The 57,285-nt window shown below is 73.4% G+C and carries 45 protein-coding genes, 1 tRNA gene and 1 pseudogene (1 of these 47 cut by a window edge); 28 read left to right on the forward strand and 19 right to left on the reverse strand.

The features are described 5' to 3' along the window. The 3 genes from ACIF6F_RS27970 to zapE all read right to left on the reverse strand — a co-directional run. On the reverse strand, positions 1-948 hold the 5' portion of the coding sequence (locus ACIF6F_RS27970) for an alkaline phosphatase PhoX (protein ID WP_399952423.1). It extends 462 nt beyond the left edge of the window; 948 of the gene's 1,410 nt are visible here — the first part of the coding sequence; its start codon is at positions 946-948; its stop codon lies off the left edge, out of view. Positions 949-1,148: 200 nt separating this feature from the next. Next, a complete protein-coding gene (locus ACIF6F_RS27975; RefSeq protein ID WP_399952426.1) occupies positions 1,149-1,577 on the reverse strand; it encodes an OsmC family peroxiredoxin in 429 nt (142 codons plus the stop codon). An 88-nt stretch (positions 1,578-1,665) separates the two neighbouring features. Then, positions 1,666-2,796, reverse strand: a complete 1,131-nt coding sequence (gene zapE, locus ACIF6F_RS27980) for a cell division protein ZapE (protein WP_399952429.1) — start codon at positions 2,794-2,796, stop codon at positions 1,666-1,668. Here zapE and ACIF6F_RS27985 point away from each other — a divergent pair. From ACIF6F_RS27985 to msrB, 4 genes are all read left to right on the forward strand, one after another. Beyond that, positions 2,795-3,655, forward strand: coding sequence for a pyrimidine reductase family protein (locus tag ACIF6F_RS27985; protein WP_399952433.1), 861 nt, complete (start codon positions 2,795-2,797; stop codon positions 3,653-3,655). The genes zapE and ACIF6F_RS27985 overlap by 2 nt on opposite strands. 125 nt (positions 3,656-3,780) lie before the next feature. Beyond that, positions 3,781-4,248, forward strand: a complete 468-nt coding sequence (locus ACIF6F_RS27990) for an indole-3-glycerol phosphate synthase (protein WP_399952436.1) — start codon at positions 3,781-3,783, stop codon at positions 4,246-4,248. Between the two features lie 66 nt (positions 4,249-4,314). Then, positions 4,315-5,721, forward strand: coding sequence for a UDP-N-acetylmuramate--L-alanine ligase (murC, locus tag ACIF6F_RS27995; protein WP_399952438.1), 1,407 nt, complete (start codon positions 4,315-4,317; stop codon positions 5,719-5,721). A 13-nt stretch (positions 5,722-5,734) separates the two neighbouring features. After that, positions 5,735-6,148, forward strand: coding sequence for a peptide-methionine (R)-S-oxide reductase MsrB (gene msrB / locus ACIF6F_RS28000; protein WP_399952441.1), 414 nt, complete (start codon positions 5,735-5,737; stop codon positions 6,146-6,148). 147 nt (positions 6,149-6,295) lie between these two features. Here msrB and ACIF6F_RS28005 read toward each other — a convergent pair whose 3' ends face one another. From ACIF6F_RS28005 to ACIF6F_RS28015, 3 genes are all read right to left on the reverse strand, one after another. Next, on the reverse strand, positions 6,296-6,523 hold the full coding sequence (locus tag ACIF6F_RS28005; protein ID WP_399952444.1) for a hypothetical protein: 228 nt from the start codon (positions 6,521-6,523) through the stop codon (positions 6,296-6,298). Between the two features lie 44 nt (positions 6,524-6,567). Further along, entirely contained in the window at positions 6,568-6,747 is a 180-nt protein-coding gene (locus ACIF6F_RS28010) for a hypothetical protein (protein ID WP_399952447.1), read from the reverse strand. 95 nt (positions 6,748-6,842) lie between these two features. Continuing rightward, positions 6,843-13,085 carry a DNRLRE domain-containing protein gene (locus tag ACIF6F_RS28015; protein ID WP_399952450.1) on the reverse strand — a complete coding sequence of 2,081 codons (6,243 nt, stop codon included), beginning with the start codon at positions 13,083-13,085 and terminating at the stop codon, positions 6,843-6,845. A 791-nt stretch (positions 13,086-13,876) separates the two neighbouring features. Here ACIF6F_RS28015 and ACIF6F_RS28020 point away from each other — a divergent pair. From ACIF6F_RS28020 to nhaA, 3 genes and pseudogenes are all read left to right on the forward strand, one after another. Further along, positions 13,877-15,130, forward strand: coding sequence for a cation:proton antiporter (locus ACIF6F_RS28020; protein WP_399952453.1), 1,254 nt, complete (start codon positions 13,877-13,879; stop codon positions 15,128-15,130). Between the two features lie 356 nt (positions 15,131-15,486). After that, positions 15,487-17,030, forward strand: a pseudogene (locus tag ACIF6F_RS28025) (alanine/glycine:cation symporter family protein). Positions 17,031-17,298: 268 nt separating this feature from the next. Continuing rightward, entirely contained in the window at positions 17,299-18,615 is a 1,317-nt protein-coding gene (nhaA, locus tag ACIF6F_RS28030) for a Na+/H+ antiporter NhaA (protein WP_399952456.1), read from the forward strand. 24 nt (positions 18,616-18,639) lie between these two features. Here the strand turns inward: nhaA and ACIF6F_RS28035 are convergent, their stop codons facing one another. The 5 genes from ACIF6F_RS28035 to ACIF6F_RS28055 all read right to left on the reverse strand — a co-directional run bounded on the left by ACIF6F_RS28035 (position 18,640) and on the right by ACIF6F_RS28055 (position 24,214). Beyond that, positions 18,640-19,692: a PucR family transcriptional regulator gene (locus ACIF6F_RS28035; protein ID WP_399952586.1), complete on the reverse strand. Its 1,053-nt coding sequence runs from the start codon at positions 19,690-19,692 to the stop codon at positions 18,640-18,642. 133 nt (positions 19,693-19,825) lie between these two features. Next, on the reverse strand, positions 19,826-20,449 hold the full coding sequence (locus ACIF6F_RS28040; protein ID WP_399952459.1) for a TetR/AcrR family transcriptional regulator: 624 nt from the start codon (positions 20,447-20,449) through the stop codon (positions 19,826-19,828). Between the two features lie 7 nt (positions 20,450-20,456). After that, positions 20,457-21,971: an FAD-dependent monooxygenase gene (locus tag ACIF6F_RS28045; protein WP_399952462.1), complete on the reverse strand. Its 1,515-nt coding sequence runs from the start codon at positions 21,969-21,971 to the stop codon at positions 20,457-20,459. Between the two features lie 159 nt (positions 21,972-22,130). Beyond that, the gene (locus ACIF6F_RS28050) at positions 22,131-22,937 is read right to left on the reverse strand and encodes a hypothetical protein (RefSeq protein ID WP_399952465.1); all 807 of its coding nucleotides are present in this window, start codon (positions 22,935-22,937) and stop codon (positions 22,131-22,133) included. Next, positions 22,937-24,214, reverse strand: coding sequence for a VWA domain-containing protein (locus ACIF6F_RS28055; protein WP_399952468.1), 1,278 nt, complete (start codon positions 24,212-24,214; stop codon positions 22,937-22,939). Before ACIF6F_RS28055 ends, ACIF6F_RS28050 begins: the two co-directional genes overlap by 1 nt. Positions 24,215-24,359: 145 nt before the next feature. On the opposite strand from ACIF6F_RS28055, the gene ACIF6F_RS28060 reads away from it, so the two are divergent. From ACIF6F_RS28060 to ACIF6F_RS28075, 4 genes are read left to right on the forward strand one after another with little or no spacing between them, the layout of a single operon-like run. After that, positions 24,360-25,355 carry a branched-chain amino acid ABC transporter permease gene (locus ACIF6F_RS28060; protein ID WP_399952471.1) on the forward strand — a complete coding sequence of 332 codons (996 nt, stop codon included), beginning with the start codon at positions 24,360-24,362 and terminating at the stop codon, positions 25,353-25,355. Positions 25,356-25,359: 4 nt separating this feature from the next. Beyond that, the gene (locus tag ACIF6F_RS28065; protein ID WP_399952474.1) at positions 25,360-26,364 is read left to right on the forward strand and encodes a branched-chain amino acid ABC transporter permease; all 1,005 of its coding nucleotides are present in this window, start codon (positions 25,360-25,362) and stop codon (positions 26,362-26,364) included. Next, complete coding sequence (locus ACIF6F_RS28070; RefSeq protein ID WP_399952477.1) at positions 26,354-27,247, forward strand: ABC transporter ATP-binding protein; 894 nt, start codon at positions 26,354-26,356, stop codon at positions 27,245-27,247. Before ACIF6F_RS28065 ends, ACIF6F_RS28070 begins: the two co-directional genes overlap by 11 nt. Then, on the forward strand, positions 27,244-27,984 hold the full coding sequence (locus tag ACIF6F_RS28075; RefSeq protein WP_399952479.1) for an ABC transporter ATP-binding protein: 741 nt from the start codon (positions 27,244-27,246) through the stop codon (positions 27,982-27,984). The genes ACIF6F_RS28070 and ACIF6F_RS28075 overlap by 4 nt, the downstream gene beginning before the upstream one ends. 93 nt (positions 27,985-28,077) lie before the next feature. On the opposite strand, the gene ACIF6F_RS28080 is transcribed toward ACIF6F_RS28075, so the two are convergent. Further along, the gene (locus tag ACIF6F_RS28080; protein ID WP_399952482.1) at positions 28,078-29,331 is read right to left on the reverse strand and encodes an ABC transporter substrate-binding protein; all 1,254 of its coding nucleotides are present in this window, start codon (positions 29,329-29,331) and stop codon (positions 28,078-28,080) included. A 219-nt stretch (positions 29,332-29,550) separates the two neighbouring features. Between ACIF6F_RS28080 and ACIF6F_RS28085 the strand changes: the two genes are divergently transcribed. From ACIF6F_RS28085 to ACIF6F_RS28100, 4 genes are all read left to right on the forward strand, one after another. Beyond that, entirely contained in the window at positions 29,551-30,120 is a 570-nt protein-coding gene (locus tag ACIF6F_RS28085) for a LemA family protein (RefSeq protein WP_399952487.1), read from the forward strand. Then, entirely contained in the window at positions 30,117-31,688 is a 1,572-nt protein-coding gene (locus ACIF6F_RS28090) for a DUF2207 family protein (RefSeq protein ID WP_399952490.1), read from the forward strand. The genes ACIF6F_RS28085 and ACIF6F_RS28090 overlap by 4 nt, the downstream gene beginning before the upstream one ends. A gap of 425 nt (positions 31,689-32,113) precedes the next feature. Continuing rightward, the gene (locus tag ACIF6F_RS28095) at positions 32,114-34,171 is read left to right on the forward strand and encodes a phosphocholine-specific phospholipase C (protein WP_399952493.1); all 2,058 of its coding nucleotides are present in this window, start codon (positions 32,114-32,116) and stop codon (positions 34,169-34,171) included. Between the two features lie 199 nt (positions 34,172-34,370). After that, on the forward strand, positions 34,371-35,129 hold the full coding sequence (locus ACIF6F_RS28100) for an alpha/beta fold hydrolase (protein ID WP_399952496.1): 759 nt from the start codon (positions 34,371-34,373) through the stop codon (positions 35,127-35,129). Positions 35,130-35,215: 86 nt separating this feature from the next. Here the strand turns inward: ACIF6F_RS28100 and ACIF6F_RS28105 are convergent. After that, positions 35,216-35,288, reverse strand: a tRNA-His gene (locus ACIF6F_RS28105). A 222-nt stretch (positions 35,289-35,510) separates the two neighbouring features. Beyond that, positions 35,511-36,242, reverse strand: coding sequence for a hypothetical protein (locus ACIF6F_RS28110; RefSeq protein ID WP_399952499.1), 732 nt, complete (start codon positions 36,240-36,242; stop codon positions 35,511-35,513). A 99-nt stretch (positions 36,243-36,341) separates the two neighbouring features. On the opposite strand from ACIF6F_RS28110, the gene ACIF6F_RS28115 reads away from it, so the two are divergent. The 3 genes from ACIF6F_RS28115 to ACIF6F_RS28125 all read left to right on the forward strand — a co-directional run bounded on the left by ACIF6F_RS28115 (position 36,342) and on the right by ACIF6F_RS28125 (position 39,013). Next, entirely contained in the window at positions 36,342-37,241 is a 900-nt protein-coding gene (locus ACIF6F_RS28115; RefSeq protein WP_399952502.1) for a LysR family transcriptional regulator, read from the forward strand. Further along, positions 37,222-38,361: a M24 family metallopeptidase gene (locus ACIF6F_RS28120; RefSeq protein ID WP_399952505.1), complete on the forward strand. Its 1,140-nt coding sequence runs from the start codon at positions 37,222-37,224 to the stop codon at positions 38,359-38,361. Before ACIF6F_RS28115 ends, ACIF6F_RS28120 begins: the two co-directional genes overlap by 20 nt. A 103-nt stretch (positions 38,362-38,464) precedes the next feature. Continuing rightward, the gene (locus ACIF6F_RS28125) at positions 38,465-39,013 is read left to right on the forward strand and encodes a GNAT family N-acetyltransferase (RefSeq protein WP_399952508.1); all 549 of its coding nucleotides are present in this window, start codon (positions 38,465-38,467) and stop codon (positions 39,011-39,013) included. A 56-nt stretch (positions 39,014-39,069) separates the two neighbouring features. Here ACIF6F_RS28125 and treZ read toward each other — a convergent pair whose 3' ends face one another. Then, complete coding sequence (gene treZ, locus ACIF6F_RS28130) at positions 39,070-40,815, reverse strand: malto-oligosyltrehalose trehalohydrolase (RefSeq protein ID WP_399952512.1); 1,746 nt, start codon at positions 40,813-40,815, stop codon at positions 39,070-39,072. A 108-nt stretch (positions 40,816-40,923) separates the two neighbouring features. On the opposite strand from treZ, the gene ACIF6F_RS28135 reads away from it, so the two are divergent. Both ACIF6F_RS28135 and ACIF6F_RS28140 read left to right on the forward strand, forming a co-directional pair. Beyond that, positions 40,924-41,472, forward strand: coding sequence for a DUF1707 and FHA domain-containing protein (locus ACIF6F_RS28135; RefSeq protein ID WP_399952515.1), 549 nt, complete (start codon positions 40,924-40,926; stop codon positions 41,470-41,472). A gap of 93 nt (positions 41,473-41,565) precedes the next feature. Continuing rightward, a complete protein-coding gene (locus tag ACIF6F_RS28140; RefSeq protein ID WP_399952518.1) occupies positions 41,566-42,096 on the forward strand; it encodes a GNAT family N-acetyltransferase in 531 nt (176 codons plus the stop codon). Positions 42,097-42,182: 86 nt separating this feature from the next. Here ACIF6F_RS28140 and ACIF6F_RS28145 read toward each other — a convergent pair whose 3' ends face one another. After that, entirely contained in the window at positions 42,183-43,436 is a 1,254-nt protein-coding gene (locus ACIF6F_RS28145; RefSeq protein ID WP_399952521.1) for a M14 family zinc carboxypeptidase, read from the reverse strand. 130 nt (positions 43,437-43,566) lie between these two features. Here ACIF6F_RS28145 and ACIF6F_RS28150 point away from each other — a divergent pair, with 130 nt between their 5' ends. Beyond that, entirely contained in the window at positions 43,567-44,355 is a 789-nt protein-coding gene (locus ACIF6F_RS28150; protein WP_399952524.1) for a nucleotidyltransferase domain-containing protein, read from the forward strand. 503 nt (positions 44,356-44,858) lie between these two features. Here the strand turns inward: ACIF6F_RS28150 and treY are convergent. Further along, a complete protein-coding gene (treY, locus tag ACIF6F_RS28155) occupies positions 44,859-47,159 on the reverse strand; it encodes a malto-oligosyltrehalose synthase (protein WP_399952527.1) in 2,301 nt (766 codons plus the stop codon). Positions 47,160-47,240: 81 nt separating this feature from the next. On the opposite strand from treY, the gene ACIF6F_RS28160 reads away from it, so the two are divergent. Next, the gene (locus tag ACIF6F_RS28160; RefSeq protein WP_399952530.1) at positions 47,241-48,626 is read left to right on the forward strand and encodes an MFS transporter; all 1,386 of its coding nucleotides are present in this window, start codon (positions 47,241-47,243) and stop codon (positions 48,624-48,626) included. Here ACIF6F_RS28160 and glgX read toward each other — a convergent pair. Further along, positions 48,611-50,728 (reverse strand): glycogen debranching protein GlgX, encoded by a 2,118-nt coding sequence (glgX, locus tag ACIF6F_RS28165; protein WP_399952533.1) that lies wholly within the window; start codon positions 50,726-50,728, stop codon positions 48,611-48,613. The genes ACIF6F_RS28160 and glgX overlap by 16 nt on opposite strands. 137 nt (positions 50,729-50,865) lie before the next feature. Here glgX and ACIF6F_RS28170 point away from each other — a divergent pair, with 137 nt between their 5' ends. From ACIF6F_RS28170 to ACIF6F_RS28190, 5 genes are all read left to right on the forward strand, one after another. Then, a complete protein-coding gene (locus ACIF6F_RS28170; protein WP_399952536.1) occupies positions 50,866-51,690 on the forward strand; it encodes a Tat pathway signal sequence domain protein in 825 nt (274 codons plus the stop codon). Positions 51,691-51,842: 152 nt separating this feature from the next. After that, positions 51,843-53,180 carry a copper amine oxidase gene (locus ACIF6F_RS28175; protein WP_399952540.1) on the forward strand — a complete coding sequence of 446 codons (1,338 nt, stop codon included), beginning with the start codon at positions 51,843-51,845 and terminating at the stop codon, positions 53,178-53,180. Between the two features lie 107 nt (positions 53,181-53,287). Then, positions 53,288-54,550, forward strand: a complete 1,263-nt coding sequence (locus tag ACIF6F_RS28180) for an SAV2148 family HEPN domain-containing protein (protein ID WP_399952543.1) — start codon at positions 53,288-53,290, stop codon at positions 54,548-54,550. Between the two features lie 109 nt (positions 54,551-54,659). After that, positions 54,660-55,376 carry a 3'-5' exonuclease gene (locus tag ACIF6F_RS28185; protein WP_399952546.1) on the forward strand — a complete coding sequence of 239 codons (717 nt, stop codon included), beginning with the start codon at positions 54,660-54,662 and terminating at the stop codon, positions 55,374-55,376. A 13-nt stretch (positions 55,377-55,389) separates the two neighbouring features. Beyond that, positions 55,390-55,749 carry a hypothetical protein gene (locus tag ACIF6F_RS28190; protein ID WP_399952549.1) on the forward strand — a complete coding sequence of 120 codons (360 nt, stop codon included), beginning with the start codon at positions 55,390-55,392 and terminating at the stop codon, positions 55,747-55,749. Between the two features lie 19 nt (positions 55,750-55,768). Here the strand turns inward: ACIF6F_RS28190 and ACIF6F_RS28195 are convergent, their stop codons facing one another. Continuing rightward, complete coding sequence (locus tag ACIF6F_RS28195; RefSeq protein ID WP_399952552.1) at positions 55,769-56,620, reverse strand: phosphotransferase enzyme family protein; 852 nt, start codon at positions 56,618-56,620, stop codon at positions 55,769-55,771. 74 nt (positions 56,621-56,694) lie between these two features. Here ACIF6F_RS28195 and ACIF6F_RS28200 point away from each other — a divergent pair, with 74 nt between their 5' ends. Beyond that, entirely contained in the window at positions 56,695-57,240 is a 546-nt protein-coding gene (locus ACIF6F_RS28200; protein WP_399952556.1) for a DUF1697 domain-containing protein, read from the forward strand. The last annotated feature ends 45 nt before the right edge of the window (positions 57,241-57,285 follow it).

Genomic DNA, 57,285 nt, shown 5'->3' on the forward strand with positions numbered 1-57,285 from the left:
CCCGAAGTCCTGGAGCCGGACCGGTGTCCGGCGGGCCCCCGGGTCGGGTACGGTCACCCACTCCACGCGGTCGAAGCGGGTGCCCGGCTCCGCGACGGCCGACAGGTCGGGCACGCCCGGCACGCGCAGGGCCTGGAGGAGCCCGCCGGCGCGCAGCGAGCCGGTGCCGCCGCCGGGGCGGTGGGGGAGGAAGCGGTAGAAGAGCCCGAAGGGCCGCTCGAAGGCGTCTTCCGTCTCGTACACGATGCCGGTGCGCGGGTCGACGGCGACCGCCTCGTGCTGGAAGCGGCCGAGTGCGGTCAGCGGGACGGCGCCGGTGCGGTGCGGGTCGGCGGGGTCGACCTCGAAGACGAAGCCGTGGTCCTCCTCGTAGCCGTTGGTGCCGGCGAGGTCCTCGTTCTCCTCGCAGGTCAGCCAGGTGCCCCAGGGGGTGGGGCCGCCCGAGCAGTTGTACGCCGTGCCGGCGATGCCCACCCGCTCGCCCGTGACGGCGCCGCCCGGGCCGAGGTCCAGCACCGTGCAGCCGCCCCGGCCGCCGCGGTCGTACACCAGACCGGGGACGTGCGGGACGGGGAACTTGGCGGTGGGCTTGTTCTCGTGGTTGCGCACCAGGCGCAGCCCGCCGCCCGGAGCGGCGAAGGCGCCCATGCCGTCGCAGTGCGAGGGCACCGGGCCCTCGCCGGAGCGCATCGGGGTACCGGTGCGGGAGAGCACGGTGTAGCGGAAGCCGGCCGGGAGGTCGAGCAGGCCCCGCGGGTCGGGCACCAGCGGGCCGTAGCCGGTGTCGGCGCGGACGGCTGGGCCGGCCGCCGCGTTCGCGGTCCTGCCCGCGCCCGCGGGCGCGCCGTGCGACGCCGCGCCCGGCGCGCCCCCGAGGAGTTCGGCGACGGCTCCGGCGAAGGCGATGGCCCCCGCTCCGGTGAGGATCTGGCGTCGGGTCGCTTCCACGGGCAACTCCCGGCGGGTGGAGGGGAGGAATGACCCGGAAGTGGTACCACGCGAACGGCGCGCGGCGGTTCACCCGGGGCGATCCCGTCCCGGAAGTCGCCCCGGAAGTGTGGCCGGTCGGACCAGCCGGCGACCGCCGGCCGCCGTCGGCGGCGGGCTGCCGCCTGCCGCCGACAGCCGGCCGCCGCCGGGTCCGCCCGTCAGACCAGCTTGGCGTCGAGCGTGATCGTCGTACCCGTCAGCGCCTGGCTGACCGGGCAGTTCTTCTTGGCGTCCTCGGCCGCGGCGGCGAAGGCGTCCGCGTCGATGCCGGGCACCTCGCCCTCGACGGTCAGGTGGATGCCGGTGATGCCCTGGCCCGGCACGAAGGTGGCGGCCGCCTTCGTGGTCAGCTTCGTGGGCGGCGTACCGCCCTTGGCCAGGATGTTGGAGAAGGCCATGTTGTAGCAGGCGGAGTGCGCGGCGCTGAGCAGTTCCTCCGGGCTGGTCCGGCCGTTCGCCTCCTCGTCGGTGCGGGCGGGCCAGGAGACCGGGTAGGTGCCGAGGCCCGAGGAGTCGAGCGAGACTTCGCCCTTGCCCTTGAGCAGATCGCCTTCCCAGACGGCGTGTGCGTGACGCGTGGCGGCCATGGTGCTTGCATCCCTTCAGGCAGACAAGGCTGTACGGCCGGGGCCATTCGGTCCCGGCCGGGCCAAACCTACTGGGATCGCGGCCGCTTTACGGGGAGACGAGCCCCTTCGCGTCGCGCGCCAGCGCGGTGAGCCGGGATATGGCCCGGAAGTACTTCTTGCGGTACCCGCCGGCCAGCATCTCCTCGCTGAACAGGCGGTCGAACGGCACGCCCGAGGCCAGTACGGGTATCTCGCGGTCGTAGAGCCGGTCCGCCAGCACCACCAGGCGCAGCGCGGTCGACTGGTCGGGCACCGGCCGGACGTCGGTGAGGCAGACCGCGGCTATGTCCTCGGTGAGCGCGCCGTACCGGCTGGGGTGCACCCGCGCGAGGTGCTCCAGCAGGTGCGGGAAGTCGTCGAGGCTCGCGCCCTCGGTCGCGTACGCCGCCTTGGCGACCTGCTCGTCGGAGTACGGGGCGGGCGCCTCCGGCAGACCGCGGTGGCGGTAGTCCTCGCCGTCGATGCGCAGCGGCCGGAAGTGGGCCGACAGCCCCTGGATCTCGCGCAGGAAGTCCGCGGCGGCGAACCGGCCCTCGCCCAGCTTGCCCGGCAGGGTGTTCGAGGTCGCGGCCAGCGCCACGCCCGCCTCGACCAGCTTGCCGAGCAGGGTGGAGACCAGCACCGTGTCGCCCGGGTCGTCGAGCTCGAACTCGTCGATGCAGAGGAGCCGGTGCTCGCTGAGCGTGCGCACGGTCTGCTGGAAGCCGAGCGCGCCGACCAGGTTCGTCAGCTCGACGAAGGTGCCGAAGGCCTTGTACTCCGGGGCGGCCGGGGTGGCGTGCCACAGGGAGGCCAGCAGGTGCGTCTTGCCGACGCCGTAGCCGCCGTCGAGGTAGACGCCGCGGGGGCCGGTGGGGGCGGCGGGCTTGCGGGCGAACCAGCGCCGCTTGCCGCCGCCGGAGGCGTGCGCCCCGCCCAGACCGGCGGCGAAGGCGTCGAGCACGGTGACGGCCTGCGCCTGGCTGGGCTGGTTCTGGTCCGGGTTGTACGTCGAGAAGCGCACGGAGTCGAACCGCGGCGGCGGCACCATCTCGGCGACCAGCCGCTCGGCGGGCACGTGCGGCTCGCGGGCGCAGAGTGACTGCGGGCCCGCCTCGGCTATCTGACTCCGCCCGGTCGCGGAGAGGGAGGTCGACACAGCACTCAACTCTACGGGGCGTGACACACTGCACCGCATGCGACGCCTGTTCCCTGTGACCGATCAGACAGCCGAGACCAGCGACCGGGAGTGGGGGCTCGACGAGCTGGCGGACGCCTACGCGTACCCCGTACTGGCGGGCGGCGCCGCCGCGGGAGCCCCGGGCACGGGCGCGGCTCCGAGCACGGCGCCGGCCGCGGGGGCCCCGGCCGCGGGGGCCCTTCCGGGCGCGCCCGCGCACTGGCTGCGGGCCAACATGGTCTCCAGCCTGGACGGCGCCGCCCAGCACGACGGCCGCTCCCAGCCCATCTCCAGTGACACCGACATGCGGGTCTTCGGGATGCTGCGGGCCCTCGCGGACGTGGTGGTCGTCGGGGCGGAAACGGTTCGGCTGGAGGGGTACCGGCCCGCGCGCGCCCGGGAGGCCTTCGCCGGCCGCAGGGCCGCCGCCGGCCAGGGCCCGGCCCCGGCCATCGCGGTGATCAGCGCGAGCCTGCAGCTGGACTTCGCGCTCCCCCTGTTCACCTCGCCGCTGGTGCCCACCCTGGTGCTGACCGGCGCCGCGGCACCGGCCGACCGGGTGGCCGAGGCCCGCAAGGCGGGGGCCGAGGTGCTGTTCGCCGGGGACGGTGCGGCGGTGGACCCGGCCCGCGCGGTGGCCGTCCTGGCGGAGCGCGGGCTGCGGCGCCAGCTGACCGAGGGCGGTCCCCGGCTGCTGGGCCAGTTCGTGGCCGCCGGCGTACTGGACGAGCTGTGCCTGACCGTGTCCCCGACGCTCACGGCGGGTGACGCCCAGCGGATCGCGTCGGGCCCGTCCGTCGCCGTACCGCACCGCCTCGAACTCGCCGCCCTGCTGGAGGAGGCCGGGTTCCTTTTCACCCGCTACCGTCGGATCTGAGCGAGATCGGAATTTGTCGTTCCGCTTAGCTTCGGCTGGGCACACTTACCTGCGCAGCCCCGTGCCACAGCGGGGCAGGATGGTTTCCGCAGGGGCCGCCACGGCCCATGAAGGAGAGGGCGTCCGTGTTCACGAGCGTTTTGATGATCGAGAAGCCTCTGACACCCGTAGACGTGGACTTCGTCACCACCCTGCACGGAGACGACCCGGTCTCGTTCGTCGTGCTCATGCAGCCCCGGGGCGACCAGGACCGGCTGCTGCGCGCCATCGACGACGTCGCCCTCGGAGAGCTGCCGGAGGCCATCAAGGAGGGCGACGAGCCCGAGGGCGACCAGGCCAGGGGCCCGGCCGAGAAGGCCCTCGCGCACTCGCTCCAGGCCCTGCGGGACAAGGGCAGCGAGGCCGTCGGGCAGATCGTCGAGGACCATCCGCTGGACAAGCTGCAGTCCGTGGTCGAGGAGACCGGCGCCGACGAGGTGATCGTCCTGACCGCACCGCACTTCGTGGAGGAGTTCTTCCACCGCGACTGGGCCTCCCGGGCACGCCACAAGGTCGGCGTTCCGGTGCTCAAGCTCTTCGCGCACAACGAATAAGCTGGCGGGCGGCGCCCCGCGCCGACCCGTACCGCACCGCACGCACCGCACCTGGGGAGATCCCGTATGACGCCGCCCGGCCTGCCGACCGCCATGGAACGGCCCCACTTCATCGGCATCGGCGGCGCCGGCATGTCCGGCATCGCGAAGATCCTCGCCCAGCGCGGCGCCACGGTGGCCGGCAGCGACGCCAAGGAGTCCGCGACCGCCGAGGCGCTGCGCGCCCTGGGCGCCACGGTCCACATCGGGCACGCCGCCGGCCACCTCGCCCCCGACGCCACCTGCGTCGTCGTCTCCAGCGCCATCCGCGCCGACAACCCGGAGCTGGCCCGCGCCGCCGAGCTCGGCATCCCCGTGGTGCACCGCTCCGACGCGCTGGCCTCCCTGATGGACGGGCTGCGCGCGATCGCCGTCGCCGGTACGCACGGCAAGACCACGACCACCTCGATGCTGGCCGTCTCCCTCGGCGCGCTGGGCCTGGACCCCTCGTACGCCATCGGCGGCGACCTCGACGCGCCCGGCTCCAACGCCCAGCACGGCGAGGGCGACATCTTCGTGGCCGAGGCGGACGAGAGCGACCGCAGCTTCCACAAGTACGACCCGCACGTGGCGATCATCCTCAACGCCGAGCTGGACCACCACGCGAACTACGCCTCGATGGAGGAGATCTACGCCTCCTTCGAGACCTTCGTCGGCAAGGTCGTCCCGGGCGGCACCCTGGTCGTCTCCGCCGACCAGCCGGGCGCCGTCGAGATCGCCGGCCGGGTCTCCGGCACCAAGGGCCTGACCGTGGTCACGTACGGCGAGTCCGAGACGGCCGACGTACGGATCACCGACGTCACCCCCCGCGGCCTGACCAGCGACGTCACCGTGGTCCTGGACGGCCGTCCGCTGACCTTCACGGTCTCCGTCCCCGGCCGGCACTACGCGCACAACGCCGTCGCCGCCCTCGCCGCGGGCATCGCCCTCGGCATCCCGGCCGACGGCCTTGCCTCCGCGCTCGGCAAGTACACCGGCGTCAAGCGCCGCCTCCAGCTCAAGGGCGAGGCGGCGGGCGTCCAGGTCATCGACTCGTACGCGCACCACCCCACGGAGATGGCCGCCGACCTGGAGGCCATCCGCGGCGCCGCCGGCGACTCCCGCATCCTGGTGGTCTTCCAGCCGCACCTCTTCTCCCGCACCCAGGAACTGGGCAAGGAGATGGGCCAGGCCCTCGCCCTCGCCGACTCCTCCGTGGTCCTGGACATCTACCCCGCCCGCGAGGACCCGGTCCCGGGCGTCACCAGCGACCTGATCATCGACGCCGCACGCGCCGCGGGCGCCGACGTGACCGCCCAGCACGACAAGAACGGCGTGCCGGAGGTCATCGCGGGAATGGCGAAGCCGGGCGACCTCGTTCTCACCATGGGTGCGGGCGATGTGACCGACCTGGGGCCGGCCATCCTGGACGGCCTGGCCCGCCTGGCGAACTGAGGGAGCGCACGTCATGCCGTACGAGGTGGAGAAGCCGGACGAGCAGTGGCAGGCCGAGCTCACCCCGTCCGAATACCAGGTGCTGCGGCTGGGCGGCACGGAGCCGGCCTTCCGCGGTGAGTACACGGACACGAAGACGGCCGGCGTCTACGCCTGCCGGGCCTGCGGGGCGGAGCTCTTCCGATCCACGGAGAAGTTCGAGTCCCACTGCGGCTGGCCGTCCTTCTACGATGCACGCAACTCGGACGCGGTAGAACTGTTGGCCGACACATCACACGGAATGGTCCGTACGGAGGTCCGCTGCGCCCGCTGCGGCTCCCACCTGGGCCACGTCTTCGAGGGCGAGGGCTACCCCACCCCCACAGACCAGCGGTACTGCATCAACTCGATCTCCCTCCGGCTGAACCCGGAGTCCGACCAGGCCTGACCGGTCTGGCCATCGCGATCGGCTGCCTGGTCCGGGACGGGCTGGGCGGCCGGCGCGCCGCTGTTCCACCGATGAGGCCGCCGAGCCGCCCCGCTGCGAGCGGCCCGGGTAGCCCTCGGCTGTGGCCGAGGGCGCGGGCGCTGTTGCTCAGGCGCGGTGGCCGGCGAAGAGTTCCAGGTGGGCGCAGGTGGGGCAGCGGAAGGCATCGATGCGCCAGGTGGGCCTGCCCATGCGCTTGGCGCCGCCGAACATGCCGCGTTCGAGGACGCCCTGGATCCAGCGGGCGTAGCCCCGGGAGTGCTGGCCGGCGTCTTCGACGAAGCCGGGTTCCAGGCCCACGGTGCCGCAGTTGGTGCAGCGGAAGGTGTTGTCCACGCCCGCGAGTGTAGGTGCGGGCCGGTCTGCGTCGGGGGGCTGGTTCACGAGGTCTTCGCCGCCTTGCGCTGGAAGTACCAGGCGAGGGCGAAGCTGCCGGTGGCGGTCCAGAACAGGGGCGCGCCGAAGGCGCGGTCGAACGCCGTGGTGAAGACGATGCCGAGGGCGGCTTGGAGGGTGGCCAGGAGGGCGAAGGTGGTGGCTGCGCGCTGGTGGACGGGCATGGCGGGGCTCCGGGGGATGAGGATGCGGCCGGGGAACGAAGGGCTCGTTCCCCGGCCGCGGTTACGGGTTCACCTCAGGCAGGGTGCTGCTGGGGTCAGCAGCCGCCGCGCCAGGGGTAGGCGTACCTGCCGAAGGAGTACCGCGGGATCCACCACTTGGTGTACACGCTGGCTCCGACGTTGATGTGCAGGCACTGTCCTCGTGCGGCCGCCCATTGGGCGATGAACTGGATGGACGCTCCGATGATGGTGATCAGAGCGGCCAGCACGCCCAGGACGGGTGCCGCGGGCGGGAAGAGGAACGCCAGGAGGCCGAGGACGGCTCCGGCGATGGTGTAGGTCACCCAGCCGTAGCTGCCGATGCGGTACGTCCAGCGCTTGTTCGCCACGATCTTGAGGGAGACGCCGCCGACACCGGTGCCCCAGTTCGGGCCCCAGTAGGAGGCGGAGATGCGGCCCCACGAGTAGTACTTGGTCTTCGAGCGGCTGAAGCGGCCGTCGAGGTCGGTGCAGTTGACCGGGTCGCCCGAGCAGTACTCGTAGGCGTTGGAGTTGCCGCCGTAGACCGGGTCGATGGACAGGAAGCGTCCGGTGCCCGGGTTGTACAGGCGCACGCCCATGAGGATCGTGTTGGTGACCGTCTCGGCGGAGCGCTGGTTCTGGCCGAGCCAGCCGTAGCGGGCCTCGGCCTGGCCGACGCGGGCCTGGCCGTACTCGTCGTTGTCGAGCGCGACCGGGGCGACGGCGGTGTCGAGCGGCAGCTGGAGGGCCACGTCGCCGTGGATGTTCGCCAGCTGCAGCACGGTCTGGCCGGTCTTGCCGGTGATGGCGCCGAGCGGGCCGCCGAGGGACTCCACCATGCGGCTGACGGTGCCGGTGGTGTTCTCGGTGATCCAGCGCGGGGTGTCGCCGTCGCCGTCGAAGTGGTTCACCTTCGACTGGGTCTGGGTCCAGGTCGAGCCGCTGCCGGTCTCCACGGTCCAGGAGCGGATGCGGTGGGCCGCGTCCAGGTTCCAGGTCTGGCGGGAGCCGTTGGCGGTCTGCTGGCGGACCAGGTCGTTGGTGTAGTAGCCGACGGTCGCGCCGCCCGGCAGGGCGGTGGTGCGGCCGAAGGCGTCGTAGGTGTAGCCGCTGTTGGTGATGCGGTCACCGCTGTCGAAGGTGTTGCTGGTGGCGGTGCCGCCGGTGGTCGGGCAGTCGGCGCCGGGGGTGCCGGTCGCGGTGGTGAGCCCGGTGCGGTTGGCACGGCTGTCGAAGGTGTAGGTGCGCAGGGTGCACACCGTCTCCGAGGTGTCGGCCACCTGGGTCAGGCGGCCGGCGGTGTCGTAGCTGTACTCCTGGTCCGACCAGCCGGAGTGGCGGGAGACCTGGCCCATGCCGGTGCGCGCGACGGAGTCGCTGTAGACGGCGGCGCCGTCGGAGTCGCGGGTGTAGGCCCGCAGGGTGACCTCGCCGCCCGCGTCGCGGACCTGCTTCATGGTGTAGCCGCCCGGGAGCGACTCGCCGGCGACGTCGCCGTCCGCGGTGTAGGTCGCGCCGAACGCGCCCGCCACGGAGTCGGTCACCTTGGTGGCCAGACCACGCGGTTCGGCGGTGTGGTCGTAGGTGTACGTCACCGAGGACGGAACCGAGTCGCTGACCTTGGTCGGGCGGTTGAGGCTGTCGTACTCGGAGGTGGTGGTGCCACCGTCGGCGTCGGTGTACGAGATCTGGCGGCCCAGCTTGTCGTAGACCCGCGTGATCGTGCCGGCGGTCGGCGAGGTGGTCTTGACGACCTTGCCGGTCTCCGGGTCGTACTCGGTGGTGGCGTCCGGCATGGCCGTCCCCAGACCACCGGTGGTCTGGGAGGAGACCGGGCGGCCGGCGTTGTCGTACGTGATGGTCACCGTGCGGGTCTGGCCGTTGGCGGTGTCCGTGGTCTTCGCGGTGCTTCCGAAGAAGTCGTACTCGAAGGTGGTGGTGGGCAGCTGGGCCGGCTGGGTGCCGGCGACGGTGCCGCCCGGGGCCACCTGGCAGAGCTGGTCCGCCCACTCGGGGCGGCCCTGGCAGGCGCCGGTGCCGGTGGCCGACCAGTAGGTCGACACGCGGGTGGTGGCACTGGTGGCGGTGGCGCCGGGCAGGATCTGCTGGGCGACGCGGCCTTCGGCGTCGTACTCGGTGACGGTGGTCAGTGCCTTGCCGGTGGCGTCCTCGACGGACTTCGTCGGCAGGCCCTTGATCCAGTCGAGCTCGGTCTTGGCGACCTTCTGGTCACCCTGGACGGTCGGGTGCTCGCGCACCTGGACGCCCGACGTGCTCGTGGTGAGCTGGCCCTCGACCTTGGCGGAGCCGTCCGTGGGGCGGCCCTCGTCGTAGGCGTTGACCAGCCACGGGCGGGCCGTGACCGAGGTGCCGGCGGCCACCAGCTGGGTGCCGCCGGAGCTCAGCGCGCGGGCCAGGTCGACCCGGCGCAGCGGCTGGAGCTCCTCCATCAGGCGGGAGCCGTCGGTGCTGTAGACCGAGCGCAGCGACAGCAGCTCGGCGCGCTCGGCGCTGGGCAGGCCGGCGATGCCGAGGTCGGCCAGCTGCGCCTGGTCGGCCGGGGTGAGGCCGAGGGCGCGGGCGCGGTTGCCGGCAGAGAGCTGGCGGACCGTGTTGCCGTAGCGGTCGTACTCGATGGTGCTGATGTGGCCGCCGGGCTGGGCGGTGTTCACCGGCTGGCCGGAGGCACCCAGGTAGTGGATGCTGGCCCGCTGGTAGTCGCCGGCGCCCAGACCCGAGCCGGTGTTCGCAGCGGGGACGGAGTCGGCGGGGAACACGGCGGTGGCGTCGGTCGGAGGACCGGTCTGGCCCCAGGCCTTCACGTCGGCCGCGCCCATCTTGTACGGGGCGGTGGTGCCGGTCAGCGGCACGTCGTAGACGATGCTGGTGGTGGCGGTGCCGTTGGTCTGGGTCGCGCTGCCCGGGGTAAGGGTGGCGCGCTCGGCCTTGAGCAGCATGCCCTCACCGGCGGTGGCGGAGTTGCCCGCCTTGCCGTAGGTGAAGTTCCACGGCAGCTCGGTGCTCGGAGCCAGCGAGTTCACGCGGCCGGCCGCGTCGTAGGAGTACTGCGTCTGCGTGCCCTGCGACAGCTGCGGGTTCCACTGCTGGCGCAGCTTGCCGCCCGCGTCGTAGCGGTACGTGGCGACCGCCTTCGACGTGGCCGCGGTGGCGCCAGGCTCGGTGGACCAGAGCTTGATCTCCTTGACCTGGCCCGCGAAGTCACCGAAGTCGGCGGCCGTCGAGTAGCCGGTGGCGGTGGTCGCGGTCGCGTAGACGAACTCCAGCACGCGGCAGCCGCGGGTGGTGGAGTCGGCCTCACAGGTCGTGCCGTTGACCGCGGAGGTCGGCGCGATGATCTTCTTCGGCCGGACCGCGGGCTTGCCGGCGACGGTGGTGTTCTCCCACACCGTGGTGGTGGTGGAGTTCGTCAGACCGTCGATGTAGACGGTCGAGGCGCGCCAGGCCTGGGGCGAGGTGCCCGGGACCGGGACGAAGGTGGTGACGCGGCCCTCGCCGTCGCGCAGCGTGAAGTTGCCGGTGAACGAGCCGGTGAGGGTGTAGTCGGACAACCAGGCCTCGGGGATCCAGCCGGTCTTGTCCTTGTTCGCGGTGAAGTGGTACCGCGTGTCGTCGCCGATGACGGAGATGCTCAGCGAGGTGTCGGAGGTCTTGACCAGACCGCCGTACGGGGAGCTGACCTGGCTGCCGGAGGCGCCGTACAGCCACTCCTTGCCGAAGATCGCGGCCTGGCCACCGTCGGCGCCCATGAGCTTCGACGCGGCCTGCGGGTCGCGGGAGGAAGCGGTGCGCACGACGGACATGCCGAACGCGGCGGCGTCCTTGCCGGAAAGAGTGTAGTCACCGGTCAGCAGGTTGAGGGAGCCGGGGCCCACCTCGGTGCCGGCGGCGTCGTCACCGTCGCGGTTGACGACGACCTCGAGCGGCTGGGTGGCGCCGGTCGCGGAGTTCGGGCCGGTGAAGTCGGCCTTGATCTGCACGGTGCCGTCGGGGTTGACGGTGTCGGTGGCGTTCCACACCAGCGGGGCGTTCTTGCCCGCGGTCAGGTTCACCGGCCACGCCGTCAGGGCCGTGCCGCCGGCCGTCACGTCGCCGGCCGGGATCTGCACCCAAGGGTCGGCCTCGGAACGGCGCCAGGAGAAGGACACCTTGTCGTACTTGCTGCCGTCGGCCTCGGCGACCAGCGGCAGGCGACGCGCGGTGCGCGTGCCGCTGTTCGGCTCGACGAAGCCGCCCGGGCCGGCGTGGAAGGTGTAGCCGAGGGGCTCGGACTTGTTGTCGGCCTTGTCCACCGAGCGCACCTGGAGGGTGTGCGTGCCGTCCTTCGGCGGGGTGACGGTGATGGCCTTGGCGGCGGAGGATCCGCCGGTGGCGACCTTCGTCCAGGTCACGCCGTCCAGTGACCACTCAAGCCAGTTGTGGTCGGCCGCGGGCGGGGTGACGGTGAAGACACCCGGCTGCCCCTGGCCCTTGACCCAGGAGGTCGAGGGGTAGTCCGTGGAGGTGATGCCCGCGGGCGCGGACGGGGCGGAGGTGTCGACCGTGAAGGTCTTCCACTCCGACCAGCCCAGGTTGTAGTGCGTGCCGTCGTACGGGCTGCTGCGGAACTGGTACGTCTTGCCGTTGGTCAGCACGCCGGCCGGTACGACGACCGGGGCGGGCTGGCCGGACGGGACGAACGCCGAGCGCAGGACGGCGCCGACCTGGGTGTTGGTGGCGGTGTCGAAGATCTGGTACGCGCCCTGGATCGTGTCACCGTTGGGGTCGACGAACGTGTCGCGCAGCGTGGGCGTCACGCTGTTGACCACGTAGGCGCCGTTGTAGGAGAAGAACGGCGCGCCGGCCTCCTGCTTGGTGCCGGTGCGCGGACGGTAGTTGTAGGTGACCGTCAGCTTCGGCACGTTCGTGGCGGCGTTGGCGGAGTTGACCCGCTTCCACTGCCCCGTGATGGTCTCGTCCGCCGCGCGCAGGCCCATGTTGGACTTGGCAGCCTTGGCCGACGCCCACTCCTGCACCATCGTCGTGACGTTGGCGTTGATCCAGCCGTCCGGCTGCGTCGAGCAGGAGGAGTTGCCCCTGGTCTCGGAGGAGGTGGCCTTCTTCGCGATCCACGACGGCTGGGCCGTCCACCGCGAGGAGGTGGTCGCCGCGCCGGTGGACCACACGTCCCACGGCTGATTGGGGCAGGAGGTGCCGGTGTAGTTGCCGGAGTGGAAGTTCCACAGCGACAGCTTGGCGTCCATCACCAGTGCGTCGGCGATCGGCGCGGTGTTCCAGGAGATGAAGGAACGCGCGGTGCGGTAGGTGCCGTCGGCGTTCTTCGTGCCCGGGTTGCCCAGGTCCAGCTCGGTGTCGGTGGACCAGTCCACCGTCTCGCCCTGCTGCACGTAGGTGTCGAAGACGTTCGACAGGGACGAGGTCGAGGGGTCGACCGTGACCGGGTACTTCGTCTTGGGGTCCGCGAGGAACTTCGCGTCCGGGGTGACGACCAGGTCGATGGAGGAGCCCTTCCGGACCACCTTCATGTCGACCTTCACCCGGCGGGTGTGCTCGCCCGAGACCGGGTCCACGGTGGCGTCCCACATCACGGGAGCGGGCATCACCGCGGTCTTCTTGGACTTCTTGTCCGTGAAGAGGACGCTGCCGTCGGCCTGCTGCGTGGCCTTCAGGCCCTTGGCCTTCAGCGGAAGCGTGTACGAGAAGCCGGCTGCGGAGGGCCGCTTCTTGAGCTCCACGAACTGCTCGAAGCCGGTACGGGTCGCCTCGACGACCACGTCCGCGCCGGGCACGGCCTCGGGGTAGGTGGCCTTCGTGCCCTCCAGCACCGGGGCGGGCAGACCGCCCTTCCACTGCAGGGTGATCTGCTGGTCGCCCTCACCGAGGGTGACCAGGTCGACGGCCTTGTCCGCCTGAGCGGCGGCCAGGGACGCGGCGCGCTTGCCCGACTGGCCGGCCAGCTTCAGCCCGTGCGGGTGCGCCTTGGGCTCCACCACCCCGTTCGAGCCGGCCACCAGGTCCAGGTCCACATCGCGCCACTGGCCGCTGTCGTCCCGGTACCGGGACGCCCCGGCGGTGATCTCCGTGGTGAGCGAGCCGTCCTTGTTCACCCACGTGGTGGACGTCTCGGTGCGCTCCGACAGCGCCTCGACCCGCTTGCCCGACAGGCGGGCGGCGACGCGGGCGGACGCGATGTCGGCGGCCTGCGTGGCATACGTCTTCGGTGCCGCGGCGGGCTTGGCACCACGGTCCAGGCTCGCGGCGAACGCCGCGCTGGTGCCGTCCAGCAAGGTGACGGCCATGGCCAGGGCAATGGAACCGGCTATATACCGGCTGCTCCCCCCGGACCAAGGCCGTTCACGCCACTTGGGCGCGAACGATTGAACCCTCATTGATTCCTCGGTCTCTCAAAAACAACACCACAAGGCAGTGGTGCAGAACCGGAAATCTATAGGCAGGTGAATTGGACATAAAGGAGAACCGTGACGCAAGTGATCATGACGGTTCCATAATCTGGAGTGACCTTTATCACTTGCCTGGTGATGCTTACCCCGCACGAAGAGAGTGGCCCCAACTGGCGGCCGTACGGGAGGAAGCGTGCAGGTGAACGCGGTAGTCCGCGAGGCTCGACCACGTGGGCGAAGGTCTGGAAATTCTCCGGAGACGGCGCAGTCGGCATCGAGAAAGCTCATCAATAGAGCGCCAAAGAGGTGTTGATTCCAAGATGCGCGAAAGAATGAAGAGGGCGCGCGGAAGGTGAGCCCCGGAGAAATTCTGAGCCGGCATCGAGGGTGCGGCTGGGACTCCTTGGGAGGTTAGCCGAATGCGAGGCAAGCCCTTACGTGAGCCGTCGGCAAAATAGTCGCCCCCGTCTTGCCGACGGTCGGCAACGGGTGTGCGTGCGGGGAGTGGCCACCGTACGTGCCCCACCCGTCGGGGCGCGGTGCAGTCCTCCGGCAGTGTTCGGCCCGGCAGACTGCCGTCAGGATCCCGTCAAGGTCCCGTAAGGGACGTATAAAGTGACCCGCGGTGTGCCGGGAAGCCTGGTCGGCGAGCAGGGGACAACTCTCTTCGCAGAACGGGGCGTACCGCCATGGTGCTGGTTGCGGTCTTCGGTGTGGCACTACTGGTCGCGGTCCTGCTCTCAGGGCTCGCCGCCCGGACCGTCCTGTCCACCTCGCTGCTGTTCCTGCTCGGTGGAGCGCTGGTCAGCGACGGCTTCCTCGGGCTGATTCACATCAGCGCCGACAGCGGGATCGTCGCTGTCACCGCCGATCTGGCCCTGTTCGCGGTCCTGTTCACCGACGGCATGCACGTCTCCTTCCCCAAGCTGCGGCGCAACTGGAAGAACCCGGCCCGGGCGCTCGGGCTGGGGATGCCGCTTGCCATGGCCGGCATGGCGGTCGTCACCCACTTCCTCGTCGGACTCGACTGGACCACCTCCTTCCTCGTCGGTGCGGTACTCGCCCCGACGGACCCGGTGTTCGCCTCCGCGATCGTGGGCCGCCGCGAAGTCCCGGCCAAGCTCCGGCAGCTGCTGAACGTCGAGAGCGGGATCAACGACGGGCTGGCCCTGCCGGTCGTGCTGATCCTCATCGCGGCGGCCGGCCCCGCATCCGAGGGCGCCGAAGCGTCCATCGGGCTGATCGCGATGGAGCTGGCCCTGGGGCTGGTCTTCGGTGTCGCGCTCCCGCTCGCGGTCGCCGCCCTGGCGCGGTTGCGGTTGCTGGGGGCCGAGCCCAAGCTCCAGCCACTGCTGCCGCTCGCCACCGGCGTCATCCTGTACGGGCTGTGCCACCTCACGCACGCCAACCCCTACCTCGCCGCCTTCTCCGCAGGGGCGGTGCTCGCCTCGGTGTCCCCCGAGGCCAAGGCGGTGTTCGAGCCGCTCGGTGAAGCGGTGGCGGAGCTGGCGAAGTTCGCCGCACTGCTGGTCTTCGGCGCCCTGCTGACCCCGCGGCTCTTCGGTGACCTGCCGGTGGGCGGCTACGCGGCCGTGATCCTGGCCATCGTCCTGATCCGCCCGGCGTCGCTCCTGCTGTCGCTGCTGGGTACGCGGATCAGCCGCCGCGAGAAGCTCGTCGCCGCCTGGTTCGGACCCAAGGGGTTCGCCTCGGTCGTCTACGGCCTGCTGGTGCTCCAGGCGGGCATCCCCCAGGGCGAGAGCGCGTACACCCTGATCGCGGTCTGCATCGCCTTCTCGATCGTCGCGCACAGCAGCACCGACGTACCGATCGCCCGCCTCTTCCGGGTCGACCCCGAGGCGCTGGCGGAGGCGCCCGTGGACGGGGACGTATCCCCTTCCACGGTTCCCGTCGGCCCGCAGAGGCAGGCTGCCCGTCCGTGAGCATCGGGATGGCCGGGCGCGGGTTGTTCGCTCAGGGGAACCTCAGATCCGCATAACGATCAGATCACCGCATCTGCCGAAACGGCATATCTTGCACCGCTATGTGAGGTGCATCACTAAAGATCTCGTAAAGACCGTGCTAGGAATACGCCACTCCGCCCCGGCACCACCCCTCGCCGGTCTGTGGAGTGTCGGCACGCACCGGCCGCACCACCAGCACGACCAGGCGCCCCCTCCCGAGTCCGCGGAACCGGTGGCGCCCCGGGTCGCCGATCGGACAACGGCGTTCGCTCAAAGCCCGCACTTTCACACCGGCCCTCCGCACGGGACCGGTCTGCGCATCGAGGTTTTGCCACATGTCACTCGACTCCTTCACCACCTCCGTCGACGAGGCGGTCAGCGGATTCTTCGAGCCCATCGCCACCTGGCTCGGCGAGGTCGTCTTCTACTCCGTCCCCGTGGGCGGCACGCAACTCCCGTTGATCGTCGCCTGGCTGGTCGTCGCCGGTCTGGTCTTCACCGCCTGGTTCGGGGGCGTGCAGATACGCAAGTTCAAGCTCGCGGTGAACGTCGTGCGCGGCAAGTACGACGAGAAGGGGTCGGCCGGCGAGGTCAACCACTTCCAGGCGCTGACCGCCGCCGTCTCCGGCACCGTCGGCCTGGGCAACATCGCCGGTGTCGCGGTCGCCGTGTCCATCGGCGGCCCCGGCGCGACTTCTGGATGATCCTCTGCGGCCTGCTCGGCATGGCCACGAAGTTCGTCGAGGTGACCCTCGGTGTGAAGTACCGCGAGGTGCACGCCGACGGATCCGTCTCCGGCGGCCCGATGCACTACCTGCCCAAGGGCCTCACCGAGCGCTTCGGCGCCCGCGGTAAGACCCTCGGCAAGGTCCTGGCCGTCCTGGCCTCCGCGTTCGTGCTGTTCTTCGGCCTCTTCGGCGGCAACCTCTTCCAGGTCAACCAGTCCTACGCCCAGCTGGTCTCCGTCACCGGCGGCGAGTCCGGCATGCTCGGCTCCTCGGCCGGCGCGCTGTTCTTCGGCATCCTGATCGCCGCCCTGGTCGGCATCGTGCTGCTCGGCGGCATCCGCTCCATCGCCTCCGTCACCAGCAAGCTCGTCCCCGCCATGGCCGGCATCTACATCGCCGCCTGCCTCGTCGTCATCGCCGTCAACGTCTCCGCGGTGCCGTCCGCGATCTCCACGATCATCGAGGGCGCCTTCAATCCGCAGGGCGTCGCCGGTGGTGTCCTGGGCGCGCTGATCATCGGCTTCAAGCGGGCCGCGTTCTCCAACGAGGCAGGTCTCGGCTCCGCCCCGATCGCCCACTCCGCGGTCAAGACCAAGCACCCCGCCAGTGAGGGCCTGGTCGCCCTGCTGGAGCCGTTCATCGACACCGTGATCATCTGCACCATGACCGCGCTGACGATCGTGATCGCCAACCCGGCCAGCTACGCCGAGGTCCGCAAGGGCGGCGACTCCATCGGCGGCGTGACGATCACCTCCGACGCCTTCGCCACCGTCCTGCCCTGGTTCCCGTACATCCTGACCATCGCGGTCATGCTGTTCGCCATCTCCACGGTGCTGACCTGGGGCTACTACTGCATGAAGGCCTGGACGCACCTGTTCGGCCGCAGCAAGGCCAGCGAGGTCACCTTCAAGGTCATGTACACCCTCGTCGCCGTGGCCGGCTCCCTGCTGACCCTGCCGACCCTGATCGACATGGCCGACGCGGTGCTCTTCATGCTCGCCGTCATCAACATCATCGGCCTCTACCTGCTGGCCCCCGTCGTCAAGCGGGAGCTGAACAACTTCCTCGACTTCGTCCGCCGCCGCGACGCCGGCCTCGACACGGACGCCGACGAGGACGAAGACCAGGAGCCGGTGAAGACCACCGTCTGACCGTCCCCCCGGCGGCCCGGCTCCTTGAGGGCTCGTACCCACCCTCGCGCCTTTGGGTGGGTACGGGCCCTCTCCCGTGTCCCGAACATCATCACCGCACGTCAAAGCCCCCTGGCGACATCCCACGCCCCCCGATAGGGTGTAAAGAACGCGTCAAAAAAACGCTCGCTGCACCAGCAGGCGGACGTGGGGTGTGCCGGGAAGTCTGGTCGGCGTCCTTGGGGCCGTGTGCCCGCAATGCCGCCGACGCCCCGGAGGTTGCCCCGCCATGACCGCTGCCCCGCCGCCCGACCGCTCCCCGTTCCTGGGCCTGCTGCCCTGGCCCGAACGCCGCGCCATCGCCGAGGCCCTGCGCACCGAGACCATCGGCGGCCTCGTACTCCTGGCCGCCGCGGTCATCGCCCTCGTCTGGGCGAACAGCCCGTTCAGCGACACGTACGAGCAGATACGCGACTTCCACTTCGGCATACCCGCCCTCGGCCTGGACCTCTCCGTCGGCCACTGGACCGCCGACGGCCTCCTGGCCGTCTTCTTCCTCGTCGCGGGCATCGAACTCAAACGAGAACTCGTCGTCGGCGAACTGCGCACCCCCGCCACCGCCGCGCTGCCCGTCGTCGCCGCCCTGTGCGGCATGGCCGTCCCCGCCGCCCTCTACGCGCTGACCGCCGGCCTCGGCGGCGGCAGCCTCGACGGCTGGGCCGTGCCCATGGCCACCGACATCGCCTTCGCCCTCGCAGTCCTCGCCGTGATCAGCACCCACCTGCCGGCCGCCCTGCGCGCCTTCCTCCTCACCCTCGCCGTCGTCGACGACCTCGGCGCCATCCTCATCATTGCGATCTTCTTCACCAGCGACCTCAACTTCTGGGCCCTCGGCGGCGCCTTCGCCGGACTCGCCCTCTTCTACGCCCTCCAGCGCTTCCGGGTCCGCGGCTGGTGGTGGTACGTCCCGCTCGGCCTCGCCATCTGGGCCCTGATGTACAACAGCGGCGTCCACGCCACCGTCGCCGGCGTCGCCATGGGCCTGATCCTGCGCACCACCCTCGACAAGGGCGAGGAAGCCTCCCCCGGCGCCCGGGTCTCCCACCTCGTCCACCCCTTCTCCGCCGGGGTGGCCGTCCCCCTCTTCGCACTCTTCGCCGCCGGCGTCACCGTCTCGGCCGGCGCCCTCGCGGACGTGTTCACCCGGCCCGAGCCGCTGGGCGTCGTCGTCGGCCTGGTCGCCGGGAAGATCCTCGGCGTGTTCGGCGGCACCTACCTCGCCGCCCGCTACACCCGCGCCCGCCTCAACCCCGACCTCGCCTGGGCCGACGTCCTCGGCCTCGCCGTCCTCGCCGGCATCGGCTTCACCGTCGCCCTCCTCATCGGCGAACTCGCCTTCCCCGGCCAGGCCGTCACCGAACAGATCAAGGCCGCCGTCCTCATCGCCTCCGTCACCGCCGCCACCCTCGCCGCGCTCTTCCTGCGCCGCCGCAACACGGTCTACAGGCACCTCTACGAGGAGGAGACCCTGGACGCGGACGCCGACGGCATCCCCGACATCTACCAGCGCGCCGCCGAAGCGAACGGCTCGGGAAGGAGCGCCTGACCCCGCCGACCCGCGTTCACACGGTCAGTCTCCGGCGTTCGGCCACCCCAGCAGCCGGGCGCCGATCGTGGCGGTCTGCAGGGTGTAGCGGTTCAGGGGGTCTGCCGGGTCGGTGGTGGTGAGGGCGTGGATGCGTTCGAGCCGGTACGCCAGTGCGCGCACGCTCAGCGAGAGCCGGCGGGCCGCCTCGGTGGCCACGCAGCCGCTGTCGAAGTACGCCGTCAGCGTCTCCAGCAGAGGCCGGGGGCCGCCGCGTGCCGTGCGCAGCGGGCCCAGGACGGTCTCCACGAGGTCCGTCATGGCCTGCCGGTCGCGCATCAGGACGGGGAAGACCAGGAGGTCGGCGGCGCGGAGTACCGGTCCGGGCAGGTCCATCCGGTCGGCGAGGTCGAGGGCGGCCAAGGCTTCCTCGTAGGAGTGGACGACGCCGCCGGGGCCGGGGTGGGTCCGGCCGATGGCGACTCGACCGCCGTGGGTTGCGGTGTAGGCCCGCTCGGCGAAGTAGGCCAGTACGTCTGGCTGGTCGCCCGGGGCCACGCAGATGAGCCGGCCGTCCTTGGTGGTGAGCAGGATCTGTCGGCCTTCGAATCGGGACAGCATCGCGGACTCGATGCTCCGGGCGACCGGGTAGCCGTCGCCGTACGGCTCGGGCCCGGCGGCCACGGCCACGGCGTGCGTCTGTGAGAGGCGCAGGCCGAACCGTTCGGCGCGCTCTGCAAGCCGGCCGAGACCGCTGCGTCCGTAGAGCAGGTCGTCGATGAACTCGCGCCGCGCGGCCTCCTCCTGGCGGACGGCCTGGTGCTGGGCCCGCTCGTAGCCTTCGACGAACGCGTCGACGGCCTGTTCCAGCACGGCCAGCAGCGGTGCGCCCGAGTACGGCGCGACCTGCTGCGCGGCGGACAGGTGGGCTCGTATCAGGCCGCGGAGGGGCAGGCCGGCTTCCGCGGCCCGTTCGCCCTCGGCCCGGCGGGATTCCAGTTCGTCACGGGTGAGACGGCGTCCCGTCGTGCAGGCGCCGTGCAGGATGTCGGTGTATCCCGCCAAGTGCCTTTCCAGCGCTGCCACCCGGTCCACCATGCTGTCCCCCGATCGTTCCTGCGTCCATGACGGCTCCTTGACGCGGGACCAGCGTGCCATGGGGCGGAAGGGTGTCTTCCACTGGGCTCGGCATCCTGGCCTGCCGGCGTGCTCGTGCCTCCGGCCGGCGGCTTCATCCGGGTTCGGAGGCGGTTCCGCAGGTCGGCCGCGGTTGGCCGAGGAGGGTCGCGAAGGCGCTGTCGACAAGGGCGGGCAGGTCTTCGCCGCCATCGCCCTCGACCCACACCGTCAGGGTGGTGGTGAGCGCGGCGAGGGCGGCGGCGGCCCGGACACGGGTGGCCAGCAGGCTCTCCGCGGGCCGGCGGCGGCGCAGGGCGTCGACGAAGAGCTGCTGGGTGCCGTACTGGTTGGCCCACATGCGGTCCCGCAGCGCGGGGGTGGTCAGGATCAGGCGGGTGCGGACCAGCAGGGCCTGCCTGTCGTGCGCGTAGACGGTCTGCAGTCCGGTGGCGAGGGCGTGGCGGAGTGCAGTGAAGGTGTCCTCGTGCGGGGGCCGCTGCTCGATGAGGGTGGCGATGAGGGGGTCGTAGTCGTCGTTCTCCACGACGGCTTCCTTGGTCGGGAAGTGCCGGAAGAACGTCATGTGGGAGATGCCGGCGGCCTTCGCGATCTCCTGGACGGTGGTGCTGTCGTAGCCCTTGGTGAGGAAGAGGCGCAGGGCGTGGTCCTGGATGGCCCGCCGGGTCTGTGCCTTCTTGCGTTCCCGGAGAGTCAGGGGCTGGGGGGTCGTGTTCATCGCCCCGTCAACGTACCCGGCCGCGGTGCAGGATCGCGGCCAGGGCGTGGTCGAGGTCCCGGGCGCGGGTGCCGCGCCATGCGAGGTGGCCGTCCGGCCGTACGAGGAGGCTGTCGTCGGCGGTCTCTTCGTGGGTGAGCAGGGTGACTCCGGCGGCCGACAGGTGGGCCCGGACCGCCGCGGCGAGGCCGGGGTGAGGTTCGCGGGGTTGCAGGAGGGCCCAGGTGCCGCCGAGTTCGCGGTGCAGGCGGCTCGGGCTGCCGTCTTCGCGCCGGGCCGGCACGTCGGGTACCCGGTCTCCCGCACCGGTGCCGGCGCGGGAGACGAGCCCTCGCGGTCGCGACATTCCCAGCGGTCCGTGCCGGTAGGTGATCTTCAGCTGGGAGGCCTGCTCCCAGACCATTCGTTGCACGCGAGGGCGGTCGAGGAGGGGGAGGAGGAGCCGGTCCCGCAGGAAGCGGGCAGGTGCCGATCCACCGACGACGATGCGGGTCATCGCGCTCGTGGACTCAAGGACCTCCCGCGCGATCGGCCGTCGCTCCCGTTCGTAGGTGTCGAGGAGCGGGGAGGCGGCGCGGCCGGAGGAGACCAGGGCCAGCTTCCACGCGAGGTTCTCTGCGTCGCCCAGGCCGGTGTTCATGCCCTGTCCGCCGAAGGGGCTGTGGATGTGGGCCGCGTCGCCGGCGAGGAGGACCCGGCCGCGGCGGTAGGCCGAGGCCAACCTCCGCTGGATACGGAACGTGGACGTCCAGTCGGCGTGCCGGATGAGGGCGGCGTCGATGCCGGTCTGCTCCTCAAGGGCGCGCCGCACGTTCGCCAGCACGCCATCGCTGTCCTCGGCAGCGGTCGCGGGGGTCATCAGCCGCCACAGGTCGGCGCCGGGCAGGGGGAAGGCGCCGATCATGCGGTCCCCGCTCAGCCACACCGAGACCGCCTCGCGCGGAAGGGGCAGGCCGGCCCGGACGTCGGCGAGGAGGAAGCGTTCGACGAGCGGGACACCGGGGAAGCCGATGGCCGCGGCCTTGCGGATGCGGCTGTGCGCGCCGTCGCAGCCGACCACCCATCCTGCGCGCAGCTCCTGGCCGCCGACCTGCAGGGTCACACCGTGGGGGTCCTGGTGCAGGCCGGTGACCTCGTGGCCCCACCCGACCTCCGTGCCGAGTTCCTCCAGCCGGTCCCGCAAGGCCGCCTCGATCTCGGACTGCGAGACGAGGAGGCCGGGACGCTTCACCAGCGCGGTGCGGCGCCCGACCGCGAGCCGGGCCACCGGCCGTCCGTCGACGTACGTGGTCACCTGCCCGATGGGGATGGACCGCGCGGGGAGGTCCGCCAGGGCGCCCAGGCGGTCGAGGACCTCCGCGCCGCGCGGTTGCAGACCCAGGGCCCTGGAAGTCCGTGCGGGGCCGGCCGACTTGTCCACGACGCGTGCTTCCACTCCGGCGGCGCGCAGGGCGCATGCGAGGGCGAGGCCGGTGGGGCCGGCGCCTACGACGAGGACCGGGACCTGCGAGTTCAGCACCATGAATCCATGTTAGTCGCTAACTATAGTTATTGACTAACGTTATCTGCGGCCTGTGACCGCGGTTGCCTCCCGCCGCGGAACGCCGACGCCCCCGGCCCGCCGCGTTCGCGGTGGGCCGGGGGCGTTCGTCGGGCCGGGGCGTTCGTCGTGCCGGTCGCGTCAGGCGGCCGGCGGGAGGTGGGACGGGCGGCCCGTGCCCCTGGTGAGCCGGTAGCCGAAGACACCGGCCACCGCGGCCAGGACGCCGCCGGCCGCGGTCCAGAGCCAGCGGTCCGTCCACCAGCCCGAGGCCCAGCCGTCGGCCGGCTCGTCCGAGAAGAGCTTCGCCATCCGGTACTCGGCCCCGGTGCCCGCCGGCGGCTCCTGCGCGATGCCCGGCACCAGCGGCACCGCCAGCGTGCCGTCCACCGCCGCCGCGCCGCCCGCCTCGGCGGCCGTCACCAGCACCTCGGTCTGCACGGGCACACCGAGGTCCGCCTTCGTCGGGGCCACCGCGGTCAGCCGGACGTAGTACGTGCCGGGCAGCGGGTCGTTCGCCCACGGCTCCGCCCACGCCCGCACCGTGCGCAGCGTGCAGGCCAGCTCCGTGTCGCCGGCCGCGGACTCCGTGGTGCGGGCGGCCGCCCCGTACACGCAGGACTGCCGGCGGCGCAGGCCGTCGTACACGTCCAGCTGCCAGCGCGAACCCGAGCCGCCCGAGACCCGGGCCCTGACCGTGGGCCGCTGCCCGGCGTCCGCCGCGAACGACCAGTACAGGTAGTCGCCGGCCGAGGCCTGGGCCGTGGCCCGCTGCCCGGCCCCGACCTCCACGGCGGTACGGAACGACGTGCCCGCCTCCGTCGGGCCGGCCTTCGTCCCCTCACTCGCGGACGGGGACGGCGTGCCGTCCGCCGCGGCCGCCGTCACCGGGCCGAGCGCCAGCGCGGCCACCGTCGCCCCGGACGCCACCAGGCGTGTGATCCACATCAGTTGGTCCTCCAGACCGTCACGCGCCAGCGGGAGACCCAGCCCCACACGAGGCCGCCGAGGAACCCGAAGAGCACCAGCGTCACCAGCAGCCACCAGCCGCGGCCCAGCCCGAAGGCGGCCACGTCCGAGGCCTCGTCCGGACCGTCCACCACGTCCACCGTCAGCTCCACGGGCAGACCGGGCGTGGTCTTCACGCCCGGAGCCGCCGCGAAGGAGTTGCTCAGGCGCAGGCAGACGGTCTCCGCGGCCGACGTCTCCGCGTCGTCGCCTTCGGCCTCCGGTCGCGGGTAGCGCAGGCCGGTCGACAGCACGTCCGTCCGGCCGTCACCCGTCTCCTGCCCGCGCACGATCTCCCGCCCGTGCACGGTCAGGGCCTTCAGCAGCACCCCGTAGTCGCGGGCCACGTCGCGGTCCGCGCCGACGCTCACCGAGGCCCGCAGCTCCTGCCCGGGCCGCACCTCCACCCGGTACCAGCGGTGGGTGCCGAACTCCTCGCGGTCGGTGTAGATCCCCGAGGTCAGCACGGGCGCCTTCGCGCACTCCGCCGCGCCCTCCACGGCCACCGGCGTCACCTGCGGCTTCGCCGCCCGTTCCACCAACTGGCCGACCCGGTCGGACAGTTCCTGCTTGTGCCGGACCGAGGTGTACGTACCGCCGGTCGCCTCCGCGATGCAGCTCAGCTGCGCCTGCGTCTTCGCGTCCGGCACCAGGCCGAGGGTGTCGATGGTGATGTGGATGCCGCGGGCCGAGATGTCCCGGGCCACCTCGCACGGGTCCAGCGGCGCGCAGGTGTCCTCGCCGTCGCTGATCAGCACGATCCGGCGGGAGCCCTCACCGCCCTTCAGGTCCTCGGCCGCCTTCAGCAGTGCCGGGCCGATCGGGGTCCAGCCGGTGGGCGCCAGCGTCGCCACCGCCGTCTTGGCCTCCGTACGGTCCAACGGGCCGACCGCGTACAGCTGCTGGGTGTCCTTGCAGCCCTCCTGCCGGTCGTTGCCCCGGTACGTCGCGCCGAGCGTCCTGATGCCCAGCTCGACCTCCTGCGGGGTCGCGTCGAGCACCTCGTTGAACGCCTGCTTCGCCGCGGCCATGCGCGTGCCGCCGTCGATGTCCCGGGCGCGCATCGAGCCGCTCACGTCGAGCACCAGCTCCACCTTCGGAGCCGGGCCGTCCACGGGCCCGTCCGCGCGCGCCGTGCCTGGCTGAAGTCCCATGGTGAGGAAGGCGGCGAGCAGAGTGCTGAGCAGCGCCGCCGCCGACCGTTGCATTGTGATCACCGGCGGATCCTATTGATCACCCCGCGCTGCTCCAAACGGGCCACCTCAGGCCCCTGCGCCCGACCGCCCGATCCCCGGGACCCGGCCTAAACTGAAGGCACAGGGCCGGCCGCGCCCGGGCCGGTCCGAGACCCCCGGAAGCACCGTGCGCCACCAGCGGCTGTTCCCCCCGGCACTCGCCCTGACGCTCCTCGTTCCGGCCGCCGGGTCCGCGGCCGCGCAGGGCGAGGAGGTGCCGCACGGCCCCGGCTTCGCCGCGCGCGCCCTGCAAGCGCTGCTCGACGGCATCCAGTTCGGGGTCATCATCGCCATCTGCGCCGTCGGCCTGTCCCTGATCTTCGGCACCATCCACCTGATCAACTTCGCGCACGGCGAGTTCGTGACCATCGGCGCCACCGCGGCCTTCTTCCTGAACGCCTCCGCGGCCGGTCCCCACTGGCACCTGGTCCCCGCCACCCTCGCCGCCGTGGCCGTCGGTGTCCTCCTCGGCGCCGCCGTCGACCGGACGATCTGGCGGCCCCTGCGCGCCCGCGGCACCGGGCTGATCAACCTGTTCATCGTCACCATCGGGCTGTCCCTGTTCCTGCGCCACCTGGTGCTGCTCTTCTACGGCACCCGCCCCGGCTCCTACGCCCAGTACGATATCCAGGAGGCGTACGACCTGGGGCCCGTCGGCATCACCCCCCGCGACCTCACGGTCACCCTGCTCTCGGTGGCCGTGCTCCTCGGCGTCGCCGCCCTGCTCCAGAAGACCCGCATCGGCACCGCCATCCGCGCCGTCTCCGACAACCGCGACCTCGCCGAGGCCTCCGGCATCGACGTCAAGCGCGTCGTGAGCGTGGTGTGGATGCTCGGCGGCGGGCTCGCCGCCCTCGGCGGGGTCTTCTTCGGCCTGGTCGAGATCGTCACCTGGGACATGGGCTTCAAACTGCTGCTGCTGATGTTCGCGGGCATCATCCTCGGCGGCCTCGGCTCCGCCTACGGCGCCATGGTCGGCAGCCTCGTCATCGGCGTCGTGGCCCAGGTGTCCACCCTGTGGTTCCCCGCGGACCTCCAGTACGCCTGGGCGCTGCTGACCCTGATCGTCGTCCTCCTCGTGCGGCCCCAGGGCATCCTCGGCCGCGCCGAACGCGTCGGATGAGGAGGTGGTGGGCACCGTGGACTGGTCGGTCGTGATCTCCGACGCCATCCGCTCCGGCATCGGCCCCATCGCCGCCGTGTACGCGCTCGCCGCGATGGGGCTGAACCTGCACTTCGGCTACACCGGCCTGCTCAACTTCGGCCAGGTCGGCTTCATGCTCGTCGGCGGCTACGGCCTCGCCATCACCGTCGCCACCTGGGGCGGCCCCCTGTGGGCCGGCGTCCTCGTGGGCCTGGCCTCGGCCGTGGTCCTCGCCCTGCTGCTGGGCCTGCCCACCCTCCGGCTGCGCGCCGACTACCTGGCCATCACCACCATCGCCGCGGGGGAGACCCTCCGGCTGTTCTACCGGTCGAGCTGGGCCGAGCCGACCACCGGCGGCGTGTACGGGCTCCAGCGCTTCGCCGGCGACTTCTACGACCTCAGCCCCATCGACCCGGGCAGCTACGGCATCGGCAAGGTGACCTTCAGCGCCCGCGACCTGTGGGTGCTGATCGTCGGCTGGGGCCTGGTGGCCCTCACCGGCCTGCTGATGGCCCTGCTCGTGCACAGCCCCTGGGGCAGGGTGATCCGGGGTGTCCGCGAGGATGAGACGGCCCTGCGCAGTCTCGGCAAGAACGTCTACGCGTACAAGATGACCAGCCTGGTGCTCGGCGGTGTGATCGGCGCCGTCGCCGGCATGCTCCAGGCCGTCCAGGTCCAGTCGGTGAGCCCGGACAGCTACGACCCGGCCGTGACGTTCTTCCTCTACACGCTGCTCGTGCTGGGCGGCGCCGGGCGGATCCTGGGGCCGGTGGTCGGCTCGGTGCTGTTCTGGTTCGTGCTGACCTTCCTCGACAGCGTGCTGCGGCAGGCCATCGGCGCCGGGTACGTGTCCCCCGACGTCATCAGCACCTCCGAGATCGGCGCCGTCCGCTTCGCCCTGGTGGGAGTGGCCCTGATGCTGCTGGTCGCGTTCCGGCCGCAGGGCATCCTCGGCAGCCGGAAGGAGATGCTGATCGGTGAACGCTGACCTCTCCGCCGTGCGCCCCGAACCGGGCGCCGCCAAGCCGGACCCGCTGCTCGTCCTGGACGGGGTCACCCGCTCCTTCGGCGGGCTGACCGCCGTACGCGTCGACCACCTGGAGGTGCAGCGCGGCACCATCACCGCCCTGATCGGGCCGAACGGCGCCGGCAAGTCCACGCTCTTCAACGTGGTCAGCGGCTTCGACCGGGCCGACTCCGGCAGCTGGACCTTCGACGGGCGGCCCGTCCAGGGGCGCCGCGCCCACCAGGTGGCCCGGCTCGGCCTGGTCCGCACCTTCCAGCTCACCCGCACCCTCGCCCGCCTCACCGTGCTGGAGAACGTGCTGCTCGCGGCCGGCGGCCAGCGCGGCGAACGGCTCCTGCCGGCGCTGCTGCCCCCGCTCTGGCGGCCGCAGGAGCGGGCCCGTACCCGGCGCGCCGACGAACTGCTGGAACGGTTCAGGCTCACCCGGCTCCGCGACGAGCTCGCCGGCACCCTCTCCGGCGGACAGCGCAAGCTCCTGGAGATGGCCCGGGCGCTGATGGCGGACCCGGTGCTGCTGCTGCTCGACGAGCCGATGGCCGGCGTCAACCCGGCGCTGACCCAGTCGCTGCTCGGCCACGTCACCCGGCTGCGGGACGAGGGGACGACCGTGTGCTTCGTCGAACACGACATGGACGTGGTGATGGGCATCAGCGACTGGGTCGCGGTGATGGCCGACGGCCGCCTGGTGGCCGAGGGGCCGCCCGCCACCATCGGCCGCAACCCCGCCGTGGTGGACGCCTACCTCGGCCGCCGCCACGACGAACCGCCGGACCCGCACGAGGGGCCCCCGCCCGGCTCCCGGGACGACGTACCCCCCGGCCCCCCGGAAGGAGACCGGCCATGACCACCAACGGCCCCCCGCCGGTGCTGGCCGCCGACGGCGTGACGGCCGGCTACCTGCCCGGCGTCGACGTGCTGCGCGGCTGCAGCGTCGAGGTGCGCGACGGTGAGCTGGTCGGGGTGATCGGCCCCAACGGCGCCGGCAAGTCCACCCTGGCCAAGACCGTCTTCGGCCTGCTGCGCGTGCGCTCCGGGACGGTACGGCTGTACGGCGAGGACGTCACCAACCGGCCGGCCCACGAGATGGTCCGGCGCGGCGTGGGCTACGTACCCCAGCTCCAGAACGTCTTCCCCGCCCTCACGGTCGAGGAGAACCTCCGGATGGGCGTCTACCTGAGGCCCGCCGCCTTCGCCGAGCGGGCCGAGGCCGTCGAGGAGATCTTCCCGGTGCTGGCCGCCCGGCGGGGCCAGAAGGCCGGCGCCATGTCGGGCGGCGAGCGGCAGATGCTCGCGATGGCCCGCGCGCTGATGACGGAGCCCGGCGTGCTGCTCCTCGACGAGCCCTCGGCCGGCCTCTCGCCGCTCTACCAGGACCAGGTCTTCGAACGCGTCAAGGAGATCAACCATGCGGGCGTCGCCGTCCTGATGGTCGAGCAGAACGCCCGTCGCTGCCTGCAGATCTGCGACCGCGGCTACGTACTCGACCAGGGCCGCAACGCCTACACCGGCGGAGGCCTGGAACTGCTGCACGACGAGAAGGTCATCGAGCTGTACCTGGGCACGCTGGCCCGCGCCCGGTGACGGGCCGGCCGACGCCCGTGACGCGCCGGCCGGCCGGTGCGCCCCTCGCGCCCGCCCCTCGCGCCCGCCCCTCGCGCCCGTGCCTCGCGTCCGTCACTCACCCCCGCCGCTCTCCTCGGTGCGCAGGGTCTGCAGCGTGCCCTGCGGGGTGTACGAGTAGACCTCGATGGTGGCGATGCCCGGCTCACCGGCGTCGGTGAAGTCCAGCGGGCCGCTCACGCCGTCGTAGTCGATGTCCTTGCCGTCCGCCAGCAGCTCCTTGCAGGCGGCGAACGAGTCGCACTTCTCGCCGTCGCGGGTGACGTTCACCATCTCCTTGGCGAAGTTCCCCGGGTCGTCCGACTTCGCCTTCTCCGCGGCCAGCGCGATGGTCGTGACGCAGTCGAAGGTCTGCGGCGCGAACTGCAGCACCTTCAGGTCCGGCGCGAACGCCTTCAGGTCCTTCACGTACTGCTCGTTGGCCGCCGACGCCGGCGCGGTGCCCTTCATGCCGGCCAGCGCGCCCGGATCGGACGGGGAGACCAGCTTGGGCAGCTCCTCGCTGCGCAGGCCGTCGGTCCCGTACACGCCCTTCTCGGACGGGCCGAGACCGGCCTCGATCAGGCCCTGGAGGATCTGGGTGCCCTCCTCGAAGGAGATCACCACGACGGCGTCCGGCGAGGAGTTCTTCACCTTCTGCACGACCTGGTCGAAGTTGGTGGCCTTGGGGTCGTAGGTCTCGGCCAGCGCGATCTCCGTGCCGCCGTCCTTCAGCGCGTCCTGGGTGGACTTCAGCAGGCCGCGCCCGTAGTCGTCGGCCCGGGCGACCAGCGCCACCCGCTCGTGGCCGTCGCCCTGGATCACCTCGGCGAGCACCGGGCCCTGGAGGGCGTCGCTGGGCGCCGTACGGAAGTAGTAGCCGTCGTCGTCGTAGTCCGTGAAGGTGGGCGCGGTGTTCGAACCGGAGCACTGGACCACGCCGGCCCCGGTCACCCGGTCGATGAAGGACAGGGACATGCCGGAGGCGGCGGCGCCGATGACGGCGTCCACGCCCGCGGCCAGCACCCGGTCGGCCGACTGGGTCGCGACCGCCTCCTGGCCGGCCTCGTCGCCCGACACCACGGCCGGGATCGGCTTGCCGAGCACACCGCCCGCGTCGTTGATCGTCTTGATCGCGAAGTTCGTCGACTCGATCATCGGCGGGCCGAGGAAGGACAGCTGTCCGGTCTCGGGCAGGACGTAACCGAGCTTGAGCACCCCGTCCTCGTCCTTCGAAGGAGCCGCGGAACCGGTGCCCGCCGTCGCCGCGGTGAGCAGCAGTGCCGCCGCTCCCGTGAAGATCGCGGACCGCCGTGCAGACGCTCTCATGACCGCCTCCTCTCAGCGGAGGCAGGCCACGGGCCGTACGGGTGCTGCCGACAGGTCCGGCAGACGGGTCCCGCGCGCCTGCCCTCTGCCTGCCCTCTGCCCCAGCGTAGGTCGAATATGCCTTCGTCGCTCGGCCGTACGGGGGTCTACGATGCGCGGTGACCTGCGCACGAGCGGGTCGTACCGAACGGTAATCGCAAGAGTTGGACGGGGTGGGGGATGGGCACCATGGGTGTCGTCGGCGTGATCGGGGCGGTAGTTGTCCTGGGCGCGCTGGTCTGGCTGGTCATGACGTACAACCGGCTGGTCGCGCTGCGGAACCAGACGGGCGCCTCGTGGGCGCAGATCGACGTGCAGCTCAAGCGCCGTCACGATCTGATCCCGAACCTGGTCGCGACCGTCACACGGTACGCCGAGCACGAGCGCGGCACCCTGGAGGCGGTGACCGCCGCCCGCGGCGCCGCCACCGCCGGCGGCCTGGACACCGCCGCCCGGGCGCAGGCGGAGAACGTGCTGACCGCGAAGCTGGGCGGGCTGCTCGCCATCGCCGAGGCCTACCCGGAGCTCGCCGCCAGCGACTCCTTCCTCAAGCTCCAGCGCGAACTCACCGGCACCGAAGACAAGATCGCGTACGCGCGGCAGTTCTATAACAGCGCCGTGCAGAGCTACAACACCGCCCAGGAGAGCTTCCCCGGCAACCTCGTCGCCGGCCTCGGCGGACACCGCCGGGGCGAGTTCTTCGAGGCCGAGGAGGGCGCCCGCGAGGCCGTTCAGGTGCGCTTCCGATGACCTGGACCCAGCAGCTCGTCTGGGCGGCCAGCGCCGCCCTGGCGCTCTGGCTCGCGGGCTTCGCCCTCGCGCTGGTCGCCACCCGCAACGGCGCGCCCCGCACCGGGCCCGCCACCCAGGAGTTCGGGGACGCACCCGAGCCGCCGGCCGTCGTCAGCCTGCTCGCCAACCACTGGCGCTCCGTCGACCACGCCGCCGAGGCCACCCTGCTCGACCTGGCCCACCGGGGCCTGGTCGAACTGAGGCAGAGCGGCGACCGGGCCGCGCACACCACCGTGCACGTCCCCGGGGCCGGGGGTACGGGTGCGGCCGGTGCGGCGGAGGACCTCCGCCCGTACGAGCGCCGGGTGCTCGCCCGCGTCGCCGAGCGGGCCGGCACCGACGGCGCGCCGCTCGGCGCCGTCACCTTCCGGGGCCGCGAGCGCGCCGCCGCCTGGAACCGCGGCCTGCGGCAGGAGGTCGTCGCCGAGGCACGGCGCCTCGGGCTGTCCCGGCCCCGGTTCGGCCCGGGCCTGAACGCCGTCCTGATGGCGGGCACCCTGGTGCCCACCGCCCTGTACGCCGTGGCCGTGCTGAGCACCGGCCGGCTGCTGCCCGCGATCACCGTGGCCTCCCTGGTCATCGGCCCGCTGACCTGGCTGGTCGCCAAGGCCACCGGTGAGCGCGCCACCGAGGCCGGCCTCGACCGGGCCGGGCACTGGGCCGGCGTACGCGCCTGGCTGCACGCGCACGAGGAATTCGCGAAGCTGCCGCCCGCGGCCGTGGCCGTGTGGGACCGCTACCTGTCGTACGGGGCCGCCCTCGGCGTCACCACCCGCATCAACCAGCTCCTCGACTTCGGCACCGGCAGCCGCCGCCGGGTCTGGTCCGCGTACGGCGGCACCTGGCGCGAGGTCCGCATCCGCTACCCGCGGCTGCTGCCCGGCTTCGGCGCCGCGCCCGCGCGGCTGCTCCAGCTCGCCGCGGCCGCCGCGACCGTGGCCGTGGGCCTCTGGCTGTTCGCCACGCTGCGCGAGCCCGGCTGGGCGGTCACCACCGGCCCGGACGCCGAGCACTCGCTGCGCCGGCCGGGGCTGCTGCTCAGCGCCGGCTGGGTGTTCATCGCGGTCCTCGCGGTGCTGGTCGCCGGCAAGTTCCGCAAGTGGACCCCGCTGGCCGCCTTCCTCGCGCTGATGCCGGGCAACTTCGCCAGCCTGCGCGGCTGGGGCGCCGACGCCTTCGCCCGGCCGGGCCTGCTGCCGGGCGAGACCGCGGTCGTCGCGCTCTTCGGGGCGCTGGCCCTCTGGTACGTCGTCCAGCTCGGCCTGGGCCGGATCGCGCCGCGCACGCTCACCGGCGAGGTGCTGCGGGTGGAGACCCGGCGCGACGGGCGGGCCCCGCTCCTGCTCGCCCTCGACGAGGGCACGGCCGACCGCACGGTGGCCTGGGCCCTGGACGGGCCCGCGCCCACCTACTACTCCACCGGCTCGGAGGTCCGCCTCACCGTGGAGCGCGGCACCCGCCGCATCCGCACGGTGCAGGTGCTGGACGTGGGCTCGGAACACCGGCTGGAGCCCGCGGGGGCCTGAGCGGGCGCGGGCGGTGGAGGGCGGCGCGTCGGTCGGTGCCGGCCGGGTCCGCCGCCGTCCGGCGTCCGCCGCACGACCGGGGATCGGCTCGTCGGCGGCGGCCGTGACCCGCTCTCCGGGCAACTCCGGCCCCACCGCCGGCCGTTCGCCGTCATGCTCCGGGTGCAGCAGGACGGCGCGGCAGACGGCGAAGGCCGCCGGTGATCCACCCCGGCGCCGCGCCCCGGACCCCGCGCACCCCACCACCCGGCCCCCGCCCCCGGTTTCACACCCGGCCCGGTGCGGCCGTGACCGGTGTGAACGTGGGGAGGCGTTCGCCTGGCGTACCGCGGGGCGTCACGGGGGAGTCTCCGGGCGGTACCCCTTGAGCGCTGTTCTAGGGGCGCCCCTTGCCTCCCCCTCACACCCCAGAGGTCGACACCCCGATGGCAGAACTCAACCGACGCCGGTTCATGCAGATGGCCGGTGGCGCCGCCGCGCTGACCATGCTGTCCGACAGCATCGCCCGGGCCGCGTCCATCCCCGCCCAGGGCACCACCGGTACGCTCCAGGACGTCGAGCACATCGTGGTCCTGATGCAGGAGAATCGTTCCTTCGACCACTACTTCGGATCGATGAAGGGCGTACGCGGCTTCGGTGACCCGCGCCCGGTGACCCTGCCCAGCGGCAAGCCCGTCTGGAACCAGTCGGACGGCAGGAAGGAGATCCTGCCCTTCCGCCCGGCGGGCGAGGACCTCGGCATGGAGTTCCTCCAGGGCCTCAACCACGACTGGGCCGGCGGCCAGAAGGCCTTCAACAAGGGCAAGTACGACCAGTGGGTACCCGCCAAGACGGCGACCACCATGGCGTACCTGACCCGGAACGACATCCCGTTCCACTACGCGCTGGCCGACGCGTTCACCCTCTGCGACGCGTACCACTGCTCGTTCATCGGCTCCACCGACCCCAACCGCTACTACATGTGGACCGGGTACACCGGCAACGACGGCACGGGCGGCGGCCCGGTCCTCAACAACGCCGAGGCCGGCTACGGCTGGAAGACCTACCCCGAGCGCCTCCAGGAGGCCGGCGTCTCCTGGAAGGTCTACCAGGACATCGGCGACGGCCTGAACGCCGCCGGCAGCTGGGGCTGGATCAACGACGCCTACCGCGGCAACTACGGCGACAACTCCCTGCTGTACTTCAACACGTACCGCAACGCCCAGCCCGGCAACCCGCTCTACGACAAGGCCCGCACCGGCACCAACGCCAAGGCGGGAGACGGGCTGTTCGACGTCCTCCGCGCCGACGTGCAGGCCGGCCGGCTGCCCCAGATCTCCTGGATCGCAGCCCCCGAGGCCTTCTCCGAGCACTCCAACTGGCCCTCGAACTACGGCGCCTGGTACATCGCGCAGGTGCTGGACGCACTCACCTCGAACCCCGACGTCTGGGCCCGTACCGCGCTGTTCATCACGTACGACGAGAACGACGGCTTCTTCGACCACGTCGTGCCCCCGTACGCCCCCGGCTCCGCGGCCGAGGGCCTGTCCACGGCCCCGACGGCGCTCGACTACTTCCCCGGCAAGACGGGTTACGTCGCCGGCCCCTACGGCCTCGGCCCCCGCGTCCCGATGCTGGTCGTCTCGCCGTGGAGCACCGGCGGCTACACCTGCTCCGAGACCTTCGACCACACCTCGATCCTGCAGTTCATGGAGCGCCGCTTCGGGGTGAAGGAGACCAACATCTCGCCCTGGCGCCGCGCCGTCTGCGGCGACCTGACCTCGGCGTTCGACTTCAGCCGCGCGGACAGCAGCGCCGCGGTCCTGCCGCCGACCGCCGGCTACTACCCGCCGGACCGCGACCGCCACCCCGACTTCCTCGCCCCCGCCCCGGCCGTCGGCACCATGCCGAAGCAGGAGCCCGGCTCGAAGCCCACCCGCCCGCTCCGGTACGCGCCGTACGTGGACGGCCTGGCCACCCCGAGCACCGGCAAGTACCAGCTCACCTTCAGCGGCGGCGCGCAGGCCGGCGCGCAGTTCTACGTGACCTCCGCCAACCGCACCGACGCCCCCTGGACGTACACCGCGGAGGCCGGCAAGTCCATCGCGGACAGCTGGAACACCAAGTACTCCAAGGGCCTGACGGACCTCACCGTGCACGGCCCGAACGGCTTCCTGCGCCGCTTCCGCAACCCCGGCAAGACCGCAGGCCCCGAGGTCACCGCCCGCCACAACTCCACCACCGGCAACATCGACCTCACCTTCACCAACGCGGGCGCGGCGGACGTCCACCTGACGGTCACCAACGCCTACGGCGGCACTGCGCAGACCTTCACCGTCCGCGCCGGCGCGACGCTCACGCAGAGCATCGACCTGCGCGCCAGCCGCAGCTGGTACGACCTGACGGTGGTCTCCGACGGCGACGGCACCTTCCTGCGCCGCCTCGCGGGACACGTGGAGACCGGCGCCTCCGGCGTCAGCGACCCCGGCATCGCCACCGCGTGACACGCCACCGGGTGACCGGCCACCGGGTGACACGCCACCGCGTCACCCGCCTCGACGTGGCCCGCCTCCACGTCACCCGGCACAGCCGCCGCCAGGCCCGGCGGCGACCGCACCGCCCGGTGTGATCCCCGGTCCGGTGGGCAGACCATACGGCGTCAGTGCGCCCGCGCACCCCGCCACTCCACCGCGAGGAGACCGTATGGCCATCGCCCACCGGACCGTCGGGACCGGGCCGAACCACGTCATCGTGCTGCACGACTGGTTCGGCACCTCGGCCAACTGGGGTTCCGTGCTCGACTACCTCGACCCGGACACCTTCACGTACGCCTTCCCCGACTACCGCGGCTACGGGCTGCGCAAGGACGAGACCGGCCGCTACACCCTGCCGGAGATCGCCGACGACGTGCTCGCCCTCGCCGACGAGCTCGGCTGGGCCACCTTCTCGCTGGTCGGCCACTCCATGGGCGGCAAGGCGATCCAGCAGGTGCTGGTCCGCGCGCCCGAACGGGTCGAGCGGCTCGTCGGCCTCGCACCGGTGCCGGCCGCGCCGTACGAGATGGACGACGCCACCCACGCCCTCTTCCACGGCGCCGCCGACGACCCGGCCAAGCGGCTGGCCATCCTCGACCTGGTCACCGGCAACCGGGCGAGCCGCCACTGGCTGGACCGCATGGTCCGGCACTCCCTGGACGTCTCCCGCCCCGAGGCCTTCGGCGGCTACCTCGCCAGCTGGCAGACCCTCGACCTGTCCACGGCCGTCAAGGGCAGCACCGTCCCCGTGCTGGTCCTCGTCGGCCAGTACGACCTCGCGCTCACCGCGGACGTGATGCGGGCCACCTGGCAGGTCTGGTACCCGAACTGCGAGATCCGCGTCGTCCCGGGCGCCGGCCACTACCCGATGCACGAGACCCCGGTGGCGCTGGCCACGGAGGTCGAGGCGTTCCTGCGCCCCGCCTGACCCACCCGCCCGGAGGCGTCCCCTCCCGGGGGCGGAAACGCCTGTGGGGCGTACGAGGAACTCGTACGCCCCACAGGGACCACCAGGGTGAGTGACGGGACTCGAACCCGCGGCCACCTGGACCACAACCAGGTGCTCTACCAACTGAGCTACACCCACCACGACGGATGGCAGACCACCCGTTCGATGTGCACGCACAGCATAGCCGATCAGCGGACCGCCGCCGCGCCACCCGTACGGCGCAACGCCGGCCCCCGGTCCCGGCCCGGGCGCCGGCCGCCGCCCACCCCCGTGGAGCGCCGGCCGCCGCCCGGAATGCGACGAGGCCACGGCCTGCGACCGCGCCGTGTCCACCGTCACCGGTCCGGGCCCGGATGCGCGCTAGACGCCGGCGCCCGCGCGGGCCCGGGCGTGCTCCACCGCCGCCGCGGCCAGCGCCCGCACCACCGGGTGCGGCCGGCTCCCGTCCCCGTACAGCTCCGGCTGGAACAGGGTGGCCAGGAAGAACGGGTGCCCCGGCAGCTCGGCGATCCGCACCTGCCCGTCCTCGTCGCGGCCCGACAGGACCAGCCCGTGCTGCCGGAGCGCCGGCAGGTGCCGCGGGGCGGGCCCGTAGTTGCAGTGGTAGCGCTCCACCGAGCGCTCCGCGCCGAGCACCGACTCCGCCAGGCTGCCCGGCGCCACCCGGACCACCCCCTCGTGCCCCACCAGCGAGCAGGCCAGCGGCGCGATCAGCGGGTCCTCCGCACCCGGGTCGTTCTCGGCGTGGGCGGCCGAGGCGAGCCCGCACACGTTGCGCGCGTACTCCAGCAGCGTGTGCTGGAAGCCGCCGCAGGTGCCCAGGAAGGGGATGCCCGCCTCGCGGGCGGTACGGATCGCCGCGACGGCACCCGCCTCGCTCGCGTACGGGCTGCCGGGCAGCACCCAGACGGCGTCGAACCCGGCCAGCGCGCCGGAGGCGGCCTCCGCCTCCGCGTCGGCGGTCGGGATCCAGTACGCGTCCAGTACCAGCCGGTCCCGCTCGGCGAGCGCGGCGAGCAGTCCGGGAACGCGGACGTGGGAGGTCACATGCGGGGAGCGGTCGCCCACGAGGGCGATACGAGCGATCGTCATGCGGACCATCCTGGGACGCCCCGGCCGTTCAGCGCCAACGATGATTCCTGCACCCTGCATCGGCAACGCTAATGGTGATCATGCTCCATCCTGGGGCCCATGGACCCGCACCTCCTGCGCACCTTCGTCACCGTGGCCCGGCTCGCCTCCTTCTCGCAGGCCGGCCACGCCCTCGGCTACACGCAGTCCGCCGTCTCCCAGCAGATCGCCGCACTGGAGGGCGACCTCGGCACCGCCCTGCTCACCCGCCGCCCCGTCGCGCCCACCCGGGCCGGGGAACGGCTCCTCGAACACGCCGGGCCCCTGCTGCTCCGCCTGGACGCCGCCCGCGCCGACATCGCCCGGCTCACCGCCGCCCCGCCCGACGAGCTGACCCTCGCCGCCAGCCCCCTCGCCCTCGGCCCCGCCGCCCTCGCCGCGCTGCCCCCGACCGGGGTCACCCTGCGGATCCTGCCCCGCGAGGAGATCCCCGCAGCCGTCGCCACCGGCGCCTGCGACCTCGCCCTCGTCGACGGCGTCACCGCCCCCGACGACCCGCTCCGGCTGCCCGACGTCGCACCCCTCAGCGTCGTCGGCGCCGACGAGGGCCCCCTCGCCGTCCTGCTGCCCGAGCGGCACCCCCTGGCCCACCGGACCTCCCTGCGCCTGGCGGACCTGGCCGACGCGCGCTGGCTCGACGCGCCCGGCGCCGGCTTCCCACTCGACGCCCTCGCCGCGGCCGCCGGGGCCCGCCCCGGCGGCCTCACCCCCGCCCTGCGCTACGAGGGCACCGACGTCCACGCCCTGTGCGCCCTCGCGGCGGCCGGCCACGGCCTGGCCCTGCTGCCCGGCCGGGTCGCCCGCGGCTGCCCCGCGGGACGAGCCGTACCCCTCGCGGCCCCGCGCCTGGTGCACCGTACGGAACTCCTCTCCTCCGGCGCCCTGGAGGGGGCCGCCGCTGCGCTGGCGGGCCGCCTGACGGGGCGCCAGGATGATGACCATGACGAGTCCGCACCGTGAGCACACCGAGCCCGCCCCCTTCACCGCGGCCGACTACGCCGCCCGGATGGAACGCGCCGCGGCCGCCGCCGCCGACGCCGGCCTCGCCGGACTGCTGATCGCGCCGGGACCCGACCTCACGCACCTCACCGGCTACCGGCCCGTCGAGACCGAGCGGCTCACCCTGCTCGTGCTCGCCGCCGGGCAGGACCCGGTGCTCGTGGTACCCGCCCTGGAGGCCCCCGACGCCCAGGCCGCGCCCGGTGCGCCCGCACTGACCCTGCGCGACTGGTCCGACGGCAGCAGCCCCTACGCCGCGGCCGCCCCCAGCCTCGACGTCGACGGGCACTTCGCGGTCAGCGACAACGCCTGGGCCATGCACCTGCTCGGCCTCCAGCGGGAGTTGCCCGGCACGACGTACTCCGCGGTCACCGACGTGCTGCCCATGCTGCGGGCCGTGAAGGACGAGCGGGAGCTGGCCCGGCTCGCCGCCGCCGGGGAGGCCGCCGACGCCGCGTACGCGGAGGTGCTCGGCGTGCGCTTCGCGGGGCGGCGGGAGAGCGAGGTGGCCGCCGACCTCGCCCGGCTGCTGCGCCGCCACGGCCACTCCCAGGTCGACTTCACCGTGGTCGGATCCGGGCCCAACGGCGCGAACCCGCACCACGAGGCCGGCGAGCGGGTCATCGCCGAGGGCGACATGGTCGTCCTCGACTTCGGCGGCCTCAAGCACGGCTACGGCTCCGACATCTCCCGCACCGTGCACGTCGGCGAGCCGTCGGAGGTCGAGCGGCGGGTGCACGACGTCGTGCGCGAGGCCCAGCAGGCCGCCTTCGAGGCGGTGCGGCCCGGGATCGGCTGCCAGGAGGTCGACCGGGTCGCCCGGAAGGTGATCACCGACGCCGGCTACGGGGAGCAGTTCATCCACCGCACCGGGCACGGCATCGGCGTCACCACGCACGAGCCGCCGTACATGGTGGAGGGGGAGGAACGGCCGCTGGTGCCGGGGATGTGCTTCTCCATCGAGCCGGGCATCTACCTGCCGGGGCGGTTCGGCGTGCGGATCGAGGACATCGTGACCGTGACGGAGGACGGCGGGCGCCGGCTGAACAACGCGCCGCGCGAGATGGCCGTCGTCGGCTGAGACCGCGTCCCGGGGCCGCCGGCCGGCGCCGGGCGCCAAAAGCCCGACGGGAAACTGACGGGTCGTAGGCGAACCCGGGGGCGATGTGATAGTCAGCCTTGTCATGGGTGACGTGGTAACCGCACGACTGGTCCTGCATCCGATGAGCGCCGCCGACGCCGAGCGGCTCCTGGCGCGCGCACCGCTCCCGGGGGACCGATGGGCGGCCGGCTACCCGGCCGAGGTCGACCTGGTGGGCGCGCGCAACTTCCTGACCACCTGTGCGGAGTCGGGCGACCCCGGGGCGTTCGGCGCGTACGAGATCCGGCGCCGGTCGGACGGGGCCGCGATCGGCGGGCTGGGCTTCCACGGCCCGGCCGACGAGGAGGGCGGGGTCACCATCGGGTACGGGCTGATCCCCTCGGCGCGCGGGCAGGGGTACGCGACGGAGGCGCTGCGGGCGCTGGTGGACCTGGCGTGGGAGCTGGGGGCACGCAGTGTGCGCGGTGACACGTCACACGACAATGTCGCATCGCAGCGGGTGATGACGGCGGTGGGCCTGCGGCTGGTCGCCGAGGACGACCAGCTCAAGTACTACGAGCTGCACCGTGCCCGGCACCCGGAGGCCGTCCCGGCCCCCGCCGCCCCGACCCGCCGCCGGGCCCCGGCCTGACCGCGCGGGCGCCGTCCTGACCGGGCCGCGCCCCGTCCTGACCGGGCGGGCGCCGGTCAGGGCCCCAGCACCACCGCCGACTCGCCCGGCAGGTGGAGCCGGCCGTCCGGGCCCGGCGGGTCCGTCGGCTGCCAGGCCGCCAGGACCCTCATGCCGTTGTGCCCCAGCGCGATGGTCACCGGGTGCGGCGAGAAGTTCACGGCCACTCTGACGTCGCCCCGGCGGTACGTCAGCCAGCGCCGCTCCTCGTCGAAGGCCACCCGCACCGCCGCCAGGTCCGGGTCCCGCAGGTCCGGCTGGCGGCGCCGGAGTGCGACCAGGGTCCGGTGCCAGTCCAGCAGCCGGTCGTGCGGGGAGTTGCCCGGCTCCTGCCAGTCCAGCACCGACCGGTTCCTGGTCGCCGGGTCCTGTGGGTCCGGCACGTCGGCCGCGGCCCAGCCGTGCGCCGCGAACTCCCGGCGGCGGCCCGCCCGTACCGCCTCGGCCAGCGCCGGATCGGGGTGGTCGGTGAAGTACTGCCAGGGTGTCGTGGCCCCCCACTCCTCGCCCATGAACAGCATCGGCACGAACGGCCCGGTCAGCGTCACCGCCGCCGCGCACGCCAGCAGGCCGGGGGAGAGGCTCGCCGCCAGCCGGTCGCCCAGCGCCCGGTTGCCGATCTGGTCGTGGGTCTGCGCGTACCCCAGGAACCGGTGCGCGGGCGTGCGGCGGCGGTCCACCGGCCGCCCGTGCCGCCGGCCGCGGAACGACGAGTGGGTGCCGTCGTGGAAGAACGCCCGGGTCATCGTCTTGGCCAGCGCGGCGAGCGGGGCCCGCGCGAAGTCCTCGTAGTAGCCGTGGGACTCGCCGGTGAGCGCGGTGTGCAGGGCGTGGTGGAAGTCGTCGTTCCACTGTGCGTGCAGGCCCAGGCCGCCCGAGGAGCGGGGTGTGGTGGTGCGCGGGTCGCACCGGTCCGACTCGGCGATCAGGAAGAGCGGGCGGCCCAGTTCGGCGGCCAGCGCGTCCACCGCCTCGGCCAGCTCCTCCAGGAACGTCAGTGCGCGGTCGTCCGCCAGCGCGTGCACCGCGTCCAGCCGCAGTCCGTCGATCCGGTAGTCCCGCAGCCAGGCCAGCGCGCTCTCGGTCAGGTACGCGCGCACCTCGTCGGAACCGGGCGCGTCCAGGTTCACCGCCGCGCCCCAGGGCGTGGTGTGCCGGTCGGTGAAGTACGGCCCGAACGCGGGCAGATGGTTCCCCGACGGGCCCAGGTGGTTGTGGACCACGTCCAGCACCACGCCCAGGCCCCGCGCGTGCGCGGCGTCCACGAACCGGGCCAGGCCCGCCGGCCCGCCGTACGGCTCGTGCACCGCCCAGGGCGCCACCCCGTCGTACCCCCAGCCGTGCCGTCCCGGGAACGGGCAGACCGGCATCAGCGACACGTGGGTCACCCCCAGCTCCGCCAGGTGCTCCAGCCGCTCCGCCGCCGCGTCGAAGGTGCCCTCGGAGGTGAAGGTGCCGACGTGCAGCTCGTACAGCACCGCGTCCTGCAACACGGTCACCTGTGACATGGCACCGATCTCGAAGCGGGCGGCCTCCACCACCGCGCTCTGCCCGTCGGGCCCGTCCGGCAGCCGCCGCCCCCGCGGGTCCGGCCGCACCACCTCGTCGCCGTCCAGCAGGAACCCGTACCGGTCCCCGTCGGCGGCCGGCGCCTCCGCCACCCACCAGCCCGCCCGCCGCGGATCGCGCGCCATCGGGCGCGTGCCCCCGTCCAGCCGCAGCGCGACCCGTTCCGCCTCTGGTGCCCACACCTCGAACCGCAATGGACCGGTCCCCTCGTAGCCGACGGTGCCAACATGCCCGCGCTCATCATCCCCGGCCGGACGGCGCTCTTCTGGACACTCCGGCACTGACGGGCCGACAATCACCCTGTGACGTCGAGTTTCGAGTTCCAGACCTACCCCGCGCGGCTCTCCGACGCCGAGCGGGACCGCGCCCTCGGCCTGCTCCGCGAGGGAGCCGCCCAGGGCAAGCTGTCCCACGACACCTTCCTGCGCCGCATGGAACTCGCCCTCGTCGCGCGTCGCTCCGAGGAGCTGAGCGCCCTCACCGCCGACCTGGCCACCGAAAACCCCTGGAGCAAGCGGCTGTTCGGCTGGGTGAGCCGGCTCTCGGCCGTCACGGTGGACGTCCGCCGCGCCTGGCAGAAGGAGAAGCTGCCCAAGCTGCTGCTGCCCCGGCCCGGCTCGCACGCGCTGCGGATCGGCCGCGACCCCGGCAACGGGCTGCGCCTCAGCCACGACACCGTCTCCCGCGTCCACGCCGAGCTGAGCATGCGGGACGGACTCTGGGTGCTGCACGACCTCGGCTCCACCAACGGCACCACGGTCAACGGCCGCCGCTTCACCGGGTCGACGGTGGTCCGCGACGGCGACCAGGTGGGCTTCGGCAGCATGTCCTTCCGGCTCTCGACGGACTGAACCGGATCCGCGGCCGGGCCCCGGTGACGCCGACGGGACGCCGAAGGGGCCCCGGCCGGCGGCCCGCGGACCCGGACGCGCAGGATGGCGGGCATGACCGAGCACCCCACCACACCGGACCCCGCGGCCGGCCCCGGCCCCGTCCCCCCGGTCCGTCCCGCCATTCCCCCGGTCCGCCCCGCCGTCGCCGCGGACCTCCCCCGGATCGTCGGGCTGATCCGCGAACACGCCGCGTACGAGCGGGCCGAGCCGCCCGCCCCCGGCCTCGCCGACCGCCTGCGTCCGCTCCTCTTCGGCACGGAGCGCGACCCGTGCCTGACCGTCCTGGTGGCCGAGGACACCGACGGGGAACTCCTCGGATACGCCGCCCTCGCCACCGAGTTCGCCTTCTGGGACGGCGCCCGACACCTTCACATGGACTGCCTCTACCTCACCGAGGCCGCCCGCGGCCGGGGCCTGGGCGCCGCCCTGATGGCGGCGGTGCGCGACCACGCCCGGTCCCTCGGCCTGGCCGAGGTGCAGTGGCAGACGCCCGAGTGGAACACCGGGGCGATCGCGTTCTACGACCGCCTCGGCGCCCGCTCCCGGCCCAAGCAGCGGTACACCTGGCACCCCGGCCGGTAGCGGCCCGCGGCGGTGGAGCCGTACGGCCCCCGACGGCCCCGCGGCGGTCCGGGCCGCACCGGCGGACGGCACGTACCGGCCGCCGCTCAGTCGGACGCCGCCAGCCTCCCGTACGCCGCCAGCGCCGTCCGCGCCTGGTGCTCGACCTGCGTGGCCACCGGCACCCAGCGTGCCTCGAACCGGGCCCCGAACTCCGTGCACCAGCCCGTGACCAGCCGGTCCAGCCCCGGCGCGGCAGGGTGCCCGGCGGCCCGCAGCACCCGGAGCAGCATCGCGGCCGCCCGCAGCGCCAGCCGCCACGCGAAGGCGTCGACGCTGCCCACGTACGCGGCCGTCGCCTCCGAAGGCGCCCCGTGCCGCCACTGCTCGGTGAGGGTGGGGATCAGCGCCAGGGTCCAGTCGACGGCGCGCAGCAGCGCCGAGTCCTCCCGGGGCAGCCCGGGCCGGGCGGCGGCCAGCACCTCGGCCACCCGCCGCGCGTCGGCGGTGAGCCGCGCGGCCAGCACGCGCATGGCGCCCCGCGGATCGGGGTGCGGAGCCGGGTCGTCCACCAGGTCACTGGCCCACATCGGGACCTCGACGATCGCGGTCGTCCCGGCGTGGCGGTGGACGTGGTACCAGGTCGACAGGCGGGTGTCCTCGGGGTGGAACACCTCCGAGTCCCCGCCGCCCGGATCCGGCATCACGAAGATCCCGGGCCCGGGGGAGGGCCAGCCGGCCGCGTCCGAGGCGCTGGTCTCCACCGGGATCCGCAGCTCGGCCGCCGACTTCCCGAACGGCTCGGCCAGGCCCGGTATGTCCCGGGTGAGCTGCACCCAGCTGCCGCCGAGGTCGGTGCCGTGCAGGGACACCTGGAGCAGAGGCCGGATCTCGTCGATCACGTCGAGGAGGGCCCGGGTCTCGGGCGGCAGCCGGTCCGGGGGCAGTAAAGAGGGCGCCCACTCGGGCTGTTCCGGGCCCGGCGGCCGGAAGAAGTTGCGGTGGTAGTCGAGCAGTGTGAAGGGCCGCGGCGTCCGGTGCAGGGCCGCGCCGTCCGGGTCGGCGCAGAGCAGGAAGTGCCAGGAGCCGGCGGCGCGCAGGGCCGGCTCGCGGAGCACACGCCGGGCCAGCGCCAGGGCGGTCGCCCCGCCCACCGGCTCGTTGGCGTGCGCCCCGGCGACGACGAGGGCGTCACGGGGGCCCGTACGTTCGCCCGTGGACAGCAGCCACAGGGGGCGCCCGGCCCGGGAGCTGCCGACCTGGCGCAGCCGGGCCAGTTCCGGGTGCTCGTCCGCGAGCACCCGTGCGGTCACCGCCAGTTCGCGGGCGGTGGGGTAGCGCATGTCACGGAAAAGGGTCACCCCAGTAGCTGTGCCCGCCCAGTGTCCCGTGTACCGCGGTCCCGGTACCGAATTGGGGCCGACGGCCGGCAGGATCGGGCCGGAGGTCCCGGCCGGTGCGGTCTCCACGGCGGCGGGCTAGGCTCCGACCGTGATCACGAACATCGAGTCCGCGCCCGTCCACGACGACGAGTCGTTTCCCGACCACGTGGCCGGACACCTCGCCGGGGTCCCCGGCGTGGTCGCGGTGGCCCTGGGCGGCTCCCGCGCCTCCGGCACCCACGGCCCGGACAGCGACTGGGACTTCGCCGTCTACTACCGCGGCGACTTCTCGCCCGGGGACGTACGGGCGCTCGGCTGGCCCGGCCACGTGTCCGAACTCGGCGGCTGGGGCGGCGGCGTGTTCAACGGCGGGGCCTGGCTGGAGGTGGACGGCCGGCGCATCGACGTCCACTACCGGGACCTCGACGAGGTCGAGCACCACCTCGCCGAGGCGCGCGAGGGGCGCTTCGAGGTGGAGCGGCTGATGTTCCACCTGGCCGGCATCCCCACGTACCTCGTGGTGGCGGAGCTGGCCGTCAACCGGGCGCTGCGCGGGGAACTGCCGAAGCCCGAGTACCCGGAGGCGCTGCGGCGCAGCGCGGCCGAGCGCTGGGCGGGCGACGCGCGGGCCACCCTCGGCTACGCGCGGGCGGCCTTCGCCGCGCGGGGCGGCGCCACCGAGACCGCCGGGGCGATCGCCACGGCCGCCTGCCAGGGCGCCCACGCGGTGCTGGCGGCGCGCGGCGAGTGGGTGACGAACGAGAAGCGGCTGCTGGAACGGGCGGGCCTGCGCGGTGTCGACGCCGTCCTGACCGCCCTCCCGCCGAACCCGGCCCCGGACTCCCTGACCGCCGCCGTCGACGCGGCCGCGTCCCTCCTGGACAAGGCCCTGTCCTGACCCTGCACCCTCCGGGACGCCCCGGCTGCCGCCCGCCCTGACCGGGTCGGCCCTTTCCGCCGGTCTGACGCATGCCGCCCTGCCGCCGGTGGGGGTGCGTCCAACCCCCGACGGCGGCCCGCACCGACCGGGTCGGCCCCCGTCCGGGCCCCGACGGCGGCCCGCACCGACCGGGTCGGCCCTCCCCGTGCGCCGCCAGGCTTCCGCCGACCAGGGCCTGCACCGGGTGCGTGCCCCGGCCCAGCGGGGGCGGACCCCACCCCGCCCTTCTCCCGTTCACCGGGGCTCCGCCCCCGGACCCCTCCTTCCCCGGCCCGGGCCCCCGGACCGGACTCGGGCCGAACCGCGGCCGTGCCCGGACTCGGCCCGGCCCGGCCGCCGGGGCCTCGGCCGAACTCCGTCCGGCCGGGGGTCCGGGGGGAACCCCGGTGAACGGGAGAAGGGCGGGGCCGGGGCACGACCCACCCTCCCCGGGGTCGTCCGGCGGCACCCCCCGCTCCGGCTCAGACGTCCCGTGCCAGCAGCGCGGCCGGGGCTCCGGCGAGGAGGACGGCCACCGGGAGCCAGTCGTCGGCGACCGGGCTTCCGGGCGACGGGAACACGGGAGCCCAGCGGCCCGGCGGGAGCCGGACCTCGGTGTCCCGCCAGCCACCCGCTTCCGCGAGGCGGAGCGAGAGGCGGGTGACCACCGTCACCGCCTCGCCGCCCCGGCAGAACGCCACGCAGTGGTCGGCGGCCGGCCCCCGCACCGTGAGCGGTTCGTAGCCCCCGTCCGCGCCGAAGGCGGCGGGCCGCGCCCTGCGCAGCAGCAGCGCGGCGCGCGTGAGGGCCGCCTTCTCGTCGCCTCGGGGCGGAGCGGGGTCGGGGTCGCCGTGCGCGGGCGGGCCCGGCGGCGCGAAGGGGGCCCGGTTGTCCGGGTCGACCAGGGCGCGGTAGTCCGTCTCGCAGCCCTGGTAGACCTCCGGGACGCCCGGCATCGTGAGGTGCAGCAGTGTCGCGGAGAGGACGTTCGCCCGCGTGTGCGGGGCCAGTTCGGCGGCCAGGGCCAGTACCGGCGAGAGGTCGGAGCCGGCCGCCCACTCCTCGACCGCGGCCTCGTACTCCGGGTCCGGGTCGGTCCAACTGGTCCGCAGCGACGCCTCCTTCACCGCCTTGCCCAGCGCCCGGGCCACCCGCTCCGGCTCCCGCCCGCCCAGGCCGAAGACCGTCTGCGCGGCCACCCACGCCACCTGCCGGTCCGGCGCGGCCGGCAGCCGCCCCAGCACCTCCCGCCACCGCCCGGGGCACTGCGAGAGCACCGCGATCCGGGCCCGTACGTCGCCGCTGCGCTTCGTGTCGTGCGTGGAGAGCACCGTCCCGGTGTCCGGCCAGTCCCGGGCGAGCCCGGCGGCGTACGCGTGGAACTCCCCGACCGGCACCGCCGGCCGCCCCGGGTCCCCGCCCACCTCGGTAGCCGACAGCAGCGGCGCGTACCGGTAGAACGCCCGGTCCTCCAGCGACTTGGCCCGCAGCGCCGCCGAGGTCTGGGCGAACCGCGCCTCGAAGGCCGGGTCCCCGCCCAGGGCCAGCTCCCGTACGAGCGCCAAGGCCCCCGGATCGCCGCGCAGCGCCCCCGGCTCCGGCACCACCGCCGCGCCCCCGTCCCGCGGGTACGGCCGGTACACCGGCACCGCCGCCAGCAGCTCGCGCACGGCCTCGCGGACGGCCCCCGCGTCCGCCGCGCGGCCCCGGACCGCCATCCGCACCAGCGTCTCCACCTCGGCCACCAGGTCGTGCCGCAGCAGCTCCCGCACCGCCTGCCGGGCCGTGGCCCCCCACGCACCGCCCTCCGCCCCGGCGAGCCCGGTGAACTCGGCGTACAGCTCCGCCAGTCCGGCCGCGCCCACGGGATCCGTCAGCAGCCCGTCCAGCCGGTACAGCGCGTCGTACCCGGTGGTGCCCGCCACCGGCCAGCGGGCCGGCAGGCGTTCCGTGCGGGCCAGGATCTTCTCGACCACGGTCCACGCCCGGTCCCCGGTCTCGTCCGCCAGCCGCCGCAGGTACGCCTCGGGGTCCGCCAGCCCGTCGGGGTGGTCGATCCGCAGTCCCTGCGCCACCCCGTCGCGCACCAGCTCCAGCACCTTGTCGTGGGTGGCCCGGAACACCACCGGATCCTCCACCCGCACCCCGATCAGCTCCGAAATGGTGAAGAACCGGCGGTAGTTGAGGTCGGTGCGGGCCAGGCGCCACCAGCCGAGCCGGTACCACTGGGCGGCCAGCAGCTCGGGCAGCGGCAGACCGGCCGTACCCGCGCGCAGCGGAAAGGCGTGCGGCCCGTACCGCAGCACCCCGTCCGACACCTCCAGCGCGTCGCGGCCCAGGTCGTCGCCGAGCACCGGCAGCAGCAGCCGCCCCCCGCCGGCCTCCCAGTCGATGTCGAACCAGCGGGCGTACGGCGACTCCTGACCCTCCCTCAGTACCTCCCACAGGGGCCGGTTCAGGCGGGCCGGGGCCGGCACGGCCATGTGGTTGGGCACGATGTCGAGGACCAGCCCCATGCCGTGGCGCCGCGCGGCGTGCGACAGCGCGCGCAGCCCCGCCTCCCCGCCCAGCTCCTCCCGCACCCGCGTGTGGTCCACCACGTCGTAGCCGTGCGCCGACCCCGGCACCGCCTCCAGCACGGGAGACAGGTGCAGGTGGGAGACGCCCAGCGAGGCGAGGTACGGTACGGCGGCGCGGGCCGCGTCGAAGGGGAACTCCGGCTGGAGTTGCAGCCGGTAGGTGGCCGTGGGTGCCGCAGGGCGGCTCGGGTACTGCTGGGTCATGAGAACGTACGTACCCACCCTTCGCGATTCCGTGCCATTGCCCAGGGCATCCGGGTGACTGCGCTCGGTTACCGTCGGTAGGTGGTTGGAACCCTCGACACCTACCGAAAAGTCATCGCCCTGACCGGGCCCCTCCTCCCCTTCGTCTCGTTCCTCGCCAGGCTGCCCGTCGCCATGTCCCAGTTCGGCAGCGTGCTGCTGGTCGCGGAGACCAGCGGCTCGCTCGCCACGGCGGGAGTGGTCGGCGGCACGCTCTCCGCCGGACAGGTGGTCTGCGGGCCGCTGCTCGGCCGCCTCGCGGACCGGTACGGCCAGCGGCCGGTGGTGCTCGCGGCTGCCGGCGTGAACGCCGTGGCCACCGCCGCCCTCGTGGCCGGCGCCCTGACGGACCTCGCCGCCGTCCCGCTCGCGGCGGTCGGGGCCCTCACCGGCGCGTCCGTACCGCTCGTCGGGCCGCTGGCCCGCACCCGGTCGGTGGCCCTCGCGCACCGCGCCGGGGCCGGTTCGCCCGTGGTGGGAGCCGTGCACTCCCTGGAGGGCACCCTGGACGAGGTCTCCTTCGTCATCGGCCCGGCCCTGGTGGGGCTGGCCGCGCTGGTCGCCCACCCGGCCGTCGCCCTCGGCGGGGCCGCCGCCCTGGTCGCCGTCTTCGGCACCGCCTTCGTCCTGCACCCGACCGCCGCCGTGACGGCCGGGACCCGCGGGGACGGGGTGCGGCGGGCCCGTGGCACCGGGCGACCGCCCGGCCTCGTGTACGCGCTGCGGGGCTCGCTCTTCCTCCAGGGTGCGATGTTCGGCGCCTGCCAGGCCGGGATCGCGGCGCTCACCGCCCGTCTCGGCGTGCCGGGGCAGGCCGGGCTGGTGTACGCGGCGATGGGCGTGGTCAGCGCGTTCGTGGGGCTCGCGCTGGGCGCCGTACCCGCGCGCTTCGGCCTGCGGCTGCGCTGGCGCCTGGCCACCGCCGCCGCGCTCGGGCTGTCCGTGCCGCTGCTGTTCACGGGCTCGCTGGCGGGGCTGTACGTGGTCGTGACCGTGCTCGGCGCCGCGTACGCACCCCACCTGATCACCGCGTTCGCGCTGACCGAGCGCCACGTGTGCGCCTCCCGGCTCGCCGAGGCGATGGCCTTCGCCGCCAGCTCCCTGGTCGCCGGACAGGCCCTGGCGCTGGCCCTGTCGGGCCGCCTGGCGGAGCGGTACGGGCCCGCCGGGGCCTTCGGGGTGGCCGTCGCCGCGGCGGCCTGCTGCCTGGGCCTCGCGCTCCTCACCCGGATGCCGGCGCCGGGCACGGGCACGGGCACCGGGCGGGCCCGGGCGTTCGTCCCGGCCCCGCCCCGCCGCCCGGACCGGCGGACCGACCCGGCGGCCACCGCACCGGACGTGACCCACCCGGCGGCCACCGCACCGGACGTGACCGACCCCGCCGCCACCGACCCGGCCGCCACCGCCCCCGACTACGCCGGCCGCTGAAGCACGGCGAGGGACCGTCCCGTCAGCGTGACCCGGTCGCCGGCCGCCAGACTGGGGCCGGTACCGGGTGACAGCACGTCCTCGCGGGCCGTGTCGACGATGAGCCACCACTCGGCCCCGTGGCCGGCCGGCACGGTGAACTCCAGCTCGTCGGGGCTCGCGTTGAACAGCAGCAGGAACGAGTCGTCGGTGATCCGCTCGCCCCGCGGCCCCGGCTCCGAGATCGCCTCCCCGTTGAGGAAGACCGCCATCGCCCGCGCGTGCTGGGACTGCCAGTCCCGGGCCTTCATCTGCTCGCCCTCCGGCGTGAACCACGCGATGTCCGACAGCTCGTCGTGCGTGCCCTCCACCGGGCGGCCGTGGAAGAAGCGGCGCCGCCGGAACACCGGGTGCTCGCGCCGCAGCCGCACCATGGCCCGGGTGAATTCCAGCAGCCCCGGGGCCGGCTTGCCCGGCTCGGGCCAGGCCACCCAGGACACCTCGTTGTCCTGGCAGTACGTGTTGTTGTTGCCGCCCTGGGAGCGCGCGAACTCGTCGCCGTGGCTGAGCATCGGCACGCCCTGCGAGAGCATCAGGGTGGCGGTGAAGTTCCGCATCTGGCGGGCCCGCAGCTCCAGCACCACCGGGTCCTCGGTCGGGCCCTCCGCCCCGCAGTTCCAGGACCGGTTGTACGCCTCCCCGTCCCGGTTGCCCTCGCGGTTGGCCTCGTTGTGCTTGTCGTTGTACGCGACCAGGTCGTGCAGGGTGAAGCCGTCGTGGCAGGTGTGGAAGTTGATCGAGGCCAGCGGGCGCCGCCCGTCGTCCTGGTACAGGTCGGACGAGCCGGTGAGCCTTCCTGCGAACTCTGCGAGGGTCCGCGGCTGCCCCCGCCACAGGTCCCGCACGGTGTCCCGGTACTTGCCGTTCCACTCGGTCCACAGCGGCGGGAAGTTCCCCACCTGGTAGCCGCCCTCGCCCAGGTCCCAGGGCTCGGCGATCAGCTTCACCTGGCTGACCACCGGGTCCTGCTGCACCAGGTCGAAGAACGAGGACAGCCGGTCCACCTCGTGGAACTGGCGGGCGAGGGTGGCCGCCAGGTCGAAGCGGAAGCCGTCCACGTGCATCTCGGTCACCCAGTACCGCAGCGAGTCCATGATCAGCTGGAGCACGTGCGGGGACCGCATCAGCAGCGAGTTCCCGGTCCCGGTGGTGTCCATGTAGTAGCGGGCGTCGCCGGTCAGACGGTAGTACGAGGCGTTGTCGAGCCCGCGGAAGGACAGGGTCGGCCCCAGGTGGTTGCCCTCGGCGGTGTGGTTGTAGACCACGTCGAGGATCACCTCGATGCCCGCCTCGTGCAGGGCCCGGACCGCCGACTTGAACTCCAGCACCTGCTGCCCGCGGTCGCCCCAGGAGGCGTAGGCGTTGTGCGGGGCGAAGAAGCCGATGGTGTTGTAGCCCCAGTAGTTGCTCAGCCCGTCGTCGACCAGCCGGTGGTCGTTGACGAACTGGTGGACCGGCATCAGCTCCAGCGCGGTCACGCCCAGCTTCGTCAGGTGCCCGATGACGGCCGGGTGCGCCAGCGCCGCGTAGGTGCCCCGCAGCTCGTCCGGCAGCTCCGGGTGGCGCATCGTGAGGCCCTTCACATGGGCCTCGTAGAGCACCGTGTGGTGGTAGTCGATGCGCGGCGGCCGGTCGTTCCCCCAGTCGAAGTAGGGGTTGACCACCACCGAGCTCATGGTGTGCGGGGCGGAGTCGAGGTCGTTGCGGGAGTCCGGCTTGCCGAAGTGGTAGCCGTACACCGCCTCGTTCCAGTCGATCCGGCCGCTGATGGCCCGCGCGTACGGGTCCAGCAGCAGCTTCGAGGGGTTGCAGCGCTGTCCGCGCTCGGGCTCGTACGGGCCGTGCACCCGGAAGCCGTACCGCTGCCCCGGCATGATCCCGGGCAGGTAGGCGTGGCGGACGAAGGCGTCCGTCTCGCGCAGCTCCACCGCGGTCTCCGAGCCGTCGTCGTGCAGCAGGCACAGCTCGATGCGTCTGGCGGCCTCCGAGTACACCGCGAAGTTGGTTCCGGCGCCGTCGTACGTCGCGCCCAGGGGATACGCCTGTCCTGGCCAGACCTGCATCAATGCGACTCTTCCACTCTGATCCGGCGACCGGATGGCCCCTGCCAGATCTTCCCCGAAACCAGGGCAACCCGCGGGGACTTGTGACCGTCCTACCGGGTGACCACGCATACCAGGTATGCATGTAAGGGGGAAATGTGCCCATAACAGTACGCCGCCATCTGGGGAAGCTCGTGGCGGGAGCGGCCGTCGCGGTCACCGGGACGGCCGTGATGATCGGCATCACCCTGCCGGGCGCGGCGGGGGCCGCGGACACCGCCGAGGGCGGGCGGAACACCGTGGGAACAGGGGCCGCGGGGGAGTCCGGCCAGGACGGCGGCCTCCAGCCCGGCGCCCGGCCGGGCACCGTCGAGGCGCCGGCGCGCGAGGGGGCGAAGGGCGTCGGCCGCGACCCGCTGACCGACGGCGAGCTCGCGCGGCTGCGCACGCTCGCGGCCGGCAGGGCCGGGCAGCAGAGCGAGGACGCCCGGGGCGGCCGGGGCCCGCAGTGGCTCACCGCCGACCTGGCCGAGACCCGCCCCGAGGACGTCGGGCGCAAGGGGGCGCCGCGCCGCGCCCAGCTCAGTTCGTACGACTACAAGACCGACACGCTGACCACGTACACGGTCAACCTCGACACGGGGAAGGTCGAGGCCACCGAGCAGCAGCGCGAGGTCCAGCCGCCGCTGGCCCGCGAGGAGGCCGTGGAGGCCACCCGGCTGATGATCGCCGCCCCCGCGGGCGACGGGCTGCGCAAGGACTACCGGGACGCGACCGGCAAGGCGCTGACCAAGCCGGAGCAGCTCGCCCTCCAGAACGCCCTGATCTACCGCGTCAACGCGGAGAACCCGGGACCGGCGGAGCTCCGGGAGTGCGGCAGGCACCGCTGCGTCCGGCTGTTCCTGAAGGTGAAGAACGGTCCCTGGATCGACGTGCGGTCCCTCGTCGTCGACCTCAGCGCGCGCACCGTCCACAAGCTCTGAGGCCCTTTCGCTCCACCGGCCGGACTCCGGCCCGCCGTCCCGGGTGACCCCGGGTCTTCCGCGTTCTCGTGACGGATCCCGCCTCCCCGTGGACCCGCCCCGGTGAGTCGTACCCGCCCTTCAGCTCTTTCCTGCCACAGGAGTTCCACACCATGCACGTGAACCGAGCCCACCGCGCCCACCGCGCCCGCCGGCGCGCCGCGGTGGCCCTGGCCGTCTCGGCCCTCCTCGGCGGCGCGGCCGCCGCCCCCGCCGCAGCGGCCCCGAAGGCCCCCGCGAACCCGAAGGCCCCCGCGGCCCGGGCCGCCGCGACGCCCGACTGCAGCGAGGCCTACCGCATCGAACAGACGCTCACCGGCGGCACCACCTGGCGGATGTGCTGGCGGTACGAGAGCGAGGCGGGCCTCGTCCTGGACCAGATCTCGTACCAGCCCAAGGGCGAGCCGAACCCGATCATGGTGCTGACCTCCGCCAAGCTCGGCCAGATCCACGTCCCGTACGACGACGGCAAGGCCGAGTACGACGACCTCACCGGTGCCGGCTTCGGCGGCGGCCTCCAGGAGATGGCCCCGGACGAGTGCCCCGGCGGCAGCATCAAGACCGTCAAGGTCGTCAACTCCTGGGACCAGTCCCAGACCGACGTGAAGGGCCTGTGCGCCACCACCCGGGCCCGCGGGCACGCGTACCGCATGGCCGGCGACACCCCCGGCCAGATCTGGCAGGCGCAGAGCAAGGACCTGCTCGTCTACACCGTCAACAAGGTCGGCTGGTACGAGTACATCACCGAGTGGCGCTTCCAGGACGACGGCATGATCAGCGCCAACGTCGGCGCCACCGGCAGCCTCTCCCCGGCGGACTACGACGCCGGCGACGGCCGCGGCTGGCCCATCGGTGAGGGCGCCAAGGCGTACGCCACCAGCCACAGCCACAACATCTTCTGGCGGCTGAACTTCGCCCTCGACGGCACCCCGGGCGGCAAGGTCGAGCAGTACGACTCCGAGGTCACCCCGAGCGCCGACGGCAGCACCCCCAAGACCCGCACCACCCGCAGGCAGGTCGCCAAGGAGCTCGCCGGCGACGCCAAGGCCATGCGCTGGTGGCGGATGGTCAGCGCCACCGGGAAGAACAAGGACGGGCACGCCCGCTCCTACGAGATCGTGCCGGGCGCGACCGCCAAGTACCCCGGACGGCCGTACACCCGCCACGACGTGTACTTCACCGAGTACAAGGCCTGCGAGCAGTTCGCCACCCACAACATCCGCAACTGCGGCCCCGGCGCCGGCAAGAGCGTGGACACCTGGGTCAACGGCGAGACGCTGAAGAACCCCATCGCGTGGGTCAACATCGGCTTCCACCACGTCGCCCGCGACGAGGACCAGCAGCCGATGCCCGTCCACTGGCAGGGCTTCCAGCTCAGCCCGCGTGACGTGACCGCTATGAATCCGCTCACTCCGTCCGCCCTGACCGGACAGAACGGACGCCCGCAGTAGGAGAGTTGGGAAAGGTACGGGGCCATCCGGCTGCACCGCCCGCCGCTCGGGGAGTACCCTTCCTTGATCGTTGGAGCGGCTTGGCGGAAGCAGAAGGCGGTGCACGGGTGAGCTCGGGAGGGCTGGAGCTTCCCCCTGGTGACGCGGGTCACGAGGGCGGCCCCACGGACGACCCCGGAGGCGTGCCGTCCGCCGCGGTCTCCCTGGCCCGGCCGGCGGAGGCCGGACCGGGGCCGGGAACCGGGGCCGAACTGGACTGGAGTGCCGAGGCCTGGAGCGAGGTCCGGACCCGCGCCCAGCGCGCGGGCCGGGCCTACATCTGGCTCAACCTGATCGAGCAGCGGCTGCGGGCGGTCGTCGGTGCCGTGCTGCGCCCGATCTACGAGCCCGTCCACGGCGAGGACGACTGGGTCGTCGCCGCGGCCGGGCCCGCCGGGCAGGAGTGGGTGCACCGGGCGGTCGCCGTCCGCGAGGTCAGCCGCCGCAAGGGCTACCTGCTGGACCCGGCCGACGACAACGTGCTGAGCTTCCTGACGCTCCCGCAGCTGCGCGAGCTGATGGTGCAGCACTGGCCGTGCTTCGAGCCGTACTTCGACGACCGGCGCGAGGTCGAGCTGGCGCTCGACGAGCTGGAGGTCACGCGGAACGTCGTCTCCCGCAACCGGGCCCTGTCCCAGGCGGTGCTCTCCCAGGCCGAGCGCGCCTCCGCCCGGCTCCTGGAGGTGCTCGGCGGCGGCGCGGGCAGCCCCTCCGCGGACCGGCTGCCGATCGACGCCGTGGAGGACCTGGTCGGCGACCGGTACGCGGACGTGGTCTCCGTCCACCCCGACCGGGTCCGCCTCCAGCGGCAGCTGCCGGCGGAGGACCTGTTCGGCGGGGCGCGCCGATTGGACGCGATCGGGATAGGCCTGAACCTGCTGGTGCAGAACTACTCCGGCCGGCGGCTGGTGCGGCTCGCGGAGGCGGGCTGCCGGGTGCGGCTGCTCTTCCTGAACCCGGCCAGCAGCGCGGTCAAGCGGCGGGAGCGGGAGCTGGGCCTGCGCAAGGGAGAGCTGAGCCGTTCCGTCGAGATGAACATCCTGCACGTCCGCCGGGTACGGGCGCGGCTCGGCGACCCCTCGAACTTCGCCATCCACGTCTTCGACGAGACCCCGCGCTTCACCGCCTACCTGGTCGACGGGGAGGGCGGCACCGGCGGGATAGCGGTCGTCCAGTCCTACCTGCGGCGGGCCCGGGGCATGGAGGCGCCGGTTCTGGTGCTGCGCGGCGGCGCCCGGGGTGGGGTGCCGCGGGACGCGGAGCACGGGCTGTTCCCCACGTACCGCGAGGAGTTCGAGTCGGTCTGGCAGGACTCCCGGCCGGTCTCCTGAAGCGCGCGGCCCCGGCCCGGGCGCGCGTCGGCCCCCCGTCGCCCGGCCACCTCGCCGGCGGTGTCAGACGCCCGTGGCAGGCTGGAGCCACGATGAAAGAGGGGGGACGATGACCTGGCACGGGGGAGTTCTGGCCGGATTCGACCTGGAGACGACGGGTACGGATCCGCAGCACGCGCGGATCGTGACGGCCGCGGTGGTCGAGGTGACGGACGGCGCGGTCACGCGTCGGCGGGGCTGGCTGGCGGACCCGGGGATACCGATCCCGGAGCAGGCCTCGGCCATCCACGGCATCAGCACCGAGCGGGCCGCGGCCGAGGGGCGCCCGGCGCGCGAGGTGGCCGACGAGGTCGCGGACGCGCTGGTGGACCTCTGGCGGCGCGGCGCGGTGGTGGTCGCGTACAACGCGGCCTTCGACCTGACGCTGCTGTCGGCCGAGCTGGGCCGGCACGGCCTGCCGTCGCTCGCGGACCGGCTGGGCGGGGACCCGACCGGCCCCGTGGTGGACCCGCTGACCATCGACCGCGCGGTGGACCGCTACCGCCGCGGCAAGCGCACGCTGGAGGCGGTCTGCGCGGTCTACGGCGTCACGCTGCAGGGCGCGCACGACGCGTCGGCCGACGCCCTGGCCGCGGTGGAGGTGGCCCGCGCGATAGCCGCCCGCCACCCGAGGGTGGCGGAACTCCCGCCGGAGAGCCTGCACGCCCGCCAGATCACCTGGCACGCCTCCTGGGCCGCCGACTTCCAGGCCTACCTCCGCCGCCAGGGCACCCCGGACGCCGTGGTGGACGGCACCTGGCCCCTCCGGGCCGCGGTACCGGCGTAGGGGGGACCGGCTCGTGAGCCTGCTGGTGCACACCTTCGTCCTCGACGCCGACGGCGGCTACGACCTCCTGGAGGACCCCGAGCACGGCCGGACCCTGGCCGGGTACGAGAGCACGCGGACGCGGCTGTGGGGGTCCGCCGGTACGAGGGCCCTCGGGGCGCGGTTCCTCCCGCGCCTCGACGGCGGCGACCTCTACGTCGAGCGGGAGGAGGTCGACGACTTCCTGGAGGAGTGCGCGGCGCTGCGCCCGCACCTGACCCGGCTGGCTCTGGAGGGCGGCTACGAACCTGACTACGTGTCGGCGAGGCTCGCCAACATCGTCGCCGCCGCACACCGGGCCAAGGCGGTCGGCGGCGGCGTCCTCGTCTGGTAGCCGGGCGCGGCCCCGCCGGTCAGAAGGGGTGCCAGCGGACCCGGGGATCGGCGTCGCGGAGGGAGGCGACGCGGCGGCGGAACTCCGCCAGGGCGGCCGGGTTGGCGGGGGCGTGCTGGGCCACCCACGCGCAGCTCGCCGTCTCGCGGGCGCCCCGCAGCACCGCGCAGCCGGGCCAGTCGCGCACGTCCCGGCCGTAGGCCGCGCAGAACGCGTCGTACGCCTCGGGCGCCAGGCCGTACCGGTCGAGGGACAGGGCCATCACCACCAGGTCGTGCTCGCGCAGGTCCAGGGAGAAGGTCTCCAGGTCCACCAGGACCGGTCCGTCCGGTCCCACGTGGACGTTGCGTGGCAGGGCGTCGCCGTGGATGGGGCCCCGCGGCAGGTGCGACACCAGGGCGGCGGCCTCCGCGGCGAAGGCGTCCCGCCGCTCCCGCAGGAAGGCGGCGTCCGCCGGGTCGACCGCGTCGCCCGCCAGCCGCAGCCACCGCTCCACCCCGCCCAGCAGGTCCCGGCCCGGCAGCGTGAAGTCCGGGGCGGGCAGGGCGTGCACCCGGCGGAGCAGGGCCGCCAGGTCCTCCGGGCCGGCCGGGCGCACCGCCGCCGGCAGCCGGTGCCAGACGGTCACCGGATGTCCGTCCACCAGCCGCGCCGCCGGCTCGGCCGGCCGTACCGCAGGCACCCCGGCGGCCGCCAGCCAGGCGGCGACGGCCAGTTCCCGCTCGGCGCGCGGCAGCAGCCCCGGGTCGCGGCCCACCCGGACCACCAGCTCCCCGGCGCCGAACACCGCGTTCTCCCCGAGCGCGAGCAGCTCCGCGCCATCGCCCAGGCCGACCGCTCCGAGGACCTCCCTGGCCCGCGCCTCGTCCATCCGGACACCCCTTCGCCATGACCGCCGCCGAACCGGACAAGTCTGTCACCGCGCCAGCTCGCTAGAGTGCAGGCATGACGACGTACGTGGCCCTGCTGCGCGGCATCAACGTGGGCGGCGCCAAGAAGGTGCCCATGGCGCGGTTGCGCACCCTCATCGAGGAACTCGGCCACACCGGGGTCCGCACCTACGTGCAGAGCGGCAACGCCGTCTTCGACAGCACCCTGGCCGACCCCGAGGCCGTCCGACGGGGCCTGGAGGAGGCCATCGAGGCCGAGTTCGGCTTCGCGGTCCCCTGCCTGGTCCTCGACGGGGCCCGTCTACGGGCCGTCGCCGACGCCTGCCCGTTCCCCGCCGCGGAGCTGGAGGGCAGGCAGCTGCACGCCACCCTGCTCTCCGGCGACCCCGACCCGGCGCGCTTCGCCGACATCGACGCCGGTGCCCTGCTGCCCGAGGAGTACGCCCTCGGCGACCGCGTGATCTACCTCCACACCCCGGACGGTCTCGGCCGCTCCAAGCTGGCCGAGACAGTGCTGCGCCCCTCGCGGCTCAAGGGCCTCGACGTCACCACCCGCAACTGGAACACCGTCCGCAAGCTCCTGGAGATGGTGGAGGGCTGACGGAGGCTCACCGGCCGCGAGGCTCACCGGCTGCGGGGCTGACCG

It is taken from the genome of Streptomyces sp. NPDC086023 (assembly GCF_044540325.1).
Classification (GTDB): domain Bacteria; phylum Actinomycetota; class Actinomycetes; order Streptomycetales; family Streptomycetaceae; genus Streptomyces.

Excerpts from the sequence above, each read along its gene's own strand:
- ACIF6F_RS27975 (WP_399952426.1), bottom strand. The coding sequence starts at position 1,577 with ATGGCCGCCACGCGTCACGCACACGCCGTCTGGGAAGGCGATCTGCTC.
- ACIF6F_RS27985 (WP_399952433.1), top strand. The coding sequence starts at position 2,795 with ATGCGACGCCTGTTCCCTGTGACCGATCAGACAGCCGAGACCAGCGAC.
- zapE (WP_399952429.1), bottom strand. The coding sequence starts at position 2,796 with ATGCGGTGCAGTGTGTCACGCCCCGTAGAGTTGAGTGCTGTGTCGACC.
- murC (WP_399952438.1), top strand. The coding sequence starts at position 4,315 with ATGACGCCGCCCGGCCTGCCGACCGCCATGGAACGGCCCCACTTCATC.
- msrB (WP_399952441.1), top strand. The coding sequence starts at position 5,735 with ATGCCGTACGAGGTGGAGAAGCCGGACGAGCAGTGGCAGGCCGAGCTC.
- ACIF6F_RS28010 (WP_399952447.1), bottom strand. The coding sequence starts at position 6,747 with ATGCCCGTCCACCAGCGCGCAGCCACCACCTTCGCCCTCCTGGCCACC.
- ACIF6F_RS28015 (WP_399952450.1), bottom strand. The coding sequence starts at position 13,085 with ATGGCCGTCACCTTGCTGGACGGCACCAGCGCGGCGTTCGCCGCGAGC.
- ACIF6F_RS28020 (WP_399952453.1), top strand. The coding sequence starts at position 13,877 with ATGGTGCTGGTTGCGGTCTTCGGTGTGGCACTACTGGTCGCGGTCCTG.
- nhaA (WP_399952456.1), top strand. The coding sequence starts at position 17,299 with ATGACCGCTGCCCCGCCGCCCGACCGCTCCCCGTTCCTGGGCCTGCTG.
- ACIF6F_RS28035 (WP_399952586.1), bottom strand. The coding sequence starts at position 19,692 with ATGGTGGACCGGGTGGCAGCGCTGGAAAGGCACTTGGCGGGATACACC.
- ACIF6F_RS28040 (WP_399952459.1), bottom strand. The coding sequence starts at position 20,449 with ATGAACACGACCCCCCAGCCCCTGACTCTCCGGGAACGCAAGAAGGCA.
- ACIF6F_RS28045 (WP_399952462.1), bottom strand. The coding sequence starts at position 21,971 with ATGGTGCTGAACTCGCAGGTCCCGGTCCTCGTCGTAGGCGCCGGCCCC.
- ACIF6F_RS28050 (WP_399952465.1), bottom strand. The coding sequence starts at position 22,937 with ATGTGGATCACACGCCTGGTGGCGTCCGGGGCGACGGTGGCCGCGCTG.
- ACIF6F_RS28075 (WP_399952479.1), top strand. The coding sequence starts at position 27,244 with ATGACCACCAACGGCCCCCCGCCGGTGCTGGCCGCCGACGGCGTGACG.
- ACIF6F_RS28080 (WP_399952482.1), bottom strand. The coding sequence starts at position 29,331 with ATGAGAGCGTCTGCACGGCGGTCCGCGATCTTCACGGGAGCGGCGGCA.
- ACIF6F_RS28085 (WP_399952487.1), top strand. The coding sequence starts at position 29,551 with ATGGGCACCATGGGTGTCGTCGGCGTGATCGGGGCGGTAGTTGTCCTG.
- ACIF6F_RS28090 (WP_399952490.1), top strand. The coding sequence starts at position 30,117 with ATGACCTGGACCCAGCAGCTCGTCTGGGCGGCCAGCGCCGCCCTGGCG.
- ACIF6F_RS28095 (WP_399952493.1), top strand. The coding sequence starts at position 32,114 with ATGGCAGAACTCAACCGACGCCGGTTCATGCAGATGGCCGGTGGCGCC.
- ACIF6F_RS28100 (WP_399952496.1), top strand. The coding sequence starts at position 34,371 with ATGGCCATCGCCCACCGGACCGTCGGGACCGGGCCGAACCACGTCATC.
- ACIF6F_RS28110 (WP_399952499.1), bottom strand. The coding sequence starts at position 36,242 with ATGACGATCGCTCGTATCGCCCTCGTGGGCGACCGCTCCCCGCATGTG.
- ACIF6F_RS28115 (WP_399952502.1), top strand. The coding sequence starts at position 36,342 with ATGGACCCGCACCTCCTGCGCACCTTCGTCACCGTGGCCCGGCTCGCC.
- ACIF6F_RS28120 (WP_399952505.1), top strand. The coding sequence starts at position 37,222 with ATGACGAGTCCGCACCGTGAGCACACCGAGCCCGCCCCCTTCACCGCG.
- ACIF6F_RS28125 (WP_399952508.1), top strand. The coding sequence starts at position 38,465 with ATGGGTGACGTGGTAACCGCACGACTGGTCCTGCATCCGATGAGCGCC.
- ACIF6F_RS28140 (WP_399952518.1), top strand. The coding sequence starts at position 41,566 with ATGACCGAGCACCCCACCACACCGGACCCCGCGGCCGGCCCCGGCCCC.
- treY (WP_399952527.1), bottom strand. The coding sequence starts at position 47,159 with ATGACCCAGCAGTACCCGAGCCGCCCTGCGGCACCCACGGCCACCTAC.
- glgX (WP_399952533.1), bottom strand. The coding sequence starts at position 50,728 with ATGCAGGTCTGGCCAGGACAGGCGTATCCCCTGGGCGCGACGTACGAC.
- ACIF6F_RS28175 (WP_399952540.1), top strand. The coding sequence starts at position 51,843 with ATGCACGTGAACCGAGCCCACCGCGCCCACCGCGCCCGCCGGCGCGCC.
- ACIF6F_RS28185 (WP_399952546.1), top strand. The coding sequence starts at position 54,660 with ATGACCTGGCACGGGGGAGTTCTGGCCGGATTCGACCTGGAGACGACG.
- ACIF6F_RS28195 (WP_399952552.1), bottom strand. The coding sequence starts at position 56,620 with ATGGACGAGGCGCGGGCCAGGGAGGTCCTCGGAGCGGTCGGCCTGGGC.
- ACIF6F_RS28200 (WP_399952556.1), top strand. The coding sequence starts at position 56,695 with ATGACGACGTACGTGGCCCTGCTGCGCGGCATCAACGTGGGCGGCGCC.